The sequence below is a fragment of the Streptomyces sp. NPDC051207 genome (genome assembly GCF_040682395.1).
In the GTDB taxonomy this organism is placed as follows: Bacteria; Actinomycetota; Actinomycetes; order Streptomycetales; family Streptomycetaceae; genus Streptomyces.
Genome location: NZ_JBFBAX010000024.1, coordinates 1 through 54,747, shown reverse-complemented (window position 1 = coordinate 54,747; position 54,747 = coordinate 1). Strand labels below are relative to the sequence as shown.

Sequence of the window (54,747 nt, the reverse complement as noted above, 5' to 3'; positions counted from 1 at the left end):
GTCGTCGGCCTGGAGGGCGTCCTGCCAGTCCGGACGGGCGTACGGGCGCTCGTAGGTCGGGCCCTCGTGGGCGACCGTGCGCGGGTCGACGTCCACGATCTTCTCGCCGTGCCAGAAGATCTCCAGCCGGTCGCCGTCGGTGACCTCACCGATGACCGTGGCGATGACGTCCCACTTGTCGCAGATCTCCAGGAAGCGGTCGACCTTGTCGGGCTCGACCACCGCGCACATGCGCTCCTGCGACTCGCTCATGAGGATTTCCTCGGGAGAGAGCGTGGAGTCGCGCAGCGGTACGTCGTCCAGGGTGACGCGCATGCCGCCGGAGCCGTTCGAGGCCAGCTCGCTGGTGGCGCAGGACAGGCCGGCCGCGCCGAGGTCCTGGATGCCGACGACCAGCTTCTCCTTGAAGGCCTCCAGGGTGCACTCGATGAGGAGCTTCTCCTGGAAGGGGTCGCCGACCTGCACCGCGGGGCGCTTGGAGGGCTTGGCGTCGTCGAAGGTCTCGGAGGCGAGGATCGACGCGCCGCCGATGCCGTCACCGCCCGTGCGGGCCCCGTAGAGGATGACCTTGTTGCCCGCGCCGGACGCCTTGGCGAGGTGGATGTCCTCGTGCCGCATCACACCGATGCATCCGGCGTTGACCAGCGGGTTGCCCTGGTAGCAGGCGTCGAAGACGACCTCGCCGCCGATGTTCGGCAGGCCCAGGCAGTTGCCGTAGCCGCCGATGCCGGCGACGACGCCGGGCAGCACGCGCCTGGTGTCGGGGTGGTCGGCCGCGCCGAACCGCAGCGGGTCGACCACCGCGACCGGGCGGGCGCCCATCGCGATGATGTCGCGGACGATGCCGCCGACGCCGGTCGCGGCGCCCTGGTAGGGCTCGACGTACGACGGGTGGTTGTGCGACTCGACCTTGAAGGTGACGGCGTAGCCCTGGCCGACGTCGACCACGCCGGCGTTCTCGCCGATGCCGACGAGCAGGGCGTCGGTCTCGGGGGCCTTCTCGCCGAACTGGCGGAGGTGGACCTTGGAGGACTTGTACGAGCAGTGCTCGGACCACATGACCGAGTACATGGCCAGCTCGGCGCCGGTCGGGCGGCGGCCGAGGATCTCGACCACCCGCTCGTACTCGTCCTTCTTCAGGCCCAGTTCGGCCCAGGGCAGCTCGACGTCGGGGGTCGCGGCCGCGTGCTCGACCGTGTCCAGACGGGAAGGGGCGGCCCGAAGGGCCCCGTTGTCGGGCGGCGGTGGGAGGCGGGAGGGCGTCCGGCTCATGCGTTGACCAGCTTCTTGAGGATCGAGGTGAAGAACGGGAGGCCGTCGGTACGGCCGGTACCGATCAGCGGCTCCACGGCGTGCTCGGGGTGCGGCATCAGGCCGACGACGTTGCCCGCCTCGTTGCTGATGCCGGCGATGTCCCGCAGGGAGCCGTTGGGGTTGAAGCCGAGGTACCGGAACGCGACCCGGCCCTCGGCCTCCAGCTTGTCCAGGGTGTACTCGTCGGCGACGTAGCGGCCGTCCATGTTCTTCAGCGGGATGCTGATCTCCTGGCCGGCGGAGTAGTCGGTCGTCCAGGCGGTGTCCGCGTTCTCCACCCGCAGCTTCTGGTCGCGGCAGATGAAGTGCAGGTGGTCGTTGCCGAGCATCGCGCCGGGCAGCAGGTGCGCCTCGGTGAGGATCTGGAAGCCGTTGCAGATGCCGAGGACCGGCAGTCCTGCCCTCGCCTGCTCGGTGAGCGGCTCCATCACCGGGGAGAAACGGGCGATGGCCCCGGCGCGCAGATAGTCGCCGTACGAGAAACCGCCGCACAGCACCACGGCGTCGACCTGCTTGAGGTCCTTGTCCTTGTGCCAGAGAGCGACCGGTTCGGCGCCGGCGAGACGGATCGCGCGCTGCGTGTCGCGGTCGTCCAGGCTGCCCGGGAAAGTGACGACGCCAATACGAGCGGTCACTTCGCGGCCTCCGCGACTTCCTCCACCTTGACGGTGAAGTCCTCGATCACGGTGTTGGCGAGGAAGGATTCCGCAAGATCGTGGATGCGGGCGAGCGCGGCCTCGTCGACCGGCCCGTCAACTTCCAGTTCGAATCGCTTTCCCTGACGTACGTCCGAGATCCCTTCGAAACCCAGACGCGGCAGTGCGCGCTGCACCGCCTGGCCCTGGGGGTCGAGGATCTCGGGCTTGAGCATGACGTCGACTACGACGCGTGCCACTGGCACTCCCGGTGTGTGGTGCTGAGCAGGTTCCTTCAGACTACCCGCACAAAATTTCTACGCGGGTAGAGTTGTAGGAATCTACGTGACCGCCGTCACGATCAGGTCTCGACCAGGGGCCTTCACGAAAAGTTACGGGAAAGATCCGCGATCGGAGCGTGTTCCCTATTGCGCAACGGACACGCGGGGAGATTTAGTCGGGCTTCACAATGCAATGCCGGGCACTGTACAAATGAAATGCCATTGGCCGATACTTTGCCCATTAACAGGCGAACAGCCGACATCTCCGTGACGTCTCGGCACGTCACAACGGATGAGGTGTCGCACGAAGGGACCGATATTCGTGGCGCAAAAGGTCGTGGTCACTCTCTTTGACGACATCGACGGCTCGGAAGCGGCGGAGACGATCGCCTTCGGACTCGACGGCAAGTCGTACGAGATCGACCTGAATGAAGCCAACGCCGAGAAACTGCGTCGGGCCCTCGAGCCCTACGTGGCGGCCGGCCGCAAGCGGTCCAGGTCGGGCAGGGCCTACCGGCAGACGGAGGTCGCGCCGGACCCGGCGGCCGTACGGGCCTGGGCCCAGGCCAACAAGATGGACGTGCCGGCACGCGGCCGGATCCCGAAGAAGGTGTACGAGGCCTTCGCCGCCGCGCAGTGAACCCCGGGCCGACGGCCGGTCACACGCCCCCGGCGGCAACCGACTTGCGCAGCACCCCCGCTGATCAGCTAGAGTCTGGAGCACGCCGAGGGGCAAGGCCGAAAGGCCCAGCTCACTCAGGGCGCGCGGGTGTAGTTCAGTAGTAGAACATCCCCCTTCCAGGGGGAAGGCGCAGTGTGCAATTCCTGTCACCCGCTCTGCACCGCCACCACCACTGTTGTGGATCAGGTAGGCTGGTGCTCGCGCCGATCGGTGAGAGCCGGTCGGAGGCAATGCGGACGTAGCTCAGTTGGTAGAGCGCAACCTTGCCAAGGTTGAGGTCGCGAGTTCGAACCTCGTCGTCCGCTCGGCAATGAGACCCCGGTCCTGAGGGACCGGGGTCTTTTCGTGCGCCCGCACTTCTTTGTTCCGCCGTTCGCCGTTCCGCCGACCGGCCCCGGTGGTGTCTGACATTTGTCATGCCGAGTGATGACAGCGCGCACTGCTGCCCGGCCTCCGGTGCCGGAACGCTGGAGGCATGGAAGCGAACGGACACGAACACGTGATTGAGGTCACAGACCTGCGGCGTGTGTACGGGGGCGGGTTCGAGGCGGTGCGTGGCATCACCTTCTCCGTGCGCCGCGGGGAGGTCTTCGCGCTGCTCGGCACCAACGGCGCGGGCAAGACGTCGACCGTCGAACTGCTCGAAGGGCTCGCCGTCCCGGCCGGCGGACGGGTGCGCGTCCTCGGCCACGACCCGTACACCGACCGGGCCGCCGTCCGGCCCCGGACCGGCGTGATGCTCCAGGAAGGCGGCTTCCCGTCCGAGCTGACCGTCGCCGAGACCGCGCGGATGTGGGCCGGGTGCGTGAGCGGGGCGCGGCCCGTGCCGGAGGCGCTGGCGCTGGTCGGGCTCGAGAACAAGTCCGGCGTCCGCGTGAAGCAGCTGTCCGGCGGTGAGCGGCGGCGCCTCGACCTGGCGCTCGCCCTGCTCGGCAGGCCCGAGGTGCTGTTCCTGGACGAGCCGACGACCGGCCTCGACGTCGAAGGGCGCCGCGACACCTGGGAGCTGGTGGGCGCGCTGCGCGACGGCGGTACGACGGTGCTGCTGACCACGCACTACCTGGAGGAGGCCGAGCAACTGGCCGACCGGCTGGCGATCCTGCACGAGGGGCGCATCGCGGTGACCGGCACACCCGCCGAGGTGACGGCCGCGCAGCCGTCCCGGATCACCTTCGAACTGCCCGAGGGCCACCTCCTCGGCGACCTGCCGCCGCTCGGCGAGATCGGCGTGTGCGGGCACGAGACCGACGGGCGGCTGGTACGGCTGCGCACCCGGCAACTCCAGCGCACGGCCACCGCGCTGCTGGTGTGGGCCGAGCGCACCGGGATCGAACTGGGCAGGCTGGACGTGCGGTCCGCGTCGCTGGAGGAGGCGTTCCTGGGGATCGCACGGGCGGCGTCCGCCGACGAGGCGCGGGGGTGTGTGGCGTGAGCGGGGTCGTGGTCGGTCGAGAGGTGCGGGCGGTGGCGTCCGCCTCGGGCGTGCGGGGGTGTGTGGCGTGAGCAAGGTCGTGGTCGGTCGAGAGGTGCGGGGCGTGGGGAGCGCGGTGGGGACGACGGCGGGTGGGCGGATGGCGGCGCTGGCGCGGGCCGAGCTGACGTTGCTGGGGCGCAGCCGGGGGACGCTGTTCGCGGCGCTGTTCGTGCCCTTCGTCCTGCCCTTCAGCCTGCGGTCGGCGACCGAGGAGATGGACCTCGCGGAGATCGGCCTGTCCGTCGGCACGGTGATGCTGCCCGCCGCGGTCGGCTTCTCCCTGCTGTTCGCCGTCTACGGGGCGCTCGTCGGCATCTTCGTCGCCCGGCGCGAGGAACTCGTCCTGAAGCGGCTGCGCACCGGGGAGGTGCGGGACGCCGAGATCCTCGCCGGGGCCGCACTGCCCGCCTGCACCATCGGCCTCGTCCAGTCCCTGCTGCTGGCGGCCGCCTGCACGGTCCTGCTGGACCTGCCCGCGCCGCCCGCGCCGCATCTCGCCGTCGCCGGGCTGCTGCTGGGCCTCGTCCTGTCGGCGGCGCTGGCCGCGCTCACCGCGAGCTTCACCAGGACCAGCGAGAGCGCGCAGGTCACGCCGATGCCGCTGATGCTGGTGTCCATCCTCGGCTCCGGCATGGGCATCCCGCTGGAGATGCTGCCCGACCGGGTGGCCGCCGTCTGCGGGGCGCTGCCGCTGACGCCCGTCATCACCCTGATCCGCGGCGGCTGGACCGGCGACCTGTCCGCCTACGAGGCACTGGGTGCCGTCGCGACGGCCCTGGCCTGGACGGTCGTGGCGGTGTTTGCTGTACGGCGGTGGTTCCGCTGGGAGCCGCGACGGTGACGTACGACGAGGTGCCCGGGGAGGGCTGACGATGCGCGGGCCGGGCACGTGGTGGCGGGGCAAGAGCACGCCGGCGAAGGTCGAGACGTACACGCGGTGGTCCTTCCACTTCTTCGCGCTGATCGAGGTCACGCTGTTCGGGCCGCCGATCCTCGAGCACGCGCGGATGCCGTACGCGGCCTGGATCGCGGCGCTGCTCGCCGGGCACGGTCTGCTGTGCGCGGTGACCGGCTCGCGGGCGCTCGACTGGCACCGGGGCCGCCGCGAGCAGCCCCTGCGGCTGATGTGGGTGGTCGCAGCGGCCGGCACGGCGCTCGCGGTCGGTGCCCTCGCCCTCGCCGATCACGTCCCCGGCGACGGGGCCACCGACACCGCGCTGACCTCGGCGTTCGCCGGTGTCCTGGTCTTCGGCGTCGGCGCGATCTCGCTCGGCGTACGCAGTCGGCGGCGCGTCCTGGCGCTGGTGGGCGGGTGCGGGGCGGGCGCCGCGGGCGTGGTCCTCGCGCTGCACGGGTCCGTCGCCGGCGCGCTGGCCGCCGGGCTCGGCGTCCTCGCGGGCACCGCGTTCTTCGCCTTCACCTCCGTCTTCTCCGTCTGGCTCCTCAACGCCGTCTACGCGCTCGACGAGGCCCGCGAGACCCGGGCCCGCCTCGCCGTCGCCGAGGAACGGCTGCGGTTCGGGCGGGACCTGCACGACGTGATGGGGCGCAACCTCGCCGTGATCGCCCTCAAGAGCGAGCTTGCCGTCCAGCTCGCCCAGCGGGGGCGGCCCGAGGCCGTGCCGCAGATGGTGGAGGTGCAGCGCCTGGCGCGGGAGGCGCAGCGGGAGGTGCGGGAGGTCGTCCGCGGCTACCGCGACGCCGACCTCGGCAGCGAACTCGCCGGTGCCCGGGGTGTGTTGACCGCGGCCGGCATCGACTGCACGGTCACTGGAGCGGCCGGCGGACTCCCCGCCCCCGTCCAGTCGGCCCTGGGCTGGGTCGTCAGGGAGGCCGCGACGAACGTCCTGCGCCACGGGGACGCCCGGCACTGCGAAGTGCGGCTGGAGGTGACCGGGGGGCGCGTGGTGCTGTCGGTGGAGAACGACGGGGTGCCGGTGGAGAGGAAAGGCGCGGGCGAGGGCGGGGGGCCTGGGCAGGCCGGCGAGTCCGGTGGGTCTGGCGGGTCCGGGCTTCATGGGCTGCGGGAGCGGCTCGCCCAGTTCGACGGGACGCTGCGGGCGGGGCCGACGGGGCGGGGGAGGTTCCGGCTGGTGGCGGAGGTGCCGGTGCCGGGAGACGCCGGGGGTTTTGCCGAGGAGGCTGAGCCCGCCGGGGCTGATGCGGTGCACGGGGAGCATGCGGGAGACGGGCCCGCGCGGGTCGGGCGGGGCGGCTCTCCGCGGCCCGTGAGCGAGGTCACGTCATGACGGGGCAAGCGGGGCAGTCGGGGCGGCCGGTGCGGTTGTTGCTCGCCGACGACGAGCATCTGATCCGGGGCGCGCTCGCGGCCCTGCTGTCGCTGGAGGACGACCTGATGGTGGTGGCGGAGGCGGCGACGGGACCCGAGGCGCTGGCCATGGCACGGGCGCACGACCCCGACGTCGCCGTACTGGATCTCCAGATGCCCGGCGCGGACGGTGTGAAGGTCGCCACATCGCTGCGGGCCGAACTGCCGGACTGCCGGGTGCTGATCGTGACCAGCCACGGCCGGCCCGGACATTTGAAGCGGGCGCTCGCGGCAGGTGTGCGCGGGTTCGTCCCGAAGACGGTCAGCGCGCAGCGGCTCGCCGAGATCATCCGTACCGTGCATGCCGGAAACCGGTACGTCGACCCCGAGTTGGCGGCCGACGCGATCGCCGCCGGTGACTCGCCGCTGACCGCGCGGGAGGCGGAGGTGCTGGAGCTGGCCGCGGACGGGGCGCCCGTCGCGGAGATCGCGGAGCGCGCCGCGCTGTCGCAGGGGACCGTGCGGAACTACCTGTCGTCTGCGGCGTCGAAGCTGGGGGCGGAGAACCGTCATACGGCGGTGCGTCTCGCACGGGAGCGAGGTTGGGTATAGTTGCTCTCGCGCAACGGCGCACTGCGGACGTAGCTCAGTTGGTAGAGCGCAACCTTGCCAAGGTTGAGGTCGCGAGTTCGAACCTCGTCGTCCGCTCCAGTCACAAGGCCCCGGTCATCGACCGGGGCCTTTGTCGTACGCGAGGGGGCCGGGCCTGTCTTCCGTCGAGCGGTCAGCTCCAGGCGGTGCCCGTCAGACGCTCGTACGCCTCCACGTACTTGGCCCGGGTCGCGTCCACGACCTGCTGCGGCAGCGGCGGCGGGGGCTGCTCGCCCGCCCGGTCCCAGCCGGACTCGGCGGAGGTGAGCCAGTCGCGGACGAACTGCTTGTCGTACGACGGCTGCGCCCGCCCCGGCTGCCACTGGTCGGCCGGCCAGAAACGGGAGGAGTCCGGGGTGAGGACCTCGTCCGCGAGGACCAGGGAGTCGTTCTCGAGGCCGAACTCGAATTTCGTGTCCGCGAGGACGATGCCCCGGTCGCGGGCGATGTCGCGGGCGCGGGAGTAGACGGCGAGAGTGGCCTGGCGCAGCTGCGCGGCCGTCTCGGCGCCGACCTGGCGGGCGACCTCCTCGTAGGAGACGTTCTCGTCGTGCTCGCCGACCTCGGCCTTGGTGGCCGGGGTGAAGATCGGGGCGGGCAGCTGCGAACCGTCGACGAGCCCCTCGGGGAGGGCGAGGCCGCAGACGGTGCGGGACTCCTGGTACTCGGCGAGGCCCGAGCCGGTGAGGTAGCCGCGGGCGACGCACTCCACGGGGAGCATCCGCAGCGACTTGCAGACGAGGGTGCGCCCGGCCCAGTCGGCGGGGGCGCCGGCGGGCAGCTCGGTGCTCAGGACGTGGTTCGGGACGAGGTCCGCGAGCTGGTCGAACCACCACAGGGAGAGCTGGGTGAGGACCCGTCCCTTGTCGGGGATCTCGGTGGGCAGCACCCAGTCGTAGGCGGAGATGCGGTCGCTCGCGACCATCACGAGGTCGCCCGCCTCGTTCTGGTACAGGTCGCGCACCTTGCCGGTGTGCAGGTGTACCAGCCCCGGAACCTGACTCGGTTCGGGCTTTTCGGCGAATCCGGACACGGTTCCTCCCCGTGGTTCTGTACGACTCTCCCCGATTCTTCCGTATGGCGAAGTGGGGGGCGTCGCCAGGGGCGCCATCGGTGACGTGGAGAGGGCTCGGGCCCTCCGGGAGGCCGGTCCCCGGGGCGCGTGGTCAGTCTCTCTTGCAGATGCGGTCCAGCAGGTTGGCCGTCGCGCGCTGGACGCGCGGGTCGACGTGGCCGGGGCGGTCCAGGGCCGGGGACCAGGCGAAGGTGCCGGACGCGAAGACCCACGCGCCCGACGGGGCCCGGTAGATGGACGTCTCCTGGTGCCGGGGGGCGCCGTCCGCGTCGGTGTACGGGGAGTGCGCGAGCAGGGTCCGCTCCTCGTACGCGGGCAGCGGCGTGCGCGGGAAGTAGCGGTCGGCCTCACCGGCGACCAGGCCCTCGATCTCGTCGCCGTCGCGGGCGCCGGTCGCCTCCCACAGCCAGTGGCCGTCGTTGCGGACGATCAGCGGGTGGGGCTCGGGGACGCTGCCCGCGTACTGGATGCCGATCAGTTGCTGCTCGGGGCGGTCGATCTCCCGCCACAGCACCGGCTTGCCGGGGCCCTTGCGCTTGCGGCAGGTCAGCAGGCGGTCCGGGACGCCGGACGGCGATGGGCTCAGCTCCACCTGCCAGTGCATGGTGTTGGCGGAGAGGAAGACCAGGGACGTGCCGTGGTCGCGGGCGCGTTCCGCGGCGGCGCGCATCGGGACCGACCAGTACTCGTCGTGGCCGGGGAAGATCAGGCCGCGGTACCGGGTGGGATCGACGTGGCCGGCGTGCAGGTCACGGGCGTCGGCGTAGGCGAGGTCGTAGCCGTAGCGCTCGGCCCAGCGGATCACGTCGTAGGAGTGGCCGACGTGCAGCGGCAGGCCCCAGCCCGCGTACGGGCGGTCGAAGGAGACCGTCGTCGCCGCGTCGGCCTCGCCGAGCAGTCGGCCCTCGTCGTCCCAGGCGTGGTAGAGGCTGGCGCCGGTGCGGCCGTCCTCCGGGTAGAGGTTGTACGCCTGCCAGGTGATGTCCGGGAGGATCAGCAGCAGGTCCGCCGGGCGGTCGTCGCGGACGGTGAACGGCACGTGGGAGCGGTAGCCGCCGACGGTGGTGAGCACGGCGACGTACGCGCCGGGGTTCCAGTACGACGGGACCTGCAGCCGCCAGGACAGCCACCAGTGGTGGCAGGAGACCGTGCGGTCGGCGGTGAGCGGTTCGGGCTGCACGATGCCGGACAGGCGGGGGCTCGTGGTGATCTTCGCGGCGCCGTCGCCGCCGTAGTGGCCGATGCGGTAGACGTCGACGCCGAATTCCTGGGGCGGGTCGACCGTGACGTGGAAGTCGATCGCCTCGCCGGGCGCCACCGCGCCGGTCGCCGTGAAGCCCTTGATCTGGCGGCGTACGTCGTCCGCCGAGCGCGGGCCGCCGACGGGCCGCGGGGACGGGACGCTCGCGGTGCCGCCCCGGGTGGTCCGTGTCCGGCCGGTGGGTGCCGACGGGTCCGGCTCCACTTCCGGCTCCACGTACCAGGGGACCACCTGGCCGCTTTCGCCGAAGTACGTCTCGGCGCCGCGCAGCCAGGGGACGGGGCCCTGCCCGAAGGGATCCGTCACGGCGTGCGCCCGTGCTCCCGACTCCCAGCGGCGGATCTGGTCCGACCCCATGGCCTTCCCCTCCCTCGTCCCCCGCGGTCGCGCTTGTCGTGGTGGTCGCCCCGGTTGTCGCGCGGTGCGGCCAGTGTCGCGGCCAGTGCGTCGCCTTGTGTCATGCCCTGGTGTCACGGCGTTACGTTGCCGGCGATTGCCTTGCGCGCGATCGGTCCCAGCACATCACATTACGCACGGACGCTGTCACTACTCGTTGCGGATTGACCGAAAGTGGAATCGGAGGGTCCGGGCGGGAGGGGAAAGCAGGGTGCGGGTGGTGCGGAGAGGGGTGCCGGTGGCGTCTGGGCACCTGGTCACACGAGCCGTACCGGCTTCTCCGGGCGGATGCCGAGGTCCGTCAGCCAGGCGCGCAGGGGCGTCGGGTCGCCCTGCTCGACGAGACTGAGGACGCGGGGGCCCAGGTCGGTGGCGCGTTCGCCGTTGACCAGGAGCGAGGGGCCGTCGAGCCAGTCCAGGCCCGGGGTCGCACCGGCGGTGTCCATCGCGGCGCAGCACACCATCGCCGTGATGTGGTCCGCCAGCAGTTCGCGGCCGGTGCGGGGCGGCTGGAGGGGGAACAGCGGGAGTGCCTGGTCGTCCCAGAGCGCGGTGTCCGGACCTGTCTGGCCGGCCGGGGGCGCGCCGGTTGGTGGGGCGGTCCGGGCGGCGGCGGCCTCCTCGCGGGCGACCTCGGCGCTGAGACAGGCGGCGAGGGCGGCGCTGCGCGGGGTGGTCCCGGAGAGGTCTTCGTCGTCCTCGTCGTCTCCCTGGGGGTGGTCGAGGTGTGCGGAGGGGTTCGCGGGCGCCGAGGGATCGTGGGGCTCGCGCTCGTCGGACTCCGGTGGCCCTGTCGGGTCCGTCAGGTGGTCGAGGACACGGGACAGGGTCGGGCCGTCCGTGCCCGGTGTGCGCGCGTCATCGCCGCGGCGGACGCCCAGGGCGTCGAGGGCGCGGTGCAGGCGGGCGGCGTCGGTGCGCCACTTGCGGTCCACGACCTCCTCCGGATACGCCTCCCAGTCCACCGGGGCCCAGTCCGGGCCGCGCTCGGCGGGACCCCCGTGGAAGAGGCGGGCGGCGAGGAGAGAGGTCGCCTCGTCGATCAGGCCGGGCTCCTCCAGCAGGTCGCAGGCGGGGCGCTCGCCGAGCCGGGAGGCGAAGCCCTCGGCCAGGCGATCGCGCCGGGACAGCTCGGTGAGGGCCGCGACGACGCCCGCGTCCAGCCGTGAGGGCCAGCGGCCCATCCGCCAGGCGGGCAGCGCGACCCGGGTCAGCAGGCGGTCCCAGCCGGCGTAGGCCAGGCCCACCTGTTCCTGCGCGACGATCCGCAGCCCGTAATCCACAGCCTGTGCACGCTCGGCCGCCGCCGCGGCGACCCCGCGCTCCATCTCGGCGGCGTGCACGCGGCAACTGCGCAACAGCAGGCGGGCCACCCAGCCGACACCGGCCAGCACCGAGCGGGTCACCGGGCCGCGGCCGGGTGCCGAGGTCACGGCGACCGCGGCGTCCAGGCCTCTGACGAAACGCCGGGCGGCCGCTATGTCGGGGTGCGCCGACGGTCCCGTACCGGCGACGACCGGGGCGAGGACCGCGCGCAGCTCGCCGACCCGCATCCACCACAGGAACGGGGAGCCGATGACCAGGACGGGCGCGGTGCTGGTGCGGCGGTGGGCGCCGATGCCGGGGCTCGTGCCGTCGTGGTCGGCGTGACCGTGGTGGCCGTGGTGGCCGTGGTGGTCGCTGTGCTCGCGGTCGTCGTGACCGGCCGGGGTGTGACCGGGGTGGCCGTCGGGCCCGGCATGGGCGTCGGCCCTGCCGTGGGCGTCGGTCCCGGCCCGCGTGCCGGGTCTGTCGTGCGCGCCGGTTCTGTCGTGCGCGTCGGGGGACGGGCCCGGTACTGCGGCGCGTGCGGGGGTGGGGGTGGGCGGACCGTGGGCCGGGTGGGTGCGGTCCTCGAGCCAGCTGTCGCAGTCCGGGGTGAGCGCTATCGCGGACGGCGCGGGGACGTCGAGACGGGCGGCGAGGTCACGCACCATCCGGTACAGATCGGGCGCCGACTCCTCGGCGATCGGGACCGTCGGGCTCATGGCCGGGCGGGAACGGGCGACGACCAGGGCGATACCGGCCGCGGCGAGCAGGACCAGGACCGCGACCGGGGTCACGGTCCAGCGGGCGGCGTCCCAGCCGGCGCCCGTGAGATGCCCGGTCGAACCTCCGACGAGCAGGATCACGGCGGCAGCCGCGGGCAGCAGGGCGACAGCCAGTGCCCTGCTGCGCATGCGCAGCACGGCGATCGCCCGGGAGCGCGCGGCCTGCGCGCCCACCTCCACACCCATACCGGTCACGCCGGATCTCAACCCCTCCCTGATGCCCTTGGTGCTCTCCTGCTCGGTGCCGTTCTCGTGGTGGTCACTCCCCCACTGTGGCACCCACCACTGACATCGCAATGCCGGTGGGCCATGTGCCGGAAAGCTTGCGCCGCACCCTAGTTGGGGCCCCGGCCCTCGTCAGCCGGATGGGGCATCGGTCACTCGATGGAATGGCTTTGGGGAAAGGTGGATGACGGTCAGCAAGGATCAGGCCCCGGATCCTGAGAGGGGGTCCGGGGCCTGCGGGGTTCGTCGGTTTCCGGCCGGAGCAGCGGGCCGGGCCGGGGAGGCGCTCAGGTACTCAGGCGCCCGCGGTTCCTGTGGCGCCCGCGGCTGCCGCCGCCTTCGCCGCGATGTCCGTACGGTGCTGGGAGCCGTCCAGCCGGATGCGGCCCACCGCCCGGTACGCGCGCTCACGGGCCTCGGTGAGGTCCTTGCCGGTCGCGGTGACGGACAGCACGCGGCCACCGGCGCTGACGACGGCGTCGCCGTCCTGCCGGGTACCGGCGTGCAGCACGTACGCGTGCGGGGCGTCCTGGGCGGCCACCTCGTCCAGGCCGGTGATCGGGTCGCCGGTGCGCGGGGTGCCGGGGTAGTTGTGCGAGGCGACGACCACGGTGACGGCGGCGTCCTCGCTCCAGCGCAGCGGCTCGAGGTCGGCGAGGTTGCCGGTCGCGGCGGCCATCAGGAGACCGGCGAGCGGCGTCTTCAGACGGGCCAGGACCACCTGGGTCTCGGGGTCGCCGAAGCGGGCGTTGAACTCGATGACGCGCACACCGCGCGAGGTGATCGCGAGGCCGGCGTAGAGCAGCCCGGAGAACGGGGTGCCGCGGCGGCGCATCTCGTCCACCGTGGGCTGCAGCACCGTCTGCATGACCTCGTCGACCAGCTTCGGGTCGGCCCACGGCAGCGGCGAGTACGCGCCCATGCCGCCGGTGTTCGGGCCCTCGTCGCCGTCCAGCGCGCGCTTGAAGTCCTGGGCGGGCTGGAGCGGGACGACGGTCTCGCCGTCGGTGACCGCGAAGAGGGAGACCTCGGGGCCGTCGAGGAACTCCTCGATCACGACGCGCCCGCAGGCCGCCGCGTGCTCCTTGGCCGCCTCGATGTCGCCGGTGACGACGACGCCCTTGCCGGCGGCGAGCCCGTCGTCCTTGACGACGTACGGAGCACCGAAGGCGTCGAGGGCGGTGGCGGCCTCGTCCGGATTCGTGCAGACGTAGGAGCGGGCGGTGGGGACACCGGCCGCCGCCATGACGTCCTTGGCGAAGGCCTTGGAGCCCTCCAGCTGCGCGGCCTCCTTGGAGGGGCCGAAGACCGGGATGCCCGCCTCGCGCACCGCATCGGCGACCCCGGCGACGAGCGGGGCCTCCGGGCCCACGACCACCAGCTGGGCACCCAGCCGGGTGGCCAGGCCTGCTACGGCCGCGCCGTCGAGGGCGTCGACCTGGTGCAGCTCGGCGACCTCGGCGATGCCGGCGTTGCCGGGGGCGCAGTGCAGCGCCGTGACGTCGGGGTCGAGGGACAGGGAGCGGCACAGGGCGTGTTCGCGGGCACCGCTGCCGATGACGAGGACCTTCACGGGGGTCAGCCTAATCCAGGGTGTAGGCGGCTTGGTCCGGTGCTCGCAAGAGGCTGAGTGAGCCGTCGACAACAGGCAGCGGAACGCCTTCGGCCCTCACGGTCCTGGAGACCCGCTCTGAGACTGGCGCCGCTGTCCGCCGGTGGTTCCGTGGCGGTGACGTGGGTGCCGGGCAACGCCTGTGGTCAGCCTGGCCCAAGAGGCCTCCCGTTAGAGCGGCGGGGCCCGGCGCCTCCGCCACCGGCACGGAACACGCCGCCACCCGCGCTTCGCGGTGATGACGCGGGTGCCGGGCTGATGCCTCCGTTTCTCCAGGCCCTTCGAGGCCTCTGTCAAGAGCGGCACAGCCCGGCACCTCCGTGATCACCGTGAAACTCGCAGCGATCGGCCGGACGTTGACCGTCACGGCGCGAGCCCGTCCCAGGGTCGACCTCTTGTTCCATCCGCGAGCCCTCGAGCTCTGCAGACAGATCGAGCCCCTGGGGCGCGCTGGTGTCGCGAACGGCTACTGAGATGGCGGACCTGTGAGTCCTGGGATTAGGGCGCCGTGTGACCCACATGTGCTCGTGACCTGCACAAATGCATGGATCTGGGGAGGATGGCTTGACCGTGTTCTGCGGTATCGACTGGGCGGAGCGCCACCACGACGTCGCCCTAGTCGACGACACCGGCACCCTGCTCGCCAAGGCCCGTATCAGCGACGACGCGGCCGGCTACAAGAAGCTGCTGGACCTCCTGGCCGAACACGGCGACACTCCGGAGACGCCCACACCCGTGGCGATCGAGACCAGCCGCGGCCTGCTCGTGACCGCCCTGCGCACCGGCAGCCGCAAGGTCTTCGCGATCAACCCTCTCGCCGCGGCCCGCTACCGCGACCGGCACGGCGTCAGCCGCAAAAAGTCCGACCCCGGCGACGCCCTGGTCCTGGCGAACATCCTGCGCACCGACATGCACGCCCACCGCCCACTGCCCGCCGACTCCGAACTCGCCCAGGCCATCACCGTGCTGGCCCGAGCCCAGCAGGACGCCGTCTGGACGCGGCAGCAGGTCGCCAACCAGATCCGATCGCTGCTGCGCGAGTACTACCCCGCCGCCCTCCTGGCCTTCCAGGGCAAGGAAGGCGGCCTGACCAGGGCAGACGCCCGCGTCATCCTCACCATGGCCCCGACCCTGGCCAAAGCCGCGAAGCTCACCCTCGCTCAGCTCCGGGCCGCGCTCAAACGCAGCGGCCGCACCCGAAGCTTCGATGCCGAGGCAGAACGCCTGCGCGGGATCTTCCGGGCCGAATACGCTCGCCAGCTCCCCGCTGTCGAGGCCGCCTTCGGCCAACAGCTCCTGGCCCTCCTCAAGCAGCTGGACGCAGCCTGCCAAGCCGCCGATGACCTCGCTGAAGCCGCCGAAGCCGCCTTTCACCAGCACGCAGACAGCGAGATCCTGCTCAGCTTTCCCGGCCTCGGCCCCCTGCTCGGTGCCCGCGTCCTTGCCGAGATCGGCGACGACCGCACCCGCTTCGCTGACGCCCGAGCCCTGAAGTCCTACGCCGGCTCAGCCCCGATCACCCGCGCCTCCGGTAAGAAACGCTTCGTCGGCCGCCGCTTCGTCAAGAACAACCGGCTCATGCACGCCGGCTTCCTCTGGGCCTTCTCAGCCCTCCAGGCCTCACCCGGTGCGAACGCCCACTACCGCCGCCGACGCGAGAACGGAGACTGGCACAACGCCGCCCAGCGCCACCTGCTCAACCGCTTCCTCGGCCAGCTCCACCACTGCCTCCAGACCCGGCAGCACTTCGACGAACAGCGCGCTTTCGCACCGCTCCTGCAAGCAGCCGCGTGATCCGGAAGCTGGCACGGGCATGTCAGTGCGCTTCCCTAGATTCGCCGCATGACCGATGAGCCTTCCTACCTTGCCGCTGTCCGGGAGTCATACGACACCGTTGCTGACGCCTACGCCGCCCTCGTCAAGCCACCATCCGAGCTGGACCCCTTGTCACGCTCGATGCTGACCGCGTTCGCTGAACTCGTACAGGCATCTGACCAAGGACCGGTCGCAGACCTGGGCTGCGGTCCGGGCAAAGTGACGGCGCACCTGGCGGGCCTCGGGGTATCGCCAATCGGTATCGACGTGTCCCCGAAGATGATCGAACTCGCGCGAACCGCCTATCCAGACCTGCCGTTCTCGGTGGGCTCCATCACTGCCCTGGCGTTCGCAGACGACGCGCTCGGTGGGATCTTGGCGTTCTACTCCACCCACCACACGCCTCCCGAGTTGCTGCCAGTCGTGTTCGCCGAGTTCCACCGCACCCTGGCGCCGGGTGGACATCTTCTCCTCGTCGGCCACGTGGGTTCGGGTGAGCATCGCCGCCCCACACAGGCCTACGGCGGCCACCCCGTGTCCTTCGAGTCCTATCGCCTGCCCACCGGCCAGCTCGCGCGATTGCTGAACCAGGCCGGGTTCACCATCGACGCTCAGCTGGTGCAGGAGCCCGACGAGGAGCTGAAGTGGAAGATCGCCAGCTTCCTCGCCCACAAGCCGACCACCGAGGAGGCAGCTTGACTTCTTAGCCCCCTGAGATGTCTAACGGGAGGGGGCCGTTTCCTTTGTGCGGGCTGCCTAGGGGGTGGGGGTGACGGGGTTGGAGGTTTCTCCGAACCGGCTGGGCGGGGCGCGCCCCGACGGAATTCTCCGATGGCAGTCCTGCTGCCCGGGGCGAGGGGTCAGTCGTTCGAGAACTCCTCCACGACGGTGGCACCCAGCTCGCGCACCAGCAGCTCCGTCCCGGAGAGGGCCGACTCGTCGAGGTCGGGGTCGTCGTCCTCCGGGATGTCGTCCTCGGGTGAGATCGGGGACGGCTCGGGGGTCGAGGGCTGGGGCACGGGCGCCGGGGCGGTGGCGGTGGCGGCCCGTGTCGCCGCGGACTGTGCGGCCGGCGACGCCGACATGCCCGGTGCCGAACCCTGCTGGGGCGCCGGGCGGGGGCCGGGCGTACCGCCACCGCCGTAACCACCGGCGCCGCCGCCGTAGCTGCCGCCCTGGCTGCCGGTGCCGCCGCCGTATCCGCCCGAGGGGCCGGACGGTGCCGGGGTGCCCGTGCCGCCGGACGGGTCGACGATTGCCTCGATCTTCCACTGGACGTTGAACTGCTCGCCCAGCGCCTGCCGCAGTACCTCCTCGCTGCCGCTGCTGAGGAAGTTGTCCCGCGCGCCCGCGTTGACGAAGCCGAGCTGGAGCGTGGTGCCGTCGAAGCCGGTCACCTGGGCGTTCTGGCTGAGCAGGATCCAGGTGAACCGGCGGCGGTTCTTGACGGCGTCCAGGATGTCCGGCCACAGGGTGCGGGGGTCGAGGCCGCCGGTCCGGGGTTGGGCGGGGGCGGGGGCGGGTCCTTGGGCGGGCGGGGGCGCGGGGGGTGCGGGCGTTGGCGTAAGTGCGGGTCCCGGTGCGGGTGCGTCCGGCGTCGCGGCCGGGGGGTGTGCGCCGCCCGCGGGGGCAGCGGTGGGCCAGCCACCGGGCCGGCGTCCACCACCGCCGGCGGCGGCCGGGGTGGGCCATGCGCCGGGGGTGGGCTTGTGGGCATCGGCGGGGGCGGGCGCGGACGCGGGGGTCGAGGGGGCGTTGGCGGCGGGGGCCATGGGGTTCTGCGCGCCGGGCGCGCTGGAGGGACTGGAGGCCCCAGGCGTACTGGAGAGGCCGGAGGTACCGGAGGTGCAACCGGTACCGGAGGGGCCGGACGAACCGGAGGTGCCAGGGGTACCGGAGGCACTGACGCCACCGGGCGCATCAGAGGTACGGGCACTACCAGCCGCGCCCGAACCACCCGGAACCTCAGGTCCACCCCCGGGAACCGCAGGTCCGCCACCGGCAACCCCGGGTCCGCCGCCTGCGGCGCGCACCGCGGCTCGGGCCGCGGCGGGACCGCTCCCGGGCGGGACAGGCGCGGGCGGGACGGATGCGGGCGCGCCGGGTGCGGGCGCCGGGGCGGCTGCCGTATGGGCCTCGGGGCCGGGGACGTACCCCATGGCGGGCGCGCCCGCTCCCGTGGAGAAGGAGACGCCGCGCTCGACGCGGTCGAGGCGGGCCATGAGGGAACGCTCGTCGCCGTAGGCGGCGGGGAGGAGGACGCGGGCGCAGATCAGTTCGAGCTGGAGGCGGGGGGAATGGGCGCCCCGCATCTCGGTGAGGCCTTCGTTGACGAGGTCGGCGGCGCGGCTCAGCTCGGCGGGGCCGAAGGTGCCGGCCTGGGCCTGCATCCGCTCGATGACGTCGGCGGGGGCGTCGATGAGCCCCTTCTCGGCGGCGTCCGGGACGGCGGCCAGGATCACCAGGTCGCGCAGGCGTTCAAGCAGGTCGGCGACGAAACGGCGGGGATCGTTGCCCCCCTCGATGACCCGGTCCACGACCTCGAAAGCGGCGGCGCCGTCGCCGGTGGCGAAGGCCTCGACCACGGAGTCGAGCAGGGAGCCGTCGGTGTAGCCGAGCAGGGAGGTCGCCATGGCGTATGTCACACCGTCCGCCCCGGCGCCGGCGAGCAGCTGGTCCATGACGGACATCGAGTCACGCACGGAACCGCCGCCGGCCCGCACGACGAGCGGGAGGACGCCGTCCTCGACCGGGATCTTCTCCTGCGCGCACACCTCGCCCAGGTACTCGCGCAGGGTGCCGGGCGGCACGAGGCGGAAGGGGTAGTGGTGGGTACGCGACCGGATCGTCCCGATGACCTTCTCGGGCTCGGTGGTGGCGAAGATGAACTTGAGGTGCTCCGGTGGCTCCTCGACGACCTTCAGCAGGGCGTTGAACCCGGCCGACGTGACCATGTGGGCCTCGTCGATGATGTAGATCTTGTACCGGCTGCGGGCGGGCCCGAAGAAGGCCTTTTCGCGCAGGTCACGGGCGTCGTCCACGCCTCCGTGCGACGCGGCGTCGATCTCGATGACGTCGATGGAACCGGGGCCGTTGCGCGCGAGGTCGCGGCAGGACTGGCACTCGCCGCACGGGGTCGGCGTGGGCCCCTGCTCGCAGTTCAGGCAGCGGGCCAGGATCCGCGCGCTGGTCGTCTTGCCGCAACCGCGCGGACCGCTGAACAGGTACGCGTGATTGACCCGGTTGTTCCGCAGCGCCTGCTGCAACGGGTCGGTGACATGCTCCTGCCCGATGACCTCGGCGAACGACTCCGGGCGATAGCGGCGGTACAGCGCGAGAGACGACACGCATACGAGGTTATAGGCGCCCACCGACAACGAGCCCCGCCGAGGAGGGCGGGGAAGGTCACGCCGGTCGGGGCGTCTGGGAGGGGGGCGAGGGCCGGGACCGAGGACCGGGAGACCGAAACGCAAACGCCCCCCACGCACCCGCCAGAGCCAACCTACCCTTGCTGCCTTCCGGCCCTGGGGGAGTTCAGTCAGATAGCGCCGCGTGAGGGGCTCTGCACAGAGTACCTGATCCCGCACCCAGGGAACGAGTTCGCGAGCACTCCCCGCCGTCATGTAATGTTCCTGGCGGAGGATTCGCCTAGAGGCCTAGGGCGCACGCTTGGAAAGCGTGTTGGGGGCAACCCCTCACGAGTTCGAATCTCGTATCCTCCGCCAGTGCCTCACCGGGCACGATGTCGAAGGGCCCCACCGTCCGCGGTGGGGCCCTTCGACGTTGTCCGTCTCAGTTGGTCTTTTCCTCGGAGCCGGGCGGCGTCCAGAGCGCGTCGCCGACTTGCTGGGCGACAAGGATCAGCAGGACGGTCGCGGCGGTGTGGCGAGCGTCGTTAAGACGGCCGTCCCTCACACCCGCGTCCCGGAGAAGCCGCTTCCAGACGTGGAAGTCGGTGTTCGGGCTCAGCGGGCCGCCCGTCGGTGAGACGAAAACGTACCCCTTGCCCTCCCAGTCAGCGCCGGCCGCGATCCGCTCCCGCTCCTGGGTCTCCTGGTGCTGCGTCCTCCCCCTGCAGCCCAAGCCCTTCACCCTGCCTCAGGCCGAGGGCGAGGGCGAGGGCCCACCGCGCGCTGTTGCGGAGCTTGGCCGCTTCGACGCGGTCGAGCTTGTGAGCGCCCAGGTCAGGGACGAGGTGGACGCGTACGTCGACCTGATACCCGTCGTACGTGTTCTCGGAGACGTACGGCTTGACGATGTTCGCGACCCAGTGTTCAAGGCCCGCGCACGGCACAGGCGCGCAGAGGTGGGAGGAACCCTCTGTGGCTGAGGCCGGTCGGCTCCACGGCCTCTTTTGCGTGCGGCCGTGACGCCAACAGCCGGTACGACAGCTGACCTCTTTTGTCCACTGCCCCTCTGGCCTATGACAGAGTCGTGTCGGTCTGTCTATCCATTGCGAATGACCGCGATCGACGGCGACTTCAAGTTACCGAGTAAAGGCATACTGTAATCCCCGGCTTCACGGTGGCACAAGTCGGCTGATGGGCGAATGATGGAACTGGACCTCGGCTTCACAGTCAGAGGATTCGCCCATTCCTCGCCGTAAGGCATTGCGGGTGCGGGAGGCTCCCGTGACTGACAAGAACGCACCTAAGTGGACCCCACCACCAGGTTCCCCTGAGCCGCAGCAGGCGCGTCACAGTTGGGTAAGGCGCCACAAGATCTTGACTGCTCTGATCGCCCTGGTTGGCCTCATCATCGTGATTTCTGTGGCGAGCGCTGGAGGGGGCGGGAACGGCGATCAGCCTGCATCTCCAAGGGGTGACACAACCACAACGGCACCGCGCGAGGAAGATCGACAGGGAACGCCCACTGAGGCTGGTGCAGCTGGCCTCGGTGACCCGGTCCGTGACGGGAAGTTCCAGTTCACTGTTACGCGCATCCAGCCCGGAGTCCAACAGATCGGGGGTGAATTCGGGAAGGACGCCCAGGGACAATTCATCCTTGTACACGTGACTGTCTCGAACATCGGCAACGAGTCGCAGCTCTTCGATGGCAGTGCTCAGAAGCTTTTCGACACGAAGAACCGTGAGTTCAGCGCCGACACAGAGGCGGCGATATATCTCGATGAGAGCAAGTCATTCCTCAATGAAATCAACCCAGGCAACACAGTCGAGGGGATCGTCGTCTTTGACGTTCCGAAATACGTCATGCCGGTCAAGCTGAGGTTGCATGATTCGCTCTTCAGTGGTGGCGTGACGGTCGCCCTCGATCGGTGAGGGACGCCGAAGTTCTGGACCGACCCGCCGGCATAGAGGGTGTCCAGACGCATGGACGACACAGACTGGCTGGGTCCGGGGCGCGCCGATATGAGGGCGAGATGCCGCCGCACTCGGTCGAGGACCGTCCCGTCCCCGGGGTTCGTGAAGCGCAGGGTGCCGCACGGAGGTGTACGGACGCGACAGCGCTCCTGCTCACCAGTGCTCACCGGCCCCCCGTCCGGCCCTACCACCCCGCCCCCGCCGACACTCCCCCGTCCACCACCAGGTCATGACCCGTCACCCACGACGCCAGACGCGAGGCGAGGAACACGCACGCGTCCGCGACGTCCTCCGGGCGGCCCAGGCGGCCGGTGGGGGCCGCCTGGCGCCATCGCCGTACCCCTTCCGGCCAGGCCTCCTCCAGGCCCTCGCGGGCGATGAGGCCCGGGGAGACCGTGTTGACGCGGATGCCGTGCGGGCCGTATTCCAGGGCCGCCGCGCGGGCGTGCATGACGACCGCGGCCTTCGCGGTGCTGTAGTGGGCGTGGCCCGAGGCCGGGGCGTGTGCCTCGATGGACGCGATGTGGGTGATGGAGCCGCCGTCGTCCTGGGCGCGCATGAGGCCGGCGGCGGCCTGGGTGCAGGCGAAGACGGAGGAGAGGTTGGTGTGGATGACGGTGTGCCATTCGGCTGCCGTCATGCCGGGCAGGTCCGCGACGGGCTGGATGCCCGCGTTGTTGACCAGGGCGGTCAGCCGGCCGCCCGCCCAGTCGGCGGCCTCGTGGACCAGGCGGTGGCAGGCGTCCTCGTCGGTGAGGTCGGCCCGCAGGACCACGGCCCGGCCGCCCGACGCGCGGATGCGGTCGGCCACGTCACCGGCTGCCGCCACCGCCGTACGGCAGTGCACGGCGACGGCCGCGCCCTCCTCGGCGAAGCGCAGGGCGATGCCCCGGCCGATGCCGCCGCTCGCGCCCGTGACGAGGGCGACCTGTCCGTCGAGCAGTCCCGCGGTGTTCATGTGCGGCACAGTCGCGCGATCCGGTCGGCCTCGGACGGATAACGCGCCGTGAGGTGCGCCGGGTCGCCGTGTTCGTAGTCCTCGTAGGTGAAGCCGGGGGCCATCGTGCAGCCGAGGAACGTCCAGTCGCCGCCCGCGGCGACCCGTCCGCCCATCCAGGTGCGGGCCGGGACGGTGAACTGGACGTGTTGTCCCGACCGCAGGTCCGGGCCCAGTACCACCGTCCGCGACGAGCCGTCGGGGGCGAGGAGGAGCAGTTCCAGGGGGTCGCCGAGGTAGTAGTGCCAGATCTCGTCGGTGGGCAGCCGGTGCAGGGCCGAGTAGTCGTCCGCCGTCAGCAGCACGACGATCGCCGACCCCTCGGGCCTGCCGTCCGGCCGCTCCGGACCGGCCCAGGTGCGGCGGAACAGGCCGCCTTCGCGCGGGATCGGTTCGAGTCCGTAGTGTGCGACGAGGTCCTCGGGGTTCATCCGGGGAAGGCTACCTCCCGGGTGAGGAAAGCCAGGTGTGCCTTCTTCTCCGGCAGGTACACGTCCGGCAGGTCGACCTCCGGCAGCACGACCTCCGATCCGGGCGTGAAGCCCTGCCGCAGGAAGCGGGCGATCGCCTTGCCGTTGCGGACGTCCGGATCGACCACGATCCGCCGCCGGTCCAGCCCCAGCAGCGCGTACGACGTGACCACCCGGGTGAGCGCCGACGTCCAGCCGGGCCGCGCGCCGTCCGGGCCGGGGGGTGCGAGCAGCAGGTGGATGCCGATGTCGCCGGGCTCGACGGCGTAGCACTCGCCGACCCGGTCCGCGTCCGGTTCGTAGGTCTGGAGCAGGGCGACGGGTCGGCCGTCCTTCACGAGCAGGTAGGCGTGGTGGGTGTCGAGGGTGTCCATGTGGGCGTAGATGTCCGCCACTTGGCCGGCGGTGAGGCCGTTCATGCCCCAGAAGGAGGCGCGTTCTTCGCTGACCCAGCCGTGCAGCACCATGGCGTCGGCCCGGGCGTCCAGCGGCAGGACGCGGACGGTTCCGAATCCGTCGATCCGCTCCTCGTGGACGGCGGTGCGGGAGGCGTACGGGTCGGACGTCGGTCTCTCACCGGTCTCGTCCATCTCACCTGTCTCATCCTGCTCATTCATCTCATCTGGCTCCTTCTCGAGCAGGTCCCAGTCGGTGACGACCGGGACGAGGTCCCCCCTGAGCCACAGGGGGAGTTGGTCACGGTGATGGGGCGAGCCGGGCACGCCCGAGGCGCCGAACGGCACCACCCACCGGCTGTCCTCCCGGCGCGCCAGGTCCCACACGTACCGGGCGGCCGGGCCGCGCGCGGCGAGGTCGGTGAGGCCGGGCACGGCCGAGGTGCACAGGACGCAGTCGTGGTCGCCGGACAGTCGGGGTTCGTCGTACGGCGTCCGCGGCGCGGCCGCCCGCCAGGGCGCGAGCCGGTGCGTGTCGCCCCAGGTGACGGCGGGGGCTACGGCTGCCGTGGCCGTCTCCCTCTCCGCCGCCGTCTCTTCCAGGGCCGCGCGTACGACCGCCCGGCGGTCGATGCCGTACAGCTCCTCGGCGCGCAGCAGGTGTTCGAGCGCGTAGCCGATGCGCGGGAGCAGGGCGAGCCAGGGCCGGAAGATCTCCGGGTACGGGGGCGGGTCGGCCAGCGCCGCGAAGGCCTGCTCGGCCGCCAGCCGCCGTACGGCCGCGCCGCGCAGCGCGGCGAACTCCGCGGCGCCGGTGCTGTCCGCGTCCATCCGGCGGTCCCAGCGCAGCAGCCGTTCCCGCAGGGCGGCGGCTCCGGGGGTCAGGCCGTCCGGGGCGAGTTCCGCCAGGTGGTCCAGCAGCGGCGCGGCCGAGGCGAGATACGTGTCCATGTGGATCGCCGGCATGTCGGCGGCCGACCAGCGGTCCCGTTCCGCGAGCAGGGCGGCGATGCGGTCGGCGCGGTGCGGCGGGGCGAACTCGACGCCGAGGGGGGCGGCGGGGCCGCGCTGGTTGGCCATCACGGCGATGCCGTCGGTCAGCCCGGCGCGCGGCATGTCGTGCAGGCCACGCCACTCGTACCCGGGCTCCCAGGCGGGCACCAGCCGGGTGCGGTTGGCCTCGTGGCGCACGGGCACGCGGCCGGCCACGCGGTGCAGCACGCCGCCCTCGGTGTCGGCGGCCTGCACGACGTTGACGGGCTCCGCCCACCGGTCGACGGCCCGGTCCACGTCGGCGACGCGACGGGCCCGCAGCAGCGGCAGCAACGCGCTGAAGCCGAGGTCGGCGGTGACGCGGGGCGGGTGGCGGAGGGTGATGGCGGTGGAGTACGGGAGCCCACCGGGGGCGGGTTCGGGGTCGAGGTCGGGGGGACCCTCGGCACCGGAGTGGTCCGCGGCGTCGCGGAGGCCCTCGGCATCGGCACCGGAGTGGTCCGCGGCGTCGGGGAGATCCTCGGCACCAGGGTCCTCGGGCCCTCCAATGATCACCGGCCCCCGTTCCGTCTCCACGACCTCCACCTCGACCGGCTCCCCGCCCGCCACCTCGATCACCTCGACGTGCCGGGCGGCGGGTCGCCACCGGCCGTCCGGGCCGAGTGCCTCGATGCCGGTGCCCGTGCGCCGCAGCCGTTCCCGGTACAGGTCCTGGTAGTCGGCCATGGCGTTGGTGATGGCCCAGGCGACCGTGCCGGTGTGGCCGAAGTGGGCGATGCCGGGGACGCCGGGGACGGCGAGGCCGACGACGTCGAACTCCGGGCAGGACAGGCGTATCTGCTGGTAGACGCCCGGGTCCTCGATGAAGCGGTGCGGGTCTCCGGCGATGACGGCGTGCCCGGTCGTGGTGCGGGCGCCGGAGACCAGCCAGCCGTTGCTGCCGGAGGTGCCGGGCCCGTCGGCGGCGAACAGGCCTACGGCGTCCGGGCCGAGCAGGTGGGTGACGTGCTCGCGCCACAGCTTGGCCGGGAACCCGGCGAAGAGGATGTGCGTGGCGATCCACACGCCGAGCGGCGTCCACGGCTCCCAGCGCCCGGGAGCGAGCCCGACCCGCGTGAACTCCTCGCAGGCCCCGGCCCGGAGGCCCTCGTTGACGCCGTCGACGTACGCGCGGACCCAGTCGGCCGTCCCGGGGTCGTCGCGTTCCAGGGTGGCGAAGCAGCGGCGGGCGGTGTCGTCCAGCCGGGCGCGGCGCGCGAACCGATCCCAGGGCAGTGCCTCCGCCCCGAGGAACGACGCCGAGGTGCCCTGCGCCCGGTGCCGCTCGACCTCCAGTTGCCAGGCGCGGTCACGGGCGGTGACGCGGCCCTGGGCACGGGCGACTTCGCCGGGACTGTCCGCGCGTACGTGCGGGATTCCCCAGGAATCGCGGTAGATCTCGGCGGCCACCCTGCACCCCTCCTTTAGGTAAGCCTTGCCTAAGCAAGCAGCTGTGGCGGAATCGTACGCGAAGGGTCAAGGCGCATGGTGCGTGGGCGGGCTCCTGGAGTTCGCGCTGCACGAGGGCCGCGCCGGCGACTGGGCGCGGTCGGCGCGGCCCGGCGACAGCGTCGAGGCGGCCGTCCAGGGCACCGGCTTCACGCGGTCGGACCCCGGGCCGTCGCACCTCGTCGCCGTCGGCGACCCGGCGACCCTGCCGGCCCTCACCCCCCTGCTGGGCGCTGGGCTCCGCGCCATTGACGATCTGGCTGGAGGGCGACACGGACGGGCCGCCGCTGCTCACCGACCCGGACCTCCACGACGTACGGCGGGTGCCGCGCCGCGACGCGGGGGCGCAGCTCGTCACCGAGGTGAAGGCGGCCCTGCCGGACCTGCTGAAGGGCGGCGCGGACCCGTACGTGTGGATCGCCTGCGACACGGCGACGACGCGGACTCTCGCGGCGTACGTGCGCAGGGAGCTGAAGCTGCCCGGGCAGCGGGTGCGCGCGCTGGGCTACTGGGGCGCCGCCTGAGCCGCCGCACGGCGAGCGCCGGCCCGCCCGGCGCGGGATGATCGGCGCATGGACGTCACCCTTCACCTCGCCCAGGACCCCGAGGCCGACGCACTCCTCGGGCGCAGTCCGCTCGCCGCGCTGGTCGGCATGCTGCTGGACCAGCAGGTGCCGATGGAGTGGGCGTTCAAGGGGCCGGCGACGATCGCGCGGCGGCTCGGCGCCGACGACCTGGACGCGCACGACATCGCCGCGCAGGAGCCGGAGGCCTTCGCCGCGCTGCTGTCGGAGAAACCGGCCGTGCACCGCTATCCGGGGTCCATGGCCAAGCGGATCCAGCAACTGTGCCAGTACCTCGTGAAGCACTACGACGGTGACGCCGAGGCCGTCTGGCGGGGGGTGGACAGCGGAACCGAGCTGCTGGAGCGGTTGCAGGAGCTGCCCGGGTTCGGCAAGCAGAAGGCGCAGATCTTCCTCGCCCTGCTGGGCAAGCAGCTCGGCGTGCGGCCGTCCGGCTGGCGGGAGGCGGCGGGGGCGTACGGCGAGCCGAAGGCGTATCGCTCGGTCGCGGACATCACGGGGCCGGAGTCGCTGGCGAAGGTGCGGGCGCACAAGCAGGAGCTCAAGGCGGCGGCCAAGAGGGCCTCCGGCGGGTAGGGCGGTTCACCGGCGCGAGGTGTGGGAGTGACCGTCACAGGGTTGCGTGGCCGCCCGGCGCCGACAGGCTGCCGCCGCGCCCCGCCCTCCCCACTCTCTCGACTTCGCCCGAGCCCGGGGGACCCCCATTCGCCCCAGCGGCACGACTGCCCGCGGATCGACGGCCGCGGCGGCGGGTGCGTCAACACCGACCGGCGTCTTCCGTTCCCCATTTCGCGCCGTCCGGGGACGGGCACCCGCCCGAGCGGCCGCGCCCCGCCGGACCCGCACCTTGTCCACAGCCTGTGCACAGCGCCCGCGCCGATCCGGCGCTCATGTCGGGCCGGGCTCGCACTTCCCGTATGACCGGGTTCCCGGTGATTTTTTGGGCGTCACACTCGCTCGCCATGGCTGCGCCCGGAACGTCTTGACCGGTAGGCTTTCCGTGTGATCTTCAAGCGCATCGGAAACGGCCGGCCGTACCCCGACCACGGCCGGGAAAGCACCCGGCAGTGGGCGGACGTCGCGCCGCGCCCGGTCCGCCTCGATCAGCTCGTGACGACCAAGCAGCAGCTCGACCTGGAGACCCTCCTCGCCGAGGACTCGACCTTCTACGGCGACCTCTTCGCGCACGTCGTGAAGTGGCAGGGCGACCTCTATCTGGAGGACGGCCTGCACCGCGCCGTCCGCGCGGCCCTCCAGCAGCGCCAGGTGCTGCACGCGCGCGTACTGGAGCTGGACTGAGTCCGCCCGCCCCCCTCGACCTCCCGGCTTCGCCTTCGCCCTCCCCGCTTCGCCCTTGACCCTTTCGGGTTGGACTGAGCGGCGTCGAATGATCATCTAGTAGGCATTGCCGCTTGATCGCACTACGCTGCGCTCATGAGCATGCTGACTCCCCCTGGCCTGGGCGGCCAGTACCGGATCACGGGGGACAAGTACCCGCGGATGCGGCGACGCCGGGGCGGCAGGCTGGCGGTCGTCGCCGTCGCCTGTGTCGCCGCCCTCGGCCTGACCGGCTGGGGCACGCTGCAGCTCATCGACGTCTTCACCGGCGGCAACGAGGCCTCCGCGGCCGGCACCCCCGAGGGCTGCTCCCCCAGGGCGAGCGCCTCGCCGAGCGGGGTCGCCCCGGCCGCGCTCCCCGCGCCCGGCAAGATCACGGTGAACGTCCTCAACGCCACCACCCGCGCCGGTCTCGCCAAGAAGACCGCGGACGAGCTGAAGAAGCGCGGCTTCCGGATCGGCACGGTCGGCAACGCGTCCAAGCAGTACGACAAGAAGGTCAAGGGCACCGGCATCCTGCTGGGCCCGACCCCGGCCCTGAAGACCTCGCTGCCCGTGCTCGGCACGCAGCTCACCACCGCCGAGCGCCGCGCCGACGCCGCCCGCAAGGGCGCCGACGTGGACCTGATCATCGGCAACGCCTTCAAGACGCTGACGCCGAAGGCGGACGCCTCGAAGGCCCTGACGAAGCTGAAGGCACCCGCGCCCACGCCGACGGCGTCGAACAAGGGCTGCTGAGCCGCGCGGCAGAACGACAAGGCCGCCGATCGGCCGGCCGACCACTCGGCCAGGCGGCCGGCCGATCAGGCAGCCGGCCGGTCACTCAGCCAGTCGGTCACACGACCCATCGGCTGCTCGGCCACCCCGCTACTCGGCCGACCCATACATCCGGTCCCCCGCGTCACCCAGCCCCGGCACGATGTAGCCGTGCTCGTTCAGCCGCTCGTCCACGGACGCCGTCACGACCGTCACCGGCGTGCCCGCCAGGTCGCGCTCCATGACCTCGACACCCTCGGGGGCGGCCAGCAGCACCACGGCGGTCACGTCGTCGGCGCCGCGCCTGATGAGTTCCTGGATCGCCGCGACCAGCGTGCCGCCGGTCGCCAGCATCGGGTCCAGGACGTACACCTGACGCCCCGAGAGGTCCTCCGGCATACGCGTGGCGTACGTGGAGGCCTGCAGCGTCTCCTCGTTGCGGATCATGCCGAGGAAGCCCACCTCGGCGGTCGGCAGCAGCCGGACCATGCCGTCCAGCATGCCGAGCCCGGCCCGCAGGATCGGCACCACCAGCGGGCGCGGGTGGGACAGCTTGACGCCGGTGGTCTCGGCGACCGGTGTCTTGATGTCGACCGCTTCGGTGCGCACGTCCCGGGTGGCCTCGTAGGCCAGCAGGGTGACCAGTTCGTCGGCGAGCCGGCGGAAGGTCGCGGAATCGGTGCGCTGGTCGCGCAGCGTGGTGAGCTTGTGGGCGACCAGGGGGTGGTCGACGACGTGGAGACGCATGTCCCCAACAGTAACCGCGCCCACCGACTGCTACGCGCTGGCGTCAAACCGCCCGTCCGGGGGAAAGTGGAAGGGACGGACGAGGGTGGTGTGCCGATGCCTGACCTGCCTGACCGCGGAGCCGATCACAATCCGCGAACAGCCGAACGGAACGCACCGACGGGCGGTCCGATGCCGTCGCTCGGGCGGACCGGCCCCGAGACGGACGCCGAGCGCCGACGGCGCCGGGCCCGTTTCCTGCGCGAGCTCGCCGAGGCGCGCGAGCTGCGCGAACGCGTGCAGCCCCGCCGGGCCAAGGCGGCCAGGCTCCGGCACGCGATGCGCATGCGGACGTTCCGCTGGTAGATCCGGCGACGACATCGTTCCCCACGGGCCCTGAGCTGTCCGGAACCAGTGACGAACGGGCCCGCAGCGGGCCACGACAGGCGATGAACGGGCCCGCAGCGGGCCACAACGGATGACAGATGACAAACGGGTCCGCAAGGGGCCGCGACAGGTGACGAACAGGCCCGAGCCGGGCCACAACAGGTGACGAACAGGCCCGGAGCAGATCCGGCACAGGTGAGGAACACACGCGGGCAGATCACGGGAAGACCACATGCCGCGCCGACGTTCCGGTGAGTGGTCGCGCGTGACCGGGGCACCGGCCGCGTACGATCCGCAGGTGGCGGCAACTTGCGTGCCGGCGAAGGCAGGACGGATCGCGATCGGTGACCCGCGATCAAAACTGCCGGACACAGGGAGCCGAAGACGTCCCCTGGGCGCCATGTTTCTGCCACGATTCCGAGTGGGTGGGGCTCGGAGGAGCACGCCCCGCCCGCAACCTCCGCCGGGGGGACCCCCAACCGGCACGCCTATGACCAGTGGGAGAGTCACGGTGTACTTCGCCGCACTGCTCGCGCGCACCGAAGACGGGTGGGAAGCGAGCGACACAGAGCTCGACGATGTGGAAACCCTGTCGGATCTGGCCGACCTGGCCCGGGAAGCCTCTCCCGACGAGGACACGGTGCTCGTGCTGATCGAGCAGGAGGGCGGGTGGTTCGGTGTCGTCCGTGTGGACGGCGAGGAGGACCCCCGGATCTACGTGTCGGACGCCGCCGCCGCTGCCCGCAGCAGCTACGGCGAGATCCTGCTCACCGACGAACTGCTCGGCCGGGAGCCCGGTGAGGACGCCCCCGACCTGGACGCCCTGGACCTCGACGGCACGGAGGACGGTGAACCGGACGACGACGAGGCGGACGACCCCGCCGCCGGCGCCGGTTCCGCCGAGGGCATGCCGCACGGCCCCGTCGGCGACGCGCAGGTCCTGGAGGACCTGGGTGTCACCGAGAAGGAGCTGCGCTCGCTGACCGAGGACGCGCTCACCGAGATCGCCGAGGCACTGGGCGCCTCGGAGGTGCTGGAGACCGTCCGCTGACCGAGAACGACATCACGGCACAGCTCCCGGACCCAGTCCGGGACCGCTGGCGGGCCGCGATGCGGCTCGCCCTGGAGGAGGCCCGGCAGGCCGGCCGGGGCGGCGACGTCCCCGTCGGCGCCGTCGTGCTGGCCGCGGACGGCACGACCGTCCTCGCCGCCGGGCACAACGAACGCGAGGCGACCGGCGATCCGACAGCACACGCCGAGGTCCTCGCGGTGCGGCGCGCCGCCGCCGAGGTGGGGCAGTGGCGGCTCGCCGGCTGCACGCTGGTCGTCACCCTCGAGCCCTGCACGATGTGCGCGGGCGCGCTGGTGCAGTCCCGCGTGGACCGCGTCGTCTACGGCGCCCGCGACGAGAAGGCGGGCGCGGCGGGCTCCCTGTGGGACGTCGTACGGGACCGCCGGCTCAACCACCGCCCCGAGGTGATCGAGGGCGTGCTCGCCGGGGAGTGCGCCCGGCTCCTGACCGACTTCTTCCGCGCCCGCTGACCCTCCCGTGCGCCCCGGGAATCCCCGAATCTGATTTCAAAGCACGGCCCACCTTGGGGTAGGGTCTCCCTCGGTAGCGTGTCCGAGCGGCCGAAGGAGCTCGCCTCGAAAGCGAGTGTGGCGCAAGTCACCGAGGGTTCAAATCCCTCCGCTACCGCAGGTAGACGAAGGGTCCGGCTCATCGAGCCGGACCCTTCGCGCGTTTCCGTCTCAGTTTCCGTCTCAGTTGCTGTGTGGCTCTACATCATCAGACACTCCAGATAGCCAAAACGGGCGCATGCCAAGCGGTGAGCGAGGACAATCTCAGTCGGTGATCGCTACGCAGGGGGCGGGATGCCTGAGGGGGACGAATCATGGATCCGGAAGTGATCGGCCTAATTGCTTCAACAGCGGGAACACTCGTCGCCGTCACGGCGACTGAAGCCTTCCGAGGCATCCTTGGATCGATCCTCCGACGCCCGCGAAAGACATCTATGATCGTCGAGGTCGACGGTGAACGTGTTGAGTTGAGCGGCGCCACGGCTGCTGAAGCACGCGCAGCCCTTGAGGCGCTACTTGCCGAAAGAGCCGCGGGAAGCGCGGGAGCACTCGAAACCAGCTCCAAGAATCAGCCTGGCGGACTCACACACCGCGCCCAGACCGTCACAGGGGGCGAGGACAGTGAGTGAAAGCCTCGCGGGCGCCACGTCGGACATGACCACTAACCCCACACCAACAGGAGAACAGGGCACACCGGTGGAAGCCGTCGCACCGGCGGTTACTACCGTGACTCCCCACTTCAAGTTGGTCTTCATCTGTGTGGCAGTCATAACGGTGCTCACGCTCACGGCCAGCCTGTACATCGGGATCTTCGTCGAGAAGCCGACAGAGGCTGCCAAGTCGGCGATGGATACCTGTTCCACCCTCGCCAACTTGGGCTTCGGCGCCATGGTTGGCCTCTTGGGTGGCAAGGCCGTCAACTAGAGGGGCAGGGCCTGGAAGCCCTACCCCTCGGTACTCAGCGGACGGGCGCAAGCGCCCCGGCCTCCCCGTCGTCCGGCTTCCAGATCAGCCCGTCCACCTGACGCGCGATGTCCCGGCGAACCGTGTCGACCATGTGCTGATACCGCGCCGCCATGGCCGTCGTCGACCACCCCATGAGGCCCATGACGGCTCGCTCGGACACGCCGAGGATCAGCAGCACCGTGGCGGCCGTGTGCCGCGCGTCGTGCAGACGGCCGTCTCGCACCTTCGCGGAGTTCAGCAGCTCCTTCCAGTCGTCGTAGTCCGTTCGGGGGGAAGTTCCGCGCCCTGTCTCCGTGGCGAAGAGCCAGCCCTCATCCGTCCACTTCTCCCCGGCCGCCGCGCGCTCGGCCTGCTGCTGACGCTCATGTGCGCGCAGCATGTCCACAAGCTGTGGAGGGAGCCCGACGGCGCGTCGGCCCGCGCGGGACTTCGTGTCGGCGGTCTCCGGGTTCGTCCGCTGACGCTGCGGGCAGTACCCGGCTTTGCGTCCGCAGGTGTCACCGCACCCGTGCGCGTAGCGCGGGCGCCGACGGCTCCGGCGGACCAGCAGTACACCGTTGTCCAGGTCGACATCCGACCACTTCAGTCCCAGTGCCTCGCCCTGTCGGAGCCCGAGGGCAAGCGCCACGGCCCACCGCGCGGAGTTCCGCCGGCGGGCGGCGGCACGCAGCAGGCGCTGCACCTCTTCCACGGTGTACGGCTCAATCTCCTCTTCGCTCACGCGCGGCGCCTTGGCGAGCAGTACGGGATTCTGGGCGAGGTGGCCGCGCCGTACCGCCTCGTTGAGCGCGGTCCGGAAGGTGCGGTGCGCCTGGTGGGCGGTCGCGGGCCTGCTGCCGTTCGCCTGCATCTTGGCGTAGAAGGTCTCGATGTGCTCCGGCTTCAGCCTGTCGAGCCGGTGAGCGCCGAGACCGGGGATCAGGTGCTTTCGTACGGCGACGCCGTAGCCGACCATGGTGTTCTCGTTCACGGCGAGGGGCGCGATGTTGTCGATCCAGTGCGTCAGCCACGCCTTGACCGTCCAGGGCTTGCCCGGCTTGCGCACCGTACCGGCGTCGCGCATCCGCTCCAGCTCCTTCACGGCCTCGACGACTTCCGCCTTGGTCTTCCGCTCGACGTGCCGTCGATCCGGCTTGCCGTCGTCGCGTACGCCGACGGTGACGCGGCCGTGCCACTTGCCGTCCTTGCCCAGGTAGATGGACGAACGGCCGTTCGGCTGTCGAGTGCGCTTCTTCTTGTCTTCCACGGATGTCCTCTCAGGCGGCGTCGGCCATGGGAGCGGCGGCGAGGGTGGCGCGGTTGGCCGCGCGGAGTCGGGCGACGTAGTCGTTCACGGCGTCGGCGGGGACGCGACGGAGTCGACCGACGGGGACGGACTCCAGTTCTCCGGAGCCGATGAGCCGGTAGCACAGGGTGCGACCGATGCGGAGCCGACGGGCGGCCTCTTCGACGGTCAGCAGTGCGAGGGTCGGGTCGATGGAGTCGGCGAGGTGGGCCGTGTCCATACGGGTGACGCTCCTTCGTCTCGCGACGGTGGGGGCAAACCCCCTTGCCCGGAAGTCCGCTACATGCGCCACGGTTGCTACGTCGCAGGTCAGAGCCTGTTTCCGGCGTAGCGGCAGGGCGGGATGTAGCGGAAACAGCCGCTACGCGCTCGGGCGCTGTAACGGCTGCGGGGTGTCCGTAGCGGGGGCGTAGCGGGTTACGTGGGTAACAGCCGCTACGCCGTTTCCGCTGGTCAGACAGTGATCAGTCGGTGTCGGTGGCGGGTGTAGCGGACTCCTTCGGCGCAGGGCAGTAGCGCTTCCACGCGTCGTACAGGTCCGCGGCGTAGTAGCCCTTGACGACTCCGGCTCCGGTGCGGATGTTGCGGGCCTTGATCGGAGTGTTGTCGGCGGTGACGTACTCCCCGAGTCGCTTGGCGAGTTGCCGGGAGTCGAGCGGCTTGCCGCCCATGTCGGCCCAGGGCGCTTCGTCCATGGCGTTGAGCGTGGCGAGGATCTGCGCGGTGGGCATCCGGTCGGCGCCGTTGAACACCACGTCGCGCAGGTCGGTCAGCAGCCGGATGCCCAGGGACGCCTTGTCCCCGGCCGTGGCCGCGGCGACCAGTTCGACGCACGCTTCGCGGGCGCGCTGCGGCCAGTCCCCGCCGGCGGCGTCGGCGATGGCGAGCAGGGGTTCCCAGACGTCCGCGGGACGGTCAGAGACTCCGTCGGGCATCTCGGGGAAGGCGTCCTGCACCTGGTTGCGGATGGTGTCCGCCCATGCGGCGAGCCGGTCACGCAGGGCGCGGCCCTCGGGTTCGTGGAGGCGGCTGCGGAAGGATTCCACGGTCTCGTTGGGGGCCCGGCGGCGCATGCGGATGATGATCGAGCGAGTCAGGATCGTGTCCGGCAGCCAGCCGAGACCGGCGACGGCGACCGCCGCGTACGAGGGGAACGCCTGCACGCTCTGATTGCCGCCGTCCCCGACGCACCGGTACGAGACACCGGTTCGGCGGTGGCCAGCGTTGAGCAGGCCGCGCAGCTCCTCGTTGTCCTTGGCCTTGGGGCCGAAGACGGTGTCGATCTCGTCGAACAGGATCGTGGGGCGCCCGGACTCCATCCCGGAGACCGCACGGAACAGCGCGGCGGGGGACGCGTTGACGGCCACCATCGGCTGCGGGACCAGGGTTCCGCAGATCTCCAGCGCGCGCGTCTTGCCCGACCCCGGCTCCGGGGACAGGAACGCCAGGCGAGGAGTGGACTCGAACGCGTCCAGCAGGTGTGCGTGCGCGTCCCACAGGGCGACGGCGACGTACGCGGCTTCGGTGGGGAAGACGTTGAAACGGCGGTGGAACGCTTCGACCTCATCGAGCAGCGCGGCGCCGTCGATGGCGGGCGGGTTGGTGCTGGTCATGCGGCGTTCCTCCCTTCCTGTGAGGTGGTGCTGTGGGGGCAGTGGCAGACGCGTACACGGCTGGTCAGCTCAATGACGGCCGTGCGGCCACGGGCGCGTTCGTGGTGGCCACAGGAGCACAGCCAGTCGGCAACCGGCGGGCTCGTGAAACGGACCTGGAGACCCGGGCAAATGCCGGTGATGACGACCGTGTCGGTGCCGTCGGGGGGAAGGGCTGAAAGGACGGCCTTGCGGCCGTCGCCCTTCGTGCCGCGGCTGCCATCGGGGTCGGCGGCAGACAGGCGCGGACGGCCCTGTGCGGGTGACTTGGGCTTTTCAGTGCCGCGGGGCCTCATGCCGCGTCCCTGGGTCGGGCGGTGCGGATCGACCAGTCCAGGGCGCTTCGGATGGTGGCCCGGCACTCGCCCGGGGACAGTCCGGCCGCCTCACCCGCCGCCTGAAAAGCCTCCTCCACCACGTCCCGGGCGATCTCGCCCCATGCGACGAACCGGCCCAGAGCGCGGGCTCCCTCCAACAGCCGGTTGTTCCGGCCGCCCTCACCAGCGCCCCGGACGGCGGCGGTCTCGCGTTCCAGGGCGACCGTGGCTCGACGGGTGCCTTCCCCGGGGATGATGAGGGGAGCGACCGTCACCGGAGCGGCGACAGGCCGCTGAAGCTCCAGCAGCAGCCACGTGGGGAGCTCCGCCACGGGGCCGCGGTTGACGGCCTCATAGGCGCCCTGGGGGGTGATGCTGCCCGCGGCTACGACGTTGCCGCCCCATGCGCGGGTGTCGACGTAGGGGGCGAGGGTGCGGGCGCTGTTGTGCAGCTCGATGCCGGGCGGCACCTCGAAGTACAGATGCATGCCGCCGCTGGGCGTCCGCACCGTGTAGGTCGTCGGCCACGACTGTCCGGCGCGCTCGCAGAGCGCCGAAAAGGACGCCGCGCCGTCAGGCGCGTCCGAACTGCTCTTGTGCTCTTCCGGCTTGGGCACGTCCAGGTCGACGACCAGCAGGCGGGAAGGGCCCGGCGCGATACCGACGTTGAACGGGCCCGTCGTCCATGCGGCACGGATGCGGTCCGGGTCGGTGGTGGCGCGCTGTTCCCACTTCACGTGGCCGTCGACGCAGACGCCGGCGCGGGGGCAGGCGTCCTTGCCGTGCAGGGCGGGCGCCTTGCCGGCGGGCCTGAGCGGGTGGACGTGCCATCCGCGTCCGGCCGCGTTCAGCGCGGCGTCCAGCAGACGCGCACGGGCATCTGCTCGCCAGTGCTCGGGAGGTTGGGTCATGCTGGGTGTTCTCCAGTTCTGTTGAAAGTGACTGGAAGGCCGGGGCGGTCGCGGATCTTTGGCGAGATGGAGCGACCGCCCCGGGCGTTGTTAGGCGGCGTCGGCGAGACGACGGCCGGGGGATTCCTGCGTCAGCAGCCGCAGGGCATGGATGGCCTGGAAGGGGACGACACCGTTTCCCAGGGCCTTGAGCTGCGCGGAGCGGGACAGGCCGGGGACTGCGGTGACGTGCCCATGGGGCAGGCCCATGAGCCATTCGACGAAGGGCGGGTTCAGCCGTCCCAGAGCGTCAGTTGGCCGGGGAGCGGGGCGCCCGAGGGCGCTTTCCCAGCGCGCGACGGCCGGGCCGTACTCGCCGAAGTCGATGTCGGATTCGGCAGCAGCATCGTCGCGTCCGTCAGGGTCCTGCCGTACCCGCTGGCGTAGGGCGTCCCGTCCGGCCGATGGTTCCGTGTTCCGTTCGAGTCCGCGACGGTCGGCGTGGGCAGCAGCTCCCCCACCTCCGCCGCCAGGCTCTTGCCGTGCTTGCCCGCTTCCTGCGAGGGACTGCGTTTGGTCTGCCGGTTCTCGTTCGCCGACGCACGCGGGGTGGGCAGCAGGGAGACGACGTGCCGCAGGTTCATCCCGCCCTGGGCTGCGTGTCCGGGCCCGGTGTTCTCCGAGGTCGACGGGGTCGGCAGCAGTGAGGTGACGGCGGTGGGAAGCTGCCCCCTCTGCCCACCGCCGCGCCAGTCCCGGGCCGCCGGTGTCGGCAGGCCACGCGAGGAAGAACAGCCGGTTTCGCTGGTGAGCGGCGCCGACATCGGACGCGCGTACACAGCGCCACTCCGCATCGAACCCGAGCGCGGCAAGGTCTCCAAGCACGGTGTCGAATCCGAGGGAAAGGTGACCTGCGACGTTTTCAAAGACCGCGAGACGGGGTCGTAAAACGCCAAGGGCACGGGCAATGTCGGGCCAGATGTGCCGGTCATCCTGAGTTCCCTTCCTCTTGCCGGCGGAGCTGAAGGGCTGGCAGGGATAGCCGCCGGTGACGATGTCGACCGGGGCAACGGCCGTCCAGTTGACGGCCGTCAAGTCCCCAAGGTTGGGCACGTCGGGGTGGTGATGGGCGAGGATGCGGGCCGCGCCGGGGTCGTTGTCAGCGACCCAGGTGAGCGATCCGCCGAAGACGTGCTGTACGGCTATGTCCAGGCCGCCGTAACCGGTGCACAACGATCCGATGCGCAACGGTGAAGGAGGGGGCATGCTGAGTCCTCTCCGGTCCTGTTGGTAGTGACTGGGAGGCCGGGGCGGTCGCGGATCTTTGGCGAGATGGAGCGACCGCCCCGGGCGTTGCTAGAACGGCGGTTCGTTGCCCGGCTCGGGGCGGTTGTCCCCGGTGTTCCACGGGTCGCCGGACGGGGCGGCGCCGCTGGTGCGCTTGCCGTTGATCTGGACGGTGGTGAAGCGCAGGGAGGCGCCGATCTCGTCGACCTCGACGGCGAGCATCGAGCGGTTCTCACCCTCCGGGGTCTGCCAGTCGTGCTGACGGATCCGGCCGGACAGCACCACCCGCGAGCCCTTGCCCAGCGACTCGGCGACGTGTTCGGCGAGGGTGCGCCAGGCGGCGCAGCGGAAGAACGTGGACGTGCCGTCCTTCCACTGGTTCGACTCGCGGTCGAACATGCGCGGGGTAGAGGCGACGGTGAACTTGGCCAGTGCCTGGCCAGAGGCGGTGAACTTCAGTTCCGGGTCGGCGGTCAGGTTGCCGATGATCGTGATCGGGGTCTCTCCGAACGACATGTGATCACTCGCTTTCGGATGTGGTGGGCCGGTGGTCGGCGGTGAAGTAGAGGCGGGTGCGCTTGCCGTCACGGGTCGGGTACTGACGTGCCGGGCCGGTGTCGAACGCGTTGGCCAGGGCCCGGCTCACGCGGTCGGCGTCGTCCGGCTCGCAGATGACGCGGATCTCGAACACGGCGCTCCTCTCGGTACGGTCAGCCGTGGAAGTGGCTGCGCTTGATGACGGCCTTGCGGATGTTCACCGTCGTGTGGCCCCGGGCCTCGGCGACGGCGCGGGCGGGGGTGCGGCAGGCGAGGGCGATCAGGGCGATCCAGAGCAGGGCGCCGGAGCCGAGTCCGGCGAGGGTGCTGAGGATCTGGCCGACGCCGTAGCCGACGCCGGCGGCGAGGGCGCCGCCCCCGACTCCGGCGCCCACGAAGCGCTGCGCGACGGGGTCGAGCAGGGGCAGCGGGGTCAGGTCGCGCGGCTCCGGGACGGGCACGGGCGGCGGGGCGAGGTGCTTGGGCATGGGAACCATGCGGCCGTAGGCGTCCGGGACCCAGACGACCGGGACGCGTTCGCCGTACAGCTCCACCGGCACCTGCGATGGGGCCTGGAGGGGCTGTATCGAGGTGTCCGAGGTGTGCTCTCGGTAGGGCTCAAGAAGGTAGGTCACGGCCGGTTCTCCGATCACGGATCGTGACTGTCAGAGGGCAGGTCCTGACAGTCAGAAATGGGTGTCAGGTGTGATGTCAGGCCGGAAATCCCTGACTTCTCTATAGGCCGGGCCGCGCCCTGACTGTCAGAGTCAGAGCGCGGCCCTGACAGTCAGGGCGTCACGGTGAGTAGTGCTAGGCGGCGACGGCGACCGGGCGGACGATGGTGTACTCGCCCTGTCCGTCGCGCTGGAGGACGCCCATTTCGGTGAGCTTCTTCAGCTCACCCTGAAGCCACGGGCGGGAGCGGCCGGCGGCCACCGTGGCGGGGATCAGGTCGCCCGGCTCGAAGGTGAGCCGGTCCTGTGCCGCCCATGCGTCGATCTGGCCGTAGAGGATGGCTCGGGCCTCTTCGGTGGACGGGCGCTCCGTCTGCTCGAAGGTGAGGTCCGTGTCCGGGTCGGCGTCGGGTACGTCGTCCTCCAGACGGAGGCGAGCGTACGGGGCGTCCGGCTCCGGGTCCGCCGGGATCTGCGACATCACGTCGTCGTAGGCGTCCTGCAACTCCATGGCGGCGGCCTCCTCGATGGCCGGGTCGACGGCGTCCATGTCGTCGTCCTCCCTGTCGTCCAACTCCGGTGCCGGGTTGGGGACGGCGTGCAGCAGGGCGGGCGCCGTCGCCGTGTCGGGGGCGTTGGTGCGGTTGGTGCCGTGGTGCGTACGCCGCTCGTACGCGAGACCGGCGGCCCGCGCGGACACGTCGTCCAGCGGGTCACGGACCGCGGCGGCGGCCAGCACCATTTCCCGGATCTGTTCCTTGACCGTCTTGGTCAGGGAGCCGCGCACTTCGGTCGTCCACCGCTTGGCCGGGATGCCCATGCCGGTGGCGTAGGCGTAGCCGGGCCGGTCCGCGCCCCAGTCCGGAATGGCGCCGGACTCCGTGACGCGGTCGGGCAGGCAGAACCCGGCGTCGGCGGCTTCGTCGACACCGAAGCAGGCGGCGGCCTGGAGGTTGGCGCGCACGTCGGTGGACACGTTCTTCCACGACGCGCGCTGAAGGCTGATGACCAGCCAGATACCGACCGAGCGGGCAGCACGGGCGATCTTGTCGAGGACATCGAAGTCGGCGACATCGGCGGCCTCTTCGATCCAGACCACCATGGCGTTGAGCTTCGATTCCGGCGTCCACTGGTCCAACCCCTCGTTGGCCAGCTCCGTGCCGCGCGCGGCGATCACGTCCGGCAGGCAGCGCAGCAGGGCTTTCGCCTCCCGCTGCCCGCCACGGTTCTTGTCGACGAACCAGTCCAGTCCCTCGGCCATGTGCCCGACCGTCTGTTCACCCTTGGACAGGTCGATCAGCCAGATCGACAGCTTGCGCCGGGTCATCAGATGGGCGAGCACGGTGCGCGCGAACTCCGACTTACCGGAGCCGGTGACGCCCATGACCAGCAGATGCTGGAGGATCTCGGCAAGGAACGGGTTGATCCACCACACCTCGCCGTCGGCGTACAGACCGACCGGAATCGGCTCCGTCGGCAGCAGGCCCAGTTCCTGCGGCGGACGGAACGGGACGCCGTCCTTGAGCAGGTCGGCCACGCGGGCGGAGAACGTGCCGCGGGCGGCGTTGTCCGGGTTGCGGTCGACGGTGACTGCGGACGGCGGGACGTGCAGGGCCGCCGCGAGTTTCGGGGCGGCCGTCTGTACGTCCTCCATGGTCTTGCCAGGCGGGACGACCACTTCAGCGGTGACCATGCCCTTGCCATTGCCCTTGGCGTTCTTGACCTGCACCTTTTCCATGCCGATGGCTTCGGCGAGCTTGCCCAGGCCGGTGGACTCGGTCTCCTCGGTCTCGTCGTGGGCGTTGCGCATGATCTGGCGCACGTTCCACGACGCGGCGAACAGCCCGCCCCCGAGCAGCCACAGGTCCGTCATCGGGTGACCGAACGGCCCGGCGGACACCGAGCAGGTCAGCCAGCCCATGCCCGCGGCGACGCTCGCGGTGGCCTGAGCGCGGCGGTAGCGGCGGAACTTGTTGGTGCCGCCGGAGACGGCCCAGGTCACGGCAGACAGCAGGACACCACCGGCGCCCATGCCGGCGGACGCGAGACCGGCGGACAGGGCGGAGTCGCCCCACATCTCATGGACGCCCCATCCGGCGGCCGGCGGGAGGACGGCGGCGCCGATCCACGGCGGCAGGTACGGCGCCGCTTTCGCGGCGAGGTGGTTGCCGATGGTGGACAGCACGCCTCCCCGGCCGGTGGGCAGGGTGGCCAGCGCGTAACCGTTCTGGCCGTCCCATCCGCGCACGGCGGGGGTGTTGTCGCGGTCGCGGCGGGCCATCAGTCCTCCCCGATGGTGAACGTCGGGCGGGCCGTCTTGCCGTTGCGCTTCTGCTTGGCCTCCTGCTCCGGCTTGACGAAGTGCCGGTCGAAGGCGTGCGCCATCTTCAGCGCGCCGACCCCGAGCGCCTTGGCGGCTTCCGCAGACACCTTCAGGTGTGCGGAGACCAGCCGGGCCTTGATCCGGGACTGTGTGCCGAAGGTGTACCACTTGCCCTTGTACTGGGAGAGCACGCCGTTCAGCTCCTCGGCGCGCATGCCGAGGATCAGGTACAGCTCACGGCCCAGGTGGTTGACGGCCTTGGCCAGGGCCAGGATGTCCTTGTCGGAGCGGAACTCGATCCGCTCGATCGCGTAGATCAGCCGGTCGCCCTGGTGCCGGTCGGCCGCCCCGCCCCCGCCAGGGGCCTGACCGCCGTTCGGGGCCTGGCCGTTGCCGTTATTGGCGCCGAAGTTGACGTTGAAGGTGCGTTCCTTGTGCGTGTGCCGGGTCCGGCCGCCGGAGGTGGTGCCGCCGTGGCCGTTGGCCGTGCCCCACGGGGCTTGTCCGGCCGGGGCACCGTTGGGGGGAGTGCTCACGAGTCGTCCTCCTCGAAGACGGTGATGGACCCGAGCAGGGGCGAAGTCGCGATGTGGTCGACGGACCATCCGTCGTCCACCGCGTCGGCCGCCTGCTCGATGAGCCGGTGGGAAGCCGCAAACCGTGCCGTGACGGCCGCGGCGTACAGGTCGGTGGGCCGCCATCGGGACTGACCCGAGACGGCGTGAACGAGGGCGCCCAACCGGCGGGCCGCCCGTGAGCCGAGAGCCCACGAGCGGTCCAGCAGGGCGGCGCGGCGCGCGCCGAACACAGCCCGCCCCCTTCAGCCCTTACGACGGATGACCAGCCACGCCGTCTGAGCGGCGAGCGTGATCAGCAGCCACAGCACGGGCAGCGGACCGGCCGTGGGGCCGAACCCGGCGGCCAGGGACAGCCACGTCAGCGCGGACGTGCCACCCGCAGCTAGACCGATCCGCCACAGCAGCACAGAGCGGCTGGCGGGGCGTCGCAGCAGCGCGAACGTCAGCCACGCGAGCGGGGCGGCGGCGAGCGGGGCGAGCAGCAGGCCCGACCACCACGCCCACCAGTGCAGCAGCGCCGTGACCGGCAATGCGGACAGGGCGAGGGTGAGCGGCGCGATGCCGCGGCGGTGCTTCCACAGCAGACGGCCCAGGAAGCCGAACGCCTCACGGGTCAGGGACGGACGCTCCGGGACGACGACCACGAACGGCTGCGCGCCACGGCGCCCGCGCTGGCGCGGGATCTGGACGGTGTGGACGCCCGCGGCCGTCTTCACGGTGCGGGTACGGGTGTGGTTGGACACAGCAGGGCTCCCAACACGGGTTGAGGTGGGGTTTCAGGCGGCGCGCTGTTCCTCGGGATAGGCACACGGCACGCACACCCCGAGCGATGCGGGGATGACGTAACCGGAGTCCATGCGGCACTGCGGGCAGATGCGGCGGGCGGCGTTGGCCTTGTCCAGCGCCGCCCACTTGGCCGGGGTCATCGGCCGCACCGGCTTCGCGGCGTCGACGCGGTAGAGGTAGGCGACCAGCGGCGGACGGCGACGACGCGGGCGCTCGATCTGCGCCACTACGTCCTGACCGCCTGGCCGCAGGTCCATCGCGCGGAGCTGACGGCGGGTGGCCAACCCCTCCGGCGCCAGGCGCCAGGGGTAGACCGGAACGGTCGCCATCAGCCGATCCGGTGGTATCCGGCCCGGCACGCGCCGGCGTGGTCGTTCGCCTTGCTCCGCGTGAAGTACACCGAGTCGGCGTAGTCGGAGCTCTCAGCGCACCCGTGGCAGTACCAGCGCGTCGCCTGGCCGTGCGTCCGGCCGGTCACGTCGACGGCGGCGCCGACCAGGTTGTGGAAGCGGATCAGCAGGTCATCCGGCTCGGTCGGGGCCGTGTTCGGGGAGAGCTTCACGCGGCTGCCCCTTCCAGTGCACGGCCCGCCGGAGCGGCGGCCGGGTGTCCGGCATCGCGCAGTTCCTGGTAGCGGGTGGACACCCACCCGACCGACCAGCCGCACAGCTGGGCGGCGGCCCGCACCGGCAACCCGGCCTCGAAAGCGGCCTGCACGGTCGCGCGCGCCCGGTCCTCGGGGAACTTCTCGACGGCGGGCCCGGCGGCCAGCAGGGCGGCGCGTTCACGCTCGGCCCGCTCCTCACGCTCAGCTCGCTCACGGCGTTCACGCTCGATGCGTTCCTGCCGTTCCCGCTCGCGGCGCTCGGCCTCTTCGCGCTCAGCGCGTTCACGCTCCAGCCGAAGCCGTTCACGCTCGCGCTCATGGCGTTCACGCTCTTCCCGCTCGGCCCGCTCGCGGGCCTCTTCCCGCTCGCGCTCCTCACGGCGGGTGCGTTCCTCCCGCTCGGCCTGCTCGCGAGCCAATCGGGCTTCATGTTCACGCTGTTCACGCGCCAGCATCGCGGCGTGCTCCCGCTCCTCACGCGCCATGCGCGCGGCCGTTTCGCGTTCTTCCCGCGCGGCTTGCTGCCGGGCCTCACGCTCCGCCTGCTGCCGTTCCTCCAGCGCGGTGACGGCGGCGGCGATGGCGCGCCGGTAGGCGAGCCCGGTCTCTGCCGTGACGATGAGCAGCAGCGGGGCGACCGCGTGCACGGCCACGCCCACCAGGTCCTTGTTCAGGGCGGAGTCGGCGACGTTCAGGGCCAGGGTCATGCAGCCGGTCATCCAGCGCAGGGCGACCGGCCAGCGGCCACCGCGCCCGCCCAACCGGGCCAGCACCGCATCCAGCCGGACCACGATGACGACAGCCGCGTCGACGACGAGCGGCAGGATCGGCGCCGTCCAGTCCCACTCATCCGGCGTGTGCTCCGCCGCGAGCGGGGTCACGGTGAGGATCGAGTACAGCATCGCGCCCGCGACGATCAGCCACGTGCCGACCGACAGGGCGCGTTCCGCTGAACGGATCTGATCCGTGTTCACGCGCTCGCCCCCATCCATGAACGCACCTGGACGGCGGCGATCAGCACGACCGGAGAGGACGGGTAACCGTGTTCCTGACTGTCCTCCGTCCACCGCCACTCGGCCCCCGGAACCCGCTCGAAGCCAAGCACGCTGAGCGCGTCCGCACGCTCTTTGAGCGTCGGCACCGGATCAGCCCGGTCGAAGCTGAACTCCGGCCACAGTTCGGTGGTGTTCAGCAGAACGACGTACAGGCGCCACCGGCCCTTGTACACGGACATCTGCGCCGTGAACTCCCGCGCCATCAGGCCACCTCCGGCGCGTCGGCGCCGTCCCGGTTGGCCAGGTCCCGGCGGGCGGCCAGCACCTTGCGACGGGCCCGGCGGAGCCGGCGCGCGTCCAGCTCGGTCACCGGCCGGTCCATGAGGCTGATCTGAACGTCCAGCTCCTCGACCTCCGCGCGGATGAGCGGCATCTCGGCGTCGATGGCGTCCAGCTCCGCGTCCGTCGGTTCGCGGTCCTGCTCGGCCGTGTCGATGTCGGACAGCAGGTGAAGGGGGAGAATCTTCATGGGTCGTGTTCCTCTCGAAGGGTGGAACGGCCGAACGCGGTTCCCGGGTGGCCCCCCGGGAGCCGCTTGCCGTTGAAGCCAGGAACGTCTCGGCTCCCCGCGCCTCGCCCGTACGGAGCCCGCGCGATGCGCGGGCCCGGACGGGCGAGGGAGGCAACCGGCCGCAGCGCTAGCCGCTGCGATGGCAGGAAGGAGGCGGACCGGATTGGCCGCGAGCGCGCGTTCCGCTCACCGGCCGGGATGCCGCACTGGCGCCCGCCGGCCGGTCCATCGCGGCGGCGCCCAAGGTCTTCGTCGGAGCACTGGAACACCTTTCGGTCGAGATCAACAGGGATGAAGCACTGCAAGGGGGACCACGTCCCCACCCTCCGGCCGTTGCTCGCGGTCACCGGGCCACCTCGCCAGTCGGGCCGAAGCCCTGTCCCCTGGCCTTCAGCGGGATTGCAGCGTCCCCGCCTTCTGCGCATGCGGCATGAAGCCGCCTTCCGACCGATGCGGTGCGTTCGGTCGTTGCAGTACCTGTTTTACAGGTACTGCATGAGGGTCCGTCAAGTACGTCGACGGAACCTCCTGGTTTTCGCGCCGGAACTCCTTGGCGCACATTCAGAATCGCGCCAGGTCAGGGGAGTTGGTTACCCCGCACGTAGACAGCTCCCGGTCTTCTGGCTACGGTCGAGAAGTCCCTAGAAGTCCCTACGGGGGTGCAGATGTCGAACGAGCGTCTACGGTCCGCCCTCCTCGCCCGCGGCATGACCGTGCAGAGCCTCGCCGAAGAGATCGGCGTCATCCCGAAGACCGTCGAACGCTGGATCACGCAGGGGAAAGTGCCGTACCGGCGTCACCAGTACGCGACCGCGGCGGCGTTGAACGTCGACGTGACGACGTTGTGGGACGACAGCCGGGCTGTCGACAGCGCTACGGATCTGACCAAAGCCGAGATCGTTGCCGTCTACCCGCATCGGCACACGGTGCCGCCCGGTCTCTGGCGTGACCTCTACGAGCGAGCGGAGAGCAACCTAGATGTTCTCGTCTACTCCGGGCTCTTCCTGTCCGAGGATCCGTTGTTCCACGAGCTTCTGAAGAAGAAGGTGAAGGGGTCCACGCAGGTGCGGATCCTGCTCGGGGACCCAGACTGTGAAGCCGTCCGGCAGCGCGGCATAGATGAGGGGCACCGGATCATGGATGGCAAGATCCGGAACGCGTTGGTGAACTATCGGCCCCTCATGGAGAGCCACCCTGAAATCGGCTTCCGGCTCCACGCGACCACGCTCTACAACTCCATCTACCGGTCCGATGACGAGATGCTCGTCAACCCCCACGTATATGGCATCGGCGCCTACATGGCTCCCGTCTTCCACCTGCGGCGCATGCCGGGCGGCGGCCTGTTCGACACCTATGCGAATAGCATCGAACAGACCTGGGGAGGCGCCCGCCAGGTCACGGACCGCGACATCACAGGAGCCTGAGCATGGGACGCATTGACTACCTGCACGATCCCGACGCCCCGCCGGCCAACTCGGTCGTGCCGTCCGTCGTCGCGTTCGTGCAGAACGACGCGGGTCAGGTTCTGGTGATCCAGCGGTCCGACAACGGACGCTGGGCACTGCCCGGGGGCGGCCACGACGTGGGGGAGTCGATCAGTGACACCGTCGTGCGTGAGGTCTGGGAAGAGACCGGGATCAAGGTGGAAGTCGTCGACGTGTCCGGGCTCTACACGGACCCCGGGCACGTGATGAAGTACGACGACGGCGAGGTGCGCCAGCAGTTCAGCATCTGCTTCCGTGCCCGGCCGGTCGGCGGTGAACTCCGTACGAGCAACGAGACGACTCAGGTCCGCTGGGTCGACCCCGCGGACCTGGCGACACTGGACGTGCACCCCACGATGCGGCTCCGGATCGAGCACGCCATGGATCGGACGCGCACGACTCCCTACATCGGCTGACGTTTGGCGGCGGCGACCCGTTCGAGTACGCGGGAGGTGCAGGCCAAGATCTCGGGTTCCGCGCGACGGATGAACGTCCCGATCAAGCTGTCAGGCCCGTACCGCCCCGCGATCTCGTTGATACGGTTGATCGGGTTGGTGGGCGCGCCATCCGGCGTTGTGTTCATGTCACAGAAGCACAGCGCGTCATTGAGGTGATCGCTCTCGCGGGGAAACTCACCCTCCAGCTCCTCACGCAAGCCGCGCGCTTCCGCCTCCATCCAGGCACAGGAGTGGTGGGCGACCAGGTTGATGACCCGTGCATCGGCGTCGGCCACGTCCCGGAGATAGCGCGCGCCGTCCAGCGGGTGAAAGCCCGTCTTGGCCAGGTCCGGCGCGTAGCCGATGTCGTGCAAGACCGCCGCGGCCTCCAGCAGATCCGCGTCCTGGTCAAGAACGAGCGCGATCGTACGGGCCCTCTCGGCTACCCCGAGACAGTGCTTCCAGCGCCGCGGAAGCGGCTCGGCGAGCAGGGACTCAGCCAGGGGATAAGCCCAATCCGTCAACTTCGGCAAGCTACGAACGCTCCTCTCGCGTCGGCACGGCGCGGACGGTCCGCACCCTGCCCTGTCCTCCCCCCGCCAGCACGCCGGCGGTCTCCAACTTCTCCAGCGCCTTGGCCACGGTGGGACGTGACACCCCGAACCGGTCGGCCAGCGCGGAGGCGCTCGGGAATGCTTCCCCTACTTCCAGCCCCTCAGCGGTGATGATGTCCGCGATCCTCTGATCGAGCGGGCGCCGGTCGACTCGCGCACCCGCGCGCACGACGCGCCACCGCCCGCCGGGCGCCGGTTCAGCCACACCTTCCTGCCGCAGTACCCCGAACGCGCGGAGGGCGACCCCGCGCGAGACCTTGTGGTCGCGCATGACCTGAGCCAGGGACGGGAGCTCCGTCATGTCAGGGTCGTCCTCGACCTGCCGCTTCACCGCGTCGGCAATCTTCAGGAAGGTTCCCCGAGGGTTGGCCTGCTGCGACACTCGCTCTCCCTCTCCCGTTCGCTCGTCGTCACCCCAAGACTCCCACGACTCGCGGCCATCGCGGAGAGGGCCCGAACGGGCGGCTGCACGACCGACCGGCGCCACCGGCCGACTGGTGCCAGGACCGCGCATCGGGCCCGATGGGGGCCGATACGCGCGCCGCAGAGCGAGCTTGTCCGCTGCGACTGCATCACCGCGTGCCGTACGACCCGGAAGGCGTCGCCGTTGGAAGGGCCGCGGTGGGCACCGTAGCCCAGGACCGTTACGGTTGTCGGCGATAAAGAATGGGACATATCGTCTCCTTATGGACGAGGCTCATCCCAACGTTGATCAGATCATGGTGCTTGTCGCGGACAGGCATGGGCGCGTCGGCTACCGGGTCTGGCGCACTGTGCAGGACGACCGTTTCGACACGTACACAGGCCCGAAGACATATTGGGACGTCGAAATCCGCAGCAAGAAGCAGGCCAGGAGCGTCGCTGCCCAGCAAGGCTTCAAACTGCGGTGTGAGGGCGAGGTCTGGGATCGGCTACCCGAAGGTGAAGGGGGCTGATCGGCGTTCCCGGGTGGGCACACGAGATTAGGTGGCCCACACAGTTGATCTAGTTAACCCGCTCGAACAGCCTGAGTACGAGATCCCTCAGCCCCGTCTCAGTTTCCGTCTCATTCATGGCCGTACGCCGGTGTCCGCGATCGTTCAACCGGCCCAGGACGGCGCCACAATGAACGGGGACGAACGACCCCGAACGGCGTCCCCGCAGGTGGGAACAGACCTCGAAAGCGAGTGTGGCGCAAGTCACCGAGGGTTCAAATCCCTCCGCTACCGCTGAAGAAGGGCCCCGTCGCAGGACGGGGCCCTTCCTGCTGTTGATCTCCTCGGTGGCCCGGCGGATACACTCGCCGCCGACAGCGGCGCCCCCACGGGCGCGCCGGCACAGGCAGGCAGAGGCCGCAGGGGAGAAGGGGAGGCCGCGGTGGCGGTGAACGCGAAGAAGATCACCGTCTATGTGCTCGTGGTCTTCATCCTCTACGTGATCATCACGGACCCTGAGACAGCGGCCGACTACGTCCAGATAGGCTTCCAGGGCATTTCGGACGCCGCCAAGGCCATCGGCGACTTCATGACGTGGGTCGCCAACGGAGGAGCATCAGACTCATGATCCGACACCTGGTCCTCTTCAAGCTCAACGAGGGCGTCGAGCGCGACGACCCGCGCGTCGTGAAGGGCGTCGAGGCCTTCGAGGCGCTGGCGGGCAAGATTCCGGAGATCCGCTTCTGGGAGTGCGCCTGGAACAACAGCGACCGGCCGATCGCCTACGACTACGCGATCAACTCCGCGTTCGACGACGAGGCCGCGCTGCGCCACTACGTCGAGCACCCGGACCACCAGGCGGGTGTCGGACTGTGGCGGGAGTTCGCCACATGGGTGATCGCCGACTACGAGTTCTGACCCTCCCGCTCCCCTGTCTCTTCCGTTCGCCTGCCCGTCCCGTACCCACTGGCCCTCCGCCGGACCGGCGGAGGGCTTTCGCATGGCGCCCGCCCGGAGCCCCGCCTGCCGCTCGCCCACCACTCAGGTGTCGCTGGCGGATCATTGGAGGTCGTTCGAGGGTTGTTCGAGGCCTACTCCGCCCCACCCTGTCACTCAACACGGCGGTATGCGGTGCTTGCACACAGTGCACATGTCTTGTGATGCTATGACCGCTTTTGACGGATGAGTGGACCGATGAAGAGGTGGCGTTGACCGTGTCGGCCAGTACTGCGCCGCCCCAGGACGAGGTTCCGGTACGGGCCACGGCTCCGGCCCAGGCGCCCGCGCCGGAGAAGCGCCGCGGCGCGGACACCCGGGCGCTGACGCAGGTGCTCTTCGGAGAGCTCAAAGGGCTGGAACCGGGCACGCCGGAGCACAACCGCGTACGAGCGGCGCTCATCGAGGCCAATCTCCCTCTCGTGCGCTACGCCGCCGCGCGGTTCCGCTCCCGCAACGAGCCGATGGAGGACGTCGTCCAGGTCGGCACCATCGGGCTGATCAACGCCATCGACCGCTTCGACCCGGACCGGGGCGTGCAGTTCCCGACGTTCGCCATGCCGACCGTGATCGGCGAGATCAAGCGGTACTTCCGTGACAACGTCCGCACCGTGCACGTACCGCGCCGACTGCACGAGCTGTGGGTGCAGGTGACCAGCGCGACCGAGGACCTGACGACGGCCCTCGGGCGCTCCCCGACGACCGGCGAGATCGCCGAGCGGCTGCGCATCTCCGAGGAGGAGGTGCTGTCCTGCATCGAGGCCGGACGGTCGTACCACGCGACCTCGCTGGAGGCCGCGCAGGAGGGCGACGGGATGCCGGGGCTGCTCGACCGGCTCGGCTACGAGGACCCGGCGCTGGACGGCGTCGAGCACCGCGATCTCGTGCGGCACCTGCTGGTCCAGCTCCCCGAGCGGGAGCAGCGCATCCTGCTGCTGCGGTACTACAGCAATCTCACCCAGTCGCAGATCAGCGCCGAACTCGGCGTCTCCCAGATGCACGTCTCGCGGCTACTGGCGCGTAGCTTCCAGCGTCTGCGGTCGGCGAACCGCATCGAGGCCTGACCGAAAAGCGCACGAGGCCCGATCGAAAGAGCGAGCGAGGCATCACCGGGGAGAGCGAATCGCTCACCAGCGTCGTTCTTGCGGTTTGAGGGCCGACAGACCGTCAGACCCCCTGTTTCCAGGGCGGATTCGTGTCTCAGATGTCGACATGTCACTACAGCGCGTTGCCGACATGTGACATTCTGCGGGAAGAGCGTTTGGCGGGGCTCCGGCTCCGGTATTCAGGTGGAGGCTGCGTTCCTCACCGGAAGCGTCCGCCACGACCGTCCCGCGACCCAAAGGGGGTGGCATGTCCGCAGAACAGGGCAGCTCGAAGGTGCTCACGCTCGCGGAGAGCGACTCAGCGCCGCATGTGCTCGACGCACTCGGCCCCATCGATGACGTACCGCCCCTGGAGGCCGCGCCGGCCCCGGCCATCCCGGCCCCGGAAGCCATCGACACCCGCACCCTGTCCCGCTCCCTGTTCCTGCGGCTCGCCGCACTCGGTGAGGACAGCCCCGAGCGCGCCTACGTCCGGGACACCCTGATCGAGCTCAACCTCCCGCTGGTGCGCTACGCGGCGGCCCGCTTCCGCTCGCGCAACGAGCCGATGGAGGACATCGTCCAGGTCGGCACCATCGGCCTGATCAAGGCGATCGACCGCTTCGACTGCGAACGCGGCGTGGAGTTCCCGACGTTCGCCATGCCGACCGTCGTCGGCGAGATCAAGCGGTTCTTCCGCGACACCTCGTGGTCGGTGCGCGTGCCGCGCCGGTTGCAGGAGCTGCGCCTGGCGCTGACGAAGGCGAGCGACGAGCTCTCCCAGAAGCTGGACCGCTCCCCGACGGTCTGCGAACTCGCCGCGGTGCTGGGCGTGTCCGAGGAGGACGTCGTCGACGGCCTCGCGGTCGGCAACGCCTACACGGCCTCCTCGCTGGACTCCCCGGCCCCGGAGGACGACGGCGGCGAGGGCTCGCTCGCGGACCGGCTGGGCTACGAGGACACGGCCCTGGAGGGCGTGGAGTACCGCGAGTCGCTCAAGCCGCTGCTGGCCAAGCTGCCGCCCCGTGAGCGGCGGATCATCATGCTGCGCTTCTTCGCCAACATGACCCAGTCGCAGATCGGCGAGGAGGTCGGCATCTCGCAGATGCACGTCTCCCGGCTGCTGACCCGGACGCTGGCGCAGCTGCGCGACGGCCTCATCTCGGACTGACCGCACGCCTGGTGACGGGCCGTCGGCCCGCCCCCCTCACACACGAACCGCCGCGGCACCCTGCGTCAACGCAGGGTGCCGCGGCGGTGTGTTCCCCGCGAGCGCGCGTCCGCCGAAGGCACGCGCCCGCTCAAGCCTGCGCCTGCCGAAGGCACGCGCCTGTTCAGTGGGCCCGCCCGGCGCGCCTACTTCAACGCCAGCCAGGCCACCGCGGCGATGACGGCGACGGCGACGATCACGCCGACGATCAGGCCGATGCGCGGGCCGGCCGGGGCGGCGGCCTGCCGGCCCTGGGGCGCCTCGTCGACGAACGCGCGGAACATCTGGGTGCTGCCAGCGGGGTCGTGGTTGCCCTGAGGGCCCTGGGTGTTAGCCATGGGCCGAGACATTAGCGAATCCCGGGGTGCGGGCCCAAGCTCGGGCCCGGCTCCCCCAGCGGATCCACCAGGTTCCACCGGAGCGCTTTGGGTCTGCCGGACGCACCGGCCCTCCACCCCCCACCAGCGCGTTGACGTTCGTCATACATGCCTTTGCCAACTTTTTTGCCCCGTACTCCCCGATTTGTTTGCCTGTAGCAACCAACCGATCCTATGGTTGCTCTAAGCAACAAACATGGGAGGTGCGATGGCCGGACGGGCGCAGTACGAGGAGCTGATGCGCCAGTTCAGCGCCTTCGGAGCCGTGAAACGGGAGCTGGGGCGCATGATGCCGGCCGACTGCCCGAGCGGTTCCGCCGCCGTGCTGACCCTGCTCCACCGGCACGGGGACATGCGGATGAGCAGGCTCGCCGAGCTGCTCGCCGTGGACATGTCGGTCACCAGCCGCCATGTCGCGCACGCCGCCGAGCGCGGCTGGATCGACCGCTCCCCCGACCCGGCGGACAAGCGCTCCCGCATCCTGCGCCTCACGCCCGCGGGCCTGGCCCGGCTCGACGAGCTGTCCCGGCGGACCACCGAGGTGCTCGCGCGGCGGCTCAGCGACTGGACCGACGAGGACGTCGGCCGGCTGATCCGCCTGATGTCCCGGCTGCGGGCCGACTTCGGCGACAGCCGGGACACCCCGGCCCGGCCCGCCGCGCCTCCCGGAACCGATCCGTCCACCCGTACACCCGCGATCACCACGTAAGAGAAGGAAGTCCATGGCAACGACCACACCGGCCGGTGTGCGGGCTCATGCCAAGCACGGGGGAGGCACCGCCGAGGCCGCTCCGATGACGCACCGGCAGATCATGGAGGCCCTCTCCGGGCTGCTGCTCGGCATGTTCGCCGCCATCCTGTCGTCGACGATCGTCTCCAACGCGCTGCCCGAGATCATCACCGACCTCGGCGGCGGCCAGAGCGCGTACACCTGGGTCGTGACCGCCGCGCTGCTGGCGATGACGGCCTCGACGCCCCTGTGGGGCAAGCTCGCCGACCTGGTCAGCAAGAAGGCGCTGGTCCAGACAGCCCTCTGCGTCTACGTCGTCGGCTCCCTGGTCGCCGGCCTGGCGCAGAACCCCGGCATGCTGATCGGCGCCCGCGTCATCCAGGGCCTGGGCGCGGGCGGCCTGACCGCGCTGGCCCAGATCATCATGGCCGCGATGATCTCGCCGCGGGAGCGTGGCCGTTATTCCGGCTACCTGGGCGCGACCTTCGCCGTGGCGACCGTCGGCGGCCCGCTGGTCGGCGGTGTCATCACCGACACCGAGTGGCTCGGCTGGCGCTGGTGCCTGTACGTCGGTGTGCCGTTCGCGCTGATCGCGCTGGCCGTGCTGCAGAAGACGCTGCACCTGCCGGAGAGCAGGCGGAAGGTCAAGGTCGACTGGGCCGGCGCCTTCTTCATCACCGCGGCCGTCTCCCTGCTGCTGATCTGGGTCACCTTCGCCGACGACAAGTACGCCTGGCTGTCCTGGCAGACCGGTGCCATGGTCGGCGGCGCCCTGGTCCTCGCGCTGGTCTTCCTCCTCGTGGAGACGAAGGCGAGCGAGCCGATCATCCCGCTGCGCCTGTTCCGCAACCGCACCATCACGCTGGCCTCGGCCGCCTCGCTGTTCGTCGGCATCGCGATGTTCGCCGGCACGGTCTTCTTCAGCCAGTACTTCCAGCTCGCCCGCGACAAGTCCCCGACGATGTCGGGCGTCATGACCATCCCGATGATCGCCGGCCTGTTCGTGTCGTCCACGGCGTCCGGCCTGATCATCACCAAGACCGGCAGGTGGAAGGCCTGGCTGGTCACGGGCGGGCTGCTGCTGACGGCGGGCGTGGGCCTGCTCGGCACCATGCGGTACGACACCGACTACTGGAAGATCGCCGCGTACATGGCGGTCATGGGTCTGGGCATCGGCATGATGATGCAGAACCTGGTGCTGTCCACGCAGAACCAGGTCGCCCCGCACGAGCTCGGCGCCGCCAGCTCGGTGGTGACCTTCTTCCGCTCGCTCGGCGGCGCGGTGGGCGTCTCGGCGCTCGGCTCCGTGATGTCGACCCGGATCACGCACTACGCCGAGGACACCATCGGCTCGCTGAGCCCCGAGGCCCGGCAGGCGGCCGGCAAGGCCGTGGGCAGCGGTGCGCTGCCGGACATGGACCTGCTGCCCGCGCCGGTCCGCTCCTGGCTGGAGAGCGCGTACGGGCACGGCATCGCGGACATCTTCCTGTACGTCACGCCGGTCGCGTTCGTCGCCTTCCTGGTGACCCTGTTCATCAAGGAGGTCCCGCTGCGCACGTCCGGCGCGCTGGCCCAGGCCGCCGAGGCGAACGCCGCCTCGGGGGCGCCCGCACCGGCCGCCGCCTCCGGCAAGGTCCCGGCCCCCGCGCAGGGCACGGGCACGGAAGGCAAGGCCTCGCAGCAGCTCACGGCCGTCGCCACCGTCGCCCGCGGCACGGGGACGGGCCACGGTTCCGGCATCCCGGTGCGCGGTTTCGTGCGCGGCGCGGAGAGCGCGCCGGTGCCGCGGGCCGCCGTCACGCTGATCTCGCTCGCGGGCCGGCAGCTCGGCCGCTCGGTCGCGCAGGCCGACGGTTCCTACACGCTGGACGCGCCGGGCGAGGGCTCGTACGTGCTGATCGCGTCGGCCGACGGTTTCCAGCCCCAGGCGTCCACGGTCGTCGTCAGCGGTGAGCCGGTGTCGTACGACATCCTGCTCAGCGGCACCAGCGGGCTGACCGGTGCGGTGCGGGCCGCGCAGGGCGGGCTGCCCGTGCGGGACGCCATGGTGATCGTCACCGATGTGCGCGGCGATCTGCTGGCCACCGCCGTCACCGGCGAGCAGGGCGACTTCGCCTTCGGCGAGCTGGTACCGGGCACGGTGACCGTCGCGGTGAACGCCGCCGGGTACCGCCCCAAGGCCCTGCCCGTGGAGGTCGGCGCGACCGGCGTCACCCGGCTGGACATCGACCTGGACCCCGGCGCCCGCATCCGGGGCACCGTCCGGGCACCGCACGGGCCGCTGGCCGACGCGCGGGTGACGCTGGTGGACGCCGCGGGCAACGTCGTCGGCACCGCCACCACGGGCGCGGACGGGGCGTACGCCTTCGCCGACCTGGACGGCGGCGAGTACACCGTCATCGCCACCGGCTACCCGCCGAAGGCGACCGCGCTGACCGTGTCGGGTCCCGGCGTCGACGGACACGACATCGACCTCGCCCACCCCGGCGAGTAGTCCGGGCACCGGTCCGTGGGGGGGGGGGGGGGGCGGGGGCGGGGCGGCGGGCGCCGGCGCCGCCTCGTGATCGAAGGCGTGGGCGGGCGGGCCGGGGGGCGGGGCGGCGGGTGTGGGCGCCG

At 71.0% G+C, this 54,747-nt stretch carries 57 protein-coding genes, 5 tRNA genes, 1 other RNA gene and 3 pseudogenes (1 of these 66 only partly in view); 31 read left to right on the top strand and 35 right to left on the bottom strand.

Annotated features, from left to right (window positions below; all coding sequences use genetic code 11):
• The 3 genes in view from purL to purS are tightly spaced (each overlapping or abutting the next) and all read right to left on the bottom strand, a layout consistent with a single transcriptional unit that may run on beyond the window.
• A protein-coding gene (gene purL, locus AB0M97_RS22580; RefSeq protein ID WP_365962738.1) for a phosphoribosylformylglycinamidine synthase subunit PurL crosses the window boundary here: on the bottom strand, positions 1-1,272 show its 5' portion. 1,041 nt of this gene lie to the left of the window's left edge; only the first 1,272 of its 2,313 coding nucleotides appear in the window; the start codon lies at positions 1,270-1,272; its stop codon lies off the left edge, out of view.
• Positions 1,269-1,949, bottom strand: coding sequence for a phosphoribosylformylglycinamidine synthase subunit PurQ (gene purQ, locus AB0M97_RS22575; RefSeq protein ID WP_365962737.1), 681 nt, complete (start codon positions 1,947-1,949; stop codon positions 1,269-1,271). Before purQ ends, purL begins: the two co-directional genes overlap by 4 nt.
• The gene (purS, locus tag AB0M97_RS22570) at positions 1,946-2,209 is read right to left on the bottom strand and encodes a phosphoribosylformylglycinamidine synthase subunit PurS (protein ID WP_015659417.1); all 264 of its coding nucleotides are present in this window, start codon (positions 2,207-2,209) and stop codon (positions 1,946-1,948) included. Before purS ends, purQ begins: the two co-directional genes overlap by 4 nt.
• A gap of 343 nt (positions 2,210-2,552) precedes the next feature.
• Here purS and AB0M97_RS22565 point away from each other — a divergent pair, with 343 nt between their 5' ends.
• The 8 genes from AB0M97_RS22565 (at position 2,553) to AB0M97_RS22530 (ending at position 7,366) form a co-directional block, all read left to right on the top strand.
• On the top strand, positions 2,553-2,870 hold the full coding sequence (locus AB0M97_RS22565) for an Lsr2 family protein (RefSeq protein ID WP_365962736.1): 318 nt from the start codon (positions 2,553-2,555) through the stop codon (positions 2,868-2,870).
• A gap of 125 nt (positions 2,871-2,995) precedes the next feature.
• Positions 2,996-3,067 (top strand) — tRNA-Gly (locus AB0M97_RS22560).
• Between the two features lie 77 nt (positions 3,068-3,144).
• A tRNA-Gly gene (locus tag AB0M97_RS22555) sits at positions 3,145-3,217 on the top strand.
• Between the two features lie 170 nt (positions 3,218-3,387).
• The gene (locus AB0M97_RS22550; protein ID WP_365962735.1) at positions 3,388-4,344 is read left to right on the top strand and encodes an ABC transporter ATP-binding protein; all 957 of its coding nucleotides are present in this window, start codon (positions 3,388-3,390) and stop codon (positions 4,342-4,344) included.
• Between the two features lie 139 nt (positions 4,345-4,483).
• Entirely contained in the window at positions 4,484-5,227 is a 744-nt protein-coding gene (locus tag AB0M97_RS22545; protein ID WP_365962777.1) for an ABC transporter permease, read from the top strand.
• Positions 5,228-5,258: 31 nt separating this feature from the next.
• Positions 5,259-6,635, top strand: a complete 1,377-nt coding sequence (locus AB0M97_RS22540) for a histidine kinase (RefSeq protein WP_365962734.1) — start codon at positions 5,259-5,261, stop codon at positions 6,633-6,635.
• Positions 6,632-7,267: a response regulator transcription factor gene (locus tag AB0M97_RS22535; RefSeq protein WP_365962733.1), complete on the top strand. Its 636-nt coding sequence runs from the start codon at positions 6,632-6,634 to the stop codon at positions 7,265-7,267. The genes AB0M97_RS22540 and AB0M97_RS22535 overlap by 4 nt, the downstream gene beginning before the upstream one ends.
• Before the next feature lie 23 nt (positions 7,268-7,290).
• Positions 7,291-7,366: transfer RNA gene (locus tag AB0M97_RS22530), tRNA-Gly, on the top strand.
• A gap of 73 nt (positions 7,367-7,439) precedes the next feature.
• Here AB0M97_RS22530 and AB0M97_RS22525 read toward each other — a convergent pair.
• From AB0M97_RS22525 to purD, 4 genes are all read right to left on the bottom strand, one after another.
• Entirely contained in the window at positions 7,440-8,339 is a 900-nt protein-coding gene (locus tag AB0M97_RS22525) for a phosphoribosylaminoimidazolesuccinocarboxamide synthase (protein WP_365962732.1), read from the bottom strand.
• Positions 8,340-8,472: 133 nt separating this feature from the next.
• The gene (locus AB0M97_RS22520) at positions 8,473-9,999 is read right to left on the bottom strand and encodes a N,N-dimethylformamidase beta subunit family domain-containing protein (protein WP_365962731.1); all 1,527 of its coding nucleotides are present in this window, start codon (positions 9,997-9,999) and stop codon (positions 8,473-8,475) included.
• Between the two features lie 296 nt (positions 10,000-10,295).
• Positions 10,296-12,314, bottom strand: coding sequence for a hypothetical protein (locus AB0M97_RS22515; RefSeq protein ID WP_365962776.1), 2,019 nt, complete (start codon positions 12,312-12,314; stop codon positions 10,296-10,298).
• A gap of 334 nt (positions 12,315-12,648) precedes the next feature.
• Positions 12,649-13,926: a phosphoribosylamine--glycine ligase gene (gene purD / locus AB0M97_RS22510; RefSeq protein WP_365962730.1), complete on the bottom strand. Its 1,278-nt coding sequence runs from the start codon at positions 13,924-13,926 to the stop codon at positions 12,649-12,651.
• Positions 13,927-14,505: 579 nt separating this feature from the next.
• On the opposite strand from purD, the gene AB0M97_RS22505 reads away from it, so the two are divergent.
• Together AB0M97_RS22505 and AB0M97_RS22500 are read left to right on the top strand one after the other, a co-directional pair.
• Complete coding sequence (locus AB0M97_RS22505) at positions 14,506-15,759, top strand: IS110 family transposase (protein ID WP_365962729.1); 1,254 nt, start codon at positions 14,506-14,508, stop codon at positions 15,757-15,759.
• Positions 15,760-15,807: 48 nt separating this feature from the next.
• On the top strand, positions 15,808-16,479 hold the full coding sequence (locus AB0M97_RS22500; protein WP_365962728.1) for a class I SAM-dependent methyltransferase: 672 nt from the start codon (positions 15,808-15,810) through the stop codon (positions 16,477-16,479).
• 161 nt (positions 16,480-16,640) lie between these two features.
• Here the strand turns inward: AB0M97_RS22500 and AB0M97_RS22495 are convergent, their stop codons facing one another.
• Positions 16,641-19,127, bottom strand: coding sequence for a DNA polymerase III subunit gamma and tau (locus tag AB0M97_RS22495; protein WP_365962727.1), 2,487 nt, complete (start codon positions 19,125-19,127; stop codon positions 16,641-16,643).
• A gap of 122 nt (positions 19,128-19,249) precedes the next feature.
• Positions 19,250-19,344: signal recognition particle sRNA small type (ffs, locus tag AB0M97_RS22490), an RNA gene on the bottom strand.
• Between the two features lie 73 nt (positions 19,345-19,417).
• Between ffs and AB0M97_RS22485 the strand changes: the two genes are divergently transcribed.
• Positions 19,418-19,505, top strand: a tRNA-Ser gene (locus AB0M97_RS22485).
• Between the two features lie 67 nt (positions 19,506-19,572).
• On the opposite strand, the pseudogene AB0M97_RS22480 reads toward AB0M97_RS22485, so the two are convergent.
• A pseudogene (locus AB0M97_RS22480) lies at positions 19,573-20,059 on the bottom strand (hypothetical protein); the annotation flags it as partial.
• A 445-nt stretch (positions 20,060-20,504) separates the two neighbouring features.
• On the opposite strand from AB0M97_RS22480, the gene AB0M97_RS22475 reads away from it, so the two are divergent.
• Positions 20,505-21,059, top strand: a complete 555-nt coding sequence (locus AB0M97_RS22475) for a DUF4352 domain-containing protein (RefSeq protein WP_365962726.1) — start codon at positions 20,505-20,507, stop codon at positions 21,057-21,059.
• Between the two features lie 226 nt (positions 21,060-21,285).
• Here the strand turns inward: AB0M97_RS22475 and AB0M97_RS22470 are convergent, their stop codons facing one another.
• The 3 genes from AB0M97_RS22470 to AB0M97_RS22460 are packed head-to-tail and all read right to left on the bottom strand — an operon-like array spanning position 21,286 to position 25,405.
• Positions 21,286-22,059, bottom strand: a complete 774-nt coding sequence (locus AB0M97_RS22470) for a glucose 1-dehydrogenase (RefSeq protein ID WP_365962725.1) — start codon at positions 22,057-22,059, stop codon at positions 21,286-21,288.
• Complete coding sequence (locus AB0M97_RS22465; RefSeq protein ID WP_365962724.1) at positions 22,056-22,529, bottom strand: cupin domain-containing protein; 474 nt, start codon at positions 22,527-22,529, stop codon at positions 22,056-22,058. Before AB0M97_RS22465 ends, AB0M97_RS22470 begins: the two co-directional genes overlap by 4 nt.
• Entirely contained in the window at positions 22,526-25,405 is a 2,880-nt protein-coding gene (locus tag AB0M97_RS22460) for a GNAT family N-acetyltransferase (RefSeq protein WP_365962723.1), read from the bottom strand. Before AB0M97_RS22460 ends, AB0M97_RS22465 begins: the two co-directional genes overlap by 4 nt.
• 94 nt (positions 25,406-25,499) lie before the next feature.
• Between AB0M97_RS22460 and AB0M97_RS22455 the strand changes: the two are divergent.
• From AB0M97_RS22455 to AB0M97_RS22440, 4 genes and pseudogenes are all read left to right on the top strand, one after another.
• Positions 25,500-25,968: pseudogene (locus tag AB0M97_RS22455) on the top strand (siderophore-interacting protein); the annotation flags it as partial.
• Between the two features lie 48 nt (positions 25,969-26,016).
• Entirely contained in the window at positions 26,017-26,604 is a 588-nt protein-coding gene (locus AB0M97_RS22450) for an HhH-GPD-type base excision DNA repair protein (RefSeq protein ID WP_365962722.1), read from the top strand.
• 426 nt (positions 26,605-27,030) lie between these two features.
• A complete protein-coding gene (locus AB0M97_RS22445) occupies positions 27,031-27,327 on the top strand; it encodes a type II toxin-antitoxin system VapB family antitoxin (protein WP_004943146.1) in 297 nt (98 codons plus the stop codon).
• 135 nt (positions 27,328-27,462) lie between these two features.
• Positions 27,463-28,104 (top strand): LytR C-terminal domain-containing protein, encoded by a 642-nt coding sequence (locus tag AB0M97_RS22440; protein WP_365962721.1) that lies wholly within the window; start codon positions 27,463-27,465, stop codon positions 28,102-28,104.
• Positions 28,105-28,233: 129 nt separating this feature from the next.
• Here AB0M97_RS22440 and upp read toward each other — a convergent pair whose 3' ends face one another.
• A complete protein-coding gene (upp, locus tag AB0M97_RS22435) occupies positions 28,234-28,869 on the bottom strand; it encodes a uracil phosphoribosyltransferase (protein ID WP_365962720.1) in 636 nt (211 codons plus the stop codon).
• Positions 28,870-29,040: 171 nt separating this feature from the next.
• Between upp and AB0M97_RS22430 the strand changes: the two genes are divergently transcribed.
• From AB0M97_RS22430 to AB0M97_RS22405, 6 genes are all read left to right on the top strand, one after another.
• Positions 29,041-29,214 carry a hypothetical protein gene (locus AB0M97_RS22430; protein ID WP_365962719.1) on the top strand — a complete coding sequence of 58 codons (174 nt, stop codon included), beginning with the start codon at positions 29,041-29,043 and terminating at the stop codon, positions 29,212-29,214.
• A 532-nt stretch (positions 29,215-29,746) separates the two neighbouring features.
• Positions 29,747-30,286 (top strand): hypothetical protein, encoded by a 540-nt coding sequence (locus tag AB0M97_RS22425; RefSeq protein ID WP_365962775.1) that lies wholly within the window; start codon positions 29,747-29,749, stop codon positions 30,284-30,286.
• 59 nt (positions 30,287-30,345) lie between these two features.
• Positions 30,346-30,777 carry a tRNA adenosine(34) deaminase TadA gene (gene tadA / locus AB0M97_RS22420; protein ID WP_365962718.1) on the top strand — a complete coding sequence of 144 codons (432 nt, stop codon included), beginning with the start codon at positions 30,346-30,348 and terminating at the stop codon, positions 30,775-30,777.
• A 72-nt stretch (positions 30,778-30,849) separates the two neighbouring features.
• Positions 30,850-30,934, top strand: a tRNA-Ser gene (locus AB0M97_RS22415).
• A gap of 196 nt (positions 30,935-31,130) precedes the next feature.
• On the top strand, positions 31,131-31,445 hold the full coding sequence (locus AB0M97_RS22410; protein WP_365962717.1) for a hypothetical protein: 315 nt from the start codon (positions 31,131-31,133) through the stop codon (positions 31,443-31,445).
• Positions 31,438-31,740, top strand: coding sequence for a hypothetical protein (locus tag AB0M97_RS22405; RefSeq protein WP_365962716.1), 303 nt, complete (start codon positions 31,438-31,440; stop codon positions 31,738-31,740). The genes AB0M97_RS22410 and AB0M97_RS22405 overlap by 8 nt, the downstream gene beginning before the upstream one ends.
• A gap of 34 nt (positions 31,741-31,774) precedes the next feature.
• On the opposite strand, the gene AB0M97_RS22400 is transcribed toward AB0M97_RS22405, so the two are convergent.
• The 18 genes and pseudogenes from AB0M97_RS22400 to AB0M97_RS22315 all read right to left on the bottom strand — a co-directional run bounded on the left by AB0M97_RS22400 (position 31,775) and on the right by AB0M97_RS22315 (position 44,242).
• Positions 31,775-33,028 carry a site-specific integrase gene (locus AB0M97_RS22400; protein ID WP_365962714.1) on the bottom strand — a complete coding sequence of 418 codons (1,254 nt, stop codon included), beginning with the start codon at positions 33,026-33,028 and terminating at the stop codon, positions 31,775-31,777.
• Positions 33,029-33,038: 10 nt separating this feature from the next.
• The gene (locus AB0M97_RS22395; protein ID WP_365962713.1) at positions 33,039-33,287 is read right to left on the bottom strand and encodes an excisionase family DNA-binding protein; all 249 of its coding nucleotides are present in this window, start codon (positions 33,285-33,287) and stop codon (positions 33,039-33,041) included.
• 244 nt (positions 33,288-33,531) lie between these two features.
• Positions 33,532-34,680, bottom strand: a complete 1,149-nt coding sequence (locus tag AB0M97_RS22390) for a DUF3631 domain-containing protein (RefSeq protein ID WP_365962712.1) — start codon at positions 34,678-34,680, stop codon at positions 33,532-33,534.
• 331 nt (positions 34,681-35,011) lie between these two features.
• Positions 35,012-35,947 carry a bifunctional DNA primase/polymerase gene (locus tag AB0M97_RS22385; protein ID WP_365962710.1) on the bottom strand — a complete coding sequence of 312 codons (936 nt, stop codon included), beginning with the start codon at positions 35,945-35,947 and terminating at the stop codon, positions 35,012-35,014.
• 90 nt (positions 35,948-36,037) lie between these two features.
• Positions 36,038-36,196: a hypothetical protein gene (locus AB0M97_RS22380; protein WP_365962780.1), complete on the bottom strand. Its 159-nt coding sequence runs from the start codon at positions 36,194-36,196 to the stop codon at positions 36,038-36,040.
• A 564-nt stretch (positions 36,197-36,760) separates the two neighbouring features.
• A pseudogene (locus AB0M97_RS22375) lies at positions 36,761-37,192 on the bottom strand (DNA cytosine methyltransferase); the annotation flags it as partial.
• Positions 37,193-37,282: 90 nt separating this feature from the next.
• Positions 37,283-37,729 carry a single-stranded DNA-binding protein gene (ssb, locus tag AB0M97_RS22370; protein ID WP_365962709.1) on the bottom strand — a complete coding sequence of 149 codons (447 nt, stop codon included), beginning with the start codon at positions 37,727-37,729 and terminating at the stop codon, positions 37,283-37,285.
• A gap of 4 nt (positions 37,730-37,733) precedes the next feature.
• Positions 37,734-37,904, bottom strand: coding sequence for a hypothetical protein (locus AB0M97_RS22365; protein WP_365962707.1), 171 nt, complete (start codon positions 37,902-37,904; stop codon positions 37,734-37,736).
• Between the two features lie 19 nt (positions 37,905-37,923).
• Positions 37,924-38,385 carry a hypothetical protein gene (locus tag AB0M97_RS22360; protein WP_365962706.1) on the bottom strand — a complete coding sequence of 154 codons (462 nt, stop codon included), beginning with the start codon at positions 38,383-38,385 and terminating at the stop codon, positions 37,924-37,926.
• A 175-nt stretch (positions 38,386-38,560) separates the two neighbouring features.
• The gene (locus AB0M97_RS22355) at positions 38,561-40,705 is read right to left on the bottom strand and encodes a hypothetical protein (protein WP_365962705.1); all 2,145 of its coding nucleotides are present in this window, start codon (positions 40,703-40,705) and stop codon (positions 38,561-38,563) included.
• Positions 40,705-41,283 (bottom strand): hypothetical protein, encoded by a 579-nt coding sequence (locus AB0M97_RS22350; RefSeq protein WP_365962704.1) that lies wholly within the window; start codon positions 41,281-41,283, stop codon positions 40,705-40,707. The genes AB0M97_RS22355 and AB0M97_RS22350 overlap by 1 nt, the downstream gene beginning before the upstream one ends.
• Positions 41,280-41,555 (bottom strand): hypothetical protein, encoded by a 276-nt coding sequence (locus AB0M97_RS22345; protein WP_365962703.1) that lies wholly within the window; start codon positions 41,553-41,555, stop codon positions 41,280-41,282. The genes AB0M97_RS22350 and AB0M97_RS22345 overlap by 4 nt, the downstream gene beginning before the upstream one ends.
• Before the next feature lie 12 nt (positions 41,556-41,567).
• Complete coding sequence (locus tag AB0M97_RS22340; protein ID WP_365962701.1) at positions 41,568-42,068, bottom strand: hypothetical protein; 501 nt, start codon at positions 42,066-42,068, stop codon at positions 41,568-41,570.
• Between the two features lie 33 nt (positions 42,069-42,101).
• Positions 42,102-42,440 (bottom strand): RRQRL motif-containing zinc-binding protein, encoded by a 339-nt coding sequence (locus AB0M97_RS22335; protein ID WP_365962700.1) that lies wholly within the window; start codon positions 42,438-42,440, stop codon positions 42,102-42,104.
• Positions 42,440-42,673: a hypothetical protein gene (locus AB0M97_RS22330; protein WP_365962699.1), complete on the bottom strand. Its 234-nt coding sequence runs from the start codon at positions 42,671-42,673 to the stop codon at positions 42,440-42,442. Before AB0M97_RS22330 ends, AB0M97_RS22335 begins: the two co-directional genes overlap by 1 nt.
• Complete coding sequence (locus AB0M97_RS22325; RefSeq protein ID WP_365962774.1) at positions 42,670-43,692, bottom strand: DUF2637 domain-containing protein; 1,023 nt, start codon at positions 43,690-43,692, stop codon at positions 42,670-42,672. Before AB0M97_RS22325 ends, AB0M97_RS22330 begins: the two co-directional genes overlap by 4 nt.
• A complete protein-coding gene (locus AB0M97_RS22320; RefSeq protein ID WP_365962698.1) occupies positions 43,689-43,976 on the bottom strand; it encodes a DUF6303 family protein in 288 nt (95 codons plus the stop codon). Before AB0M97_RS22320 ends, AB0M97_RS22325 begins: the two co-directional genes overlap by 4 nt.
• Positions 43,976-44,242, bottom strand: a complete 267-nt coding sequence (locus AB0M97_RS22315) for a DUF6284 family protein (protein WP_365962697.1) — start codon at positions 44,240-44,242, stop codon at positions 43,976-43,978. The genes AB0M97_RS22320 and AB0M97_RS22315 overlap by 1 nt, the downstream gene beginning before the upstream one ends.
• Positions 44,243-44,949: 707 nt before the next feature.
• On the opposite strand from AB0M97_RS22315, the gene AB0M97_RS22310 reads away from it, so the two are divergent.
• Positions 44,950-45,708, top strand: coding sequence for a helix-turn-helix transcriptional regulator (locus AB0M97_RS22310; RefSeq protein ID WP_365962695.1), 759 nt, complete (start codon positions 44,950-44,952; stop codon positions 45,706-45,708).
• Positions 45,709-45,710: 2 nt separating this feature from the next.
• Positions 45,711-46,184 carry an NUDIX domain-containing protein gene (locus AB0M97_RS22305; RefSeq protein WP_365962694.1) on the top strand — a complete coding sequence of 158 codons (474 nt, stop codon included), beginning with the start codon at positions 45,711-45,713 and terminating at the stop codon, positions 46,182-46,184.
• Here AB0M97_RS22305 and AB0M97_RS22300 read toward each other — a convergent pair.
• Both AB0M97_RS22300 and AB0M97_RS22295 read right to left on the bottom strand, forming a co-directional pair.
• Positions 46,172-46,738, bottom strand: coding sequence for an HD domain-containing protein (locus tag AB0M97_RS22300; protein ID WP_365962693.1), 567 nt, complete (start codon positions 46,736-46,738; stop codon positions 46,172-46,174). The genes AB0M97_RS22305 and AB0M97_RS22300 overlap by 13 nt on opposite strands.
• A 1-nt stretch (position 46,739) precedes the next feature.
• Positions 46,740-47,201 carry a GntR family transcriptional regulator gene (locus tag AB0M97_RS22295; protein ID WP_365962692.1) on the bottom strand — a complete coding sequence of 154 codons (462 nt, stop codon included), beginning with the start codon at positions 47,199-47,201 and terminating at the stop codon, positions 46,740-46,742.
• Between the two features lie 304 nt (positions 47,202-47,505).
• Here AB0M97_RS22295 and AB0M97_RS22290 point away from each other — a divergent pair, with 304 nt between their 5' ends.
• The 5 genes from AB0M97_RS22290 (at position 47,506) to AB0M97_RS22270 (ending at position 50,985) form a co-directional block, all read left to right on the top strand.
• Entirely contained in the window at positions 47,506-47,754 is a 249-nt protein-coding gene (locus AB0M97_RS22290) for a hypothetical protein (protein ID WP_365962691.1), read from the top strand.
• A 421-nt stretch (positions 47,755-48,175) separates the two neighbouring features.
• Entirely contained in the window at positions 48,176-48,361 is a 186-nt protein-coding gene (locus AB0M97_RS22285; protein ID WP_365962690.1) for a hypothetical protein, read from the top strand.
• Positions 48,358-48,651 carry a Dabb family protein gene (locus AB0M97_RS22280; RefSeq protein ID WP_365962689.1) on the top strand — a complete coding sequence of 98 codons (294 nt, stop codon included), beginning with the start codon at positions 48,358-48,360 and terminating at the stop codon, positions 48,649-48,651. The genes AB0M97_RS22285 and AB0M97_RS22280 overlap by 4 nt, the downstream gene beginning before the upstream one ends.
• A 290-nt stretch (positions 48,652-48,941) precedes the next feature.
• A complete protein-coding gene (locus AB0M97_RS22275; protein ID WP_365962773.1) occupies positions 48,942-49,793 on the top strand; it encodes an RNA polymerase sigma factor SigF in 852 nt (283 codons plus the stop codon).
• A 289-nt stretch (positions 49,794-50,082) separates the two neighbouring features.
• Positions 50,083-50,985, top strand: coding sequence for an RNA polymerase sigma factor SigF (locus AB0M97_RS22270; RefSeq protein ID WP_365962688.1), 903 nt, complete (start codon positions 50,083-50,085; stop codon positions 50,983-50,985).
• A gap of 185 nt (positions 50,986-51,170) precedes the next feature.
• Here AB0M97_RS22270 and AB0M97_RS22265 read toward each other — a convergent pair whose 3' ends face one another.
• Positions 51,171-51,362 carry a hypothetical protein gene (locus AB0M97_RS22265; RefSeq protein ID WP_365962687.1) on the bottom strand — a complete coding sequence of 64 codons (192 nt, stop codon included), beginning with the start codon at positions 51,360-51,362 and terminating at the stop codon, positions 51,171-51,173.
• A gap of 247 nt (positions 51,363-51,609) precedes the next feature.
• On the opposite strand from AB0M97_RS22265, the gene AB0M97_RS22260 reads away from it, so the two are divergent.
• Positions 51,610-52,110, top strand: a complete 501-nt coding sequence (locus AB0M97_RS22260) for a MarR family transcriptional regulator (RefSeq protein ID WP_365962772.1) — start codon at positions 51,610-51,612, stop codon at positions 52,108-52,110.
• 13 nt (positions 52,111-52,123) lie between these two features.
• Positions 52,124-54,625: an MFS transporter gene (locus AB0M97_RS22255; RefSeq protein ID WP_365962686.1), complete on the top strand. Its 2,502-nt coding sequence runs from the start codon at positions 52,124-52,126 to the stop codon at positions 54,623-54,625.
• Positions 54,626-54,747: the final 122 nt, after the last annotated feature.

What these genes read in the sequence shown, in the direction of transcription:
- AB0M97_RS22550 (WP_365962735.1), top strand. Translation starts at nt 3,388, where the DNA reads ATGGAAGCGAACGGACACGAACACGTGATTGAGGTCACAGACCTGCGG.
- AB0M97_RS22545 (WP_365962777.1), top strand. Translation starts at nt 4,484, where the DNA reads ATGGCGGCGCTGGCGCGGGCCGAGCTGACGTTGCTGGGGCGCAGCCGG.
- AB0M97_RS22540 (WP_365962734.1), top strand. Translation starts at nt 5,259, where the DNA reads ATGCGCGGGCCGGGCACGTGGTGGCGGGGCAAGAGCACGCCGGCGAAG.
- AB0M97_RS22535 (WP_365962733.1), top strand. Translation starts at nt 6,632, where the DNA reads ATGACGGGGCAAGCGGGGCAGTCGGGGCGGCCGGTGCGGTTGTTGCTC.
- AB0M97_RS22520 (WP_365962731.1), bottom strand. Translation starts at nt 9,999, where the DNA reads ATGGGGTCGGACCAGATCCGCCGCTGGGAGTCGGGAGCACGGGCGCAC.
- AB0M97_RS22515 (WP_365962776.1), bottom strand. Translation starts at nt 12,314, where the DNA reads ATGGGTGTGGAGGTGGGCGCGCAGGCCGCGCGCTCCCGGGCGATCGCC.
- AB0M97_RS22505 (WP_365962729.1), top strand. Translation starts at nt 14,506, where the DNA reads ATGCATGGATCTGGGGAGGATGGCTTGACCGTGTTCTGCGGTATCGAC.
- AB0M97_RS22500 (WP_365962728.1), top strand. Translation starts at nt 15,808, where the DNA reads ATGACCGATGAGCCTTCCTACCTTGCCGCTGTCCGGGAGTCATACGAC.
- AB0M97_RS22470 (WP_365962725.1), bottom strand. Translation starts at nt 22,059, where the DNA reads ATGAACACCGCGGGACTGCTCGACGGACAGGTCGCCCTCGTCACGGGC.
- AB0M97_RS22465 (WP_365962724.1), bottom strand. Translation starts at nt 22,529, where the DNA reads ATGAACCCCGAGGACCTCGTCGCACACTACGGACTCGAACCGATCCCG.
- AB0M97_RS22450 (WP_365962722.1), top strand. Translation starts at nt 26,017, where the DNA reads ATGGACGTCACCCTTCACCTCGCCCAGGACCCCGAGGCCGACGCACTC.
- AB0M97_RS22440 (WP_365962721.1), top strand. Translation starts at nt 27,463, where the DNA reads ATGAGCATGCTGACTCCCCCTGGCCTGGGCGGCCAGTACCGGATCACG.
- upp (WP_365962720.1), bottom strand. Translation starts at nt 28,869, where the DNA reads ATGCGTCTCCACGTCGTCGACCACCCCCTGGTCGCCCACAAGCTCACC.
- AB0M97_RS22430 (WP_365962719.1), top strand. Translation starts at nt 29,041, where the DNA reads ATGCCGTCGCTCGGGCGGACCGGCCCCGAGACGGACGCCGAGCGCCGA.
- tadA (WP_365962718.1), top strand. Translation starts at nt 30,346, where the DNA reads ATGCGGCTCGCCCTGGAGGAGGCCCGGCAGGCCGGCCGGGGCGGCGAC.
- AB0M97_RS22410 (WP_365962717.1), top strand. Translation starts at nt 31,131, where the DNA reads ATGGATCCGGAAGTGATCGGCCTAATTGCTTCAACAGCGGGAACACTC.
- AB0M97_RS22395 (WP_365962713.1), bottom strand. Translation starts at nt 33,287, where the DNA reads ATGGACACGGCCCACCTCGCCGACTCCATCGACCCGACCCTCGCACTG.
- AB0M97_RS22390 (WP_365962712.1), bottom strand. Translation starts at nt 34,680, where the DNA reads ATGACCAGCACCAACCCGCCCGCCATCGACGGCGCCGCGCTGCTCGAT.
- AB0M97_RS22385 (WP_365962710.1), bottom strand. Translation starts at nt 35,947, where the DNA reads ATGACCCAACCTCCCGAGCACTGGCGAGCAGATGCCCGTGCGCGTCTG.
- AB0M97_RS22380 (WP_365962780.1), bottom strand. Translation starts at nt 36,196, where the DNA reads ATGGGCCTGCCCCATGGGCACGTCACCGCAGTCCCCGGCCTGTCCCGC.
- ssb (WP_365962709.1), bottom strand. Translation starts at nt 37,729, where the DNA reads ATGTCGTTCGGAGAGACCCCGATCACGATCATCGGCAACCTGACCGCC.
- AB0M97_RS22355 (WP_365962705.1), bottom strand. Translation starts at nt 40,705, where the DNA reads ATGGCCCGCCGCGACCGCGACAACACCCCCGCCGTGCGCGGATGGGAC.
- AB0M97_RS22335 (WP_365962700.1), bottom strand. Translation starts at nt 42,440, where the DNA reads ATGGCGACCGTTCCGGTCTACCCCTGGCGCCTGGCGCCGGAGGGGTTG.
- AB0M97_RS22320 (WP_365962698.1), bottom strand. Translation starts at nt 43,976, where the DNA reads ATGGCGCGGGAGTTCACGGCGCAGATGTCCGTGTACAAGGGCCGGTGG.
- AB0M97_RS22315 (WP_365962697.1), bottom strand. Translation starts at nt 44,242, where the DNA reads ATGAAGATTCTCCCCCTTCACCTGCTGTCCGACATCGACACGGCCGAG.
- AB0M97_RS22310 (WP_365962695.1), top strand. Translation starts at nt 44,950, where the DNA reads ATGTCGAACGAGCGTCTACGGTCCGCCCTCCTCGCCCGCGGCATGACC.
- AB0M97_RS22305 (WP_365962694.1), top strand. Translation starts at nt 45,711, where the DNA reads ATGGGACGCATTGACTACCTGCACGATCCCGACGCCCCGCCGGCCAAC.
- AB0M97_RS22290 (WP_365962691.1), top strand. Translation starts at nt 47,506, where the DNA reads ATGGACGAGGCTCATCCCAACGTTGATCAGATCATGGTGCTTGTCGCG.
- AB0M97_RS22280 (WP_365962689.1), top strand. Translation starts at nt 48,358, where the DNA reads ATGATCCGACACCTGGTCCTCTTCAAGCTCAACGAGGGCGTCGAGCGC.
- AB0M97_RS22270 (WP_365962688.1), top strand. Translation starts at nt 50,083, where the DNA reads ATGTCCGCAGAACAGGGCAGCTCGAAGGTGCTCACGCTCGCGGAGAGC.
- AB0M97_RS22265 (WP_365962687.1), bottom strand. Translation starts at nt 51,362, where the DNA reads ATGGCTAACACCCAGGGCCCTCAGGGCAACCACGACCCCGCTGGCAGC.
- AB0M97_RS22260 (WP_365962772.1), top strand. Translation starts at nt 51,610, where the DNA reads ATGGCCGGACGGGCGCAGTACGAGGAGCTGATGCGCCAGTTCAGCGCC.
- AB0M97_RS22255 (WP_365962686.1), top strand. Translation starts at nt 52,124, where the DNA reads ATGGCAACGACCACACCGGCCGGTGTGCGGGCTCATGCCAAGCACGGG.